Here is a 55,292-nt window from a genome sequence, read left to right as displayed (position 1 = left end):
CAGTATTCGACGAAACGCGGAAACTCCTCGCCCGAATTGAGCGCCGTATCCACCGCCACGCCCCGCGCCGACAGGCCGTACCACTGGTCCTTGCCGAGCGCGCGGAAATAGCTCGCGCCGAGGAACGAAGCGAGTTCGTCCTTGCGCTTGCCCTGGTTCAGCGGGTACATCAGCCGGAAGCCAGCGAAGCCCAGCCCCTTGAGCTTGGCCGGGTCTACCTTGTGCGAGCCGTAGTTGAACGCGGCCGGATCGAAGCGGAATTCGCGCACGCTGTTGCCGACCACCTCGTTGATCCGCACCGGCTGGTCGAAGACCATGCCTTCATGGAAGAACGAGATCTCGAACGGCAACCGCGTGCCGCGCCACGCAAAGCGCTCGGGCTTGTACTCGATCTCGCGGTAGCGGTCGTACGACAGCTCCTTGAGTTCGCGCGGCAGCTCCTGCGCCTTGGCCGGCTTGTAGGGGGCCGCCGAAAGCTGGCGCGCCCGCGCGGCCACCGTTTCGAAGTCGAAAGCGTGCGCGGTCAGTGCCATCACGGCCAGCATGCCGCCGCCGATCCATCGGGCCAGCCCTCCCACTCTGCCGGGCGTACCACGCGCGGGCGCGGTCGTCGGGCGATGGGCGGGATGGAGCGACGTGGGATGTGCGGTCATGAAGGCCGGTGATCGGGTTAGCGGGGAAACAGGCGGCCGGAAGATGCGGCCGCGCCGGGATGCGTCAGGAAACTTCAACGATTGAGTACAGCGAACACAGCAAAAGGCGGACCAGCCTGCACTGCACCACGGGCTCCGATGGGAATCCGCGTTGGCCGGAACAGGACATTGCCGCCGATGCTTGTCGGGATTGTTGCAATGCGATGCGGAACCATAACAATTCGCGCCTTAAAAGTCACGTTTCGACGCCGCAACGTTTGCAACAAAATGTCTCACCAGTGGGGTGAAAGCCGCTCCCCGTATGACTTCGGAGGCTGAAGTCAAGCATAGGTCATGCGCGCGTGGATCGGCAGCTCGACCGGCGCCGGCACGGCTTGTGCGCTGGAATTCACCACACGGCAGATTCGGCGCTTACAATCGCCTCGCCCCCTTTCGTTCTCTTACCAGTCAAAGGAATCGCCATGTCCGTTCGCCGACCCCGTCGCCTTGCCATCGTAGCCAGCCTTGCCGGCGCCCTGCTGGTCGCCGCCTCACCGTCCGCGTTCGCCTATTTCGAGAATTACCTGTCCGGCAGCATCGTCGGCACGCTCAACCAGAAGGAAGCCGCCTCGCTGCAGAAATCGGTGCGCCAGGCGCTGGTGGATACCGAGGACAACAAGATCGTGGAATGGCATTACCCGGCGCAGGGGCGCCGCCAGGCCGTCGATGGCACGATCAGCCCGGTCGAGACCCGCGAGGACAAGGGCCAGCAGTGCCGCCGGCTGAAGTCGGACCTCAAGCGCGGCAGCGCCACCGAGGCGTGGTCGGGCTGGTTCTGCAAGCAGTCGAATGGCACCTGGAAGGCCCGCCACGTCGGCGAGTGACCCCCGGCGGGCTGATGGGATGGCCTAGTGGCAGAACTTCGCCATGAGGTCGCCCGCCAGCGTGCCCGAGGCGGCCGGCAGCGGCATGCCAGCCTGCGGACCCCGGATCGTGTAGAGCGATTCGCCGCGTGCGTAGCGCTTGTTGTAGAGCGTCTGCTCGATGACCGCGTACATTGACGTGGCGCAATTGAGCACCATGCGTTTGAGCGAGGAACGGATGGTGTCGCCGCTGGCGGTCTTGATGACGCCGGGCGGTGCATTGTGGACCAGCGCCACGCCCACCTCGGTGCCCCGGCGACGGACCGACGCCTGGTCGAGATACGAGATCATGCCGTTGGCGCCCATCAGCGGCAGCCAACGCTGCGGATCGGGTGCGGAGGGATCGGGCGAAGCCAGCAGGACGCAGCCGTCGCGCGGTGCGCCACGGAAGATCGTGCCGCCGTTCGGGCCCTTGCACTGGTACAGCGCGCCCGCCGCCACCGGGCGGATCGCGCCGTTATTGACAGGCGCCGCGCCGCTGGATTCGGCGTGGGCAGCCAGACTGAAACACGCGCCGACGAGCAGGGTCGCGCGTGCGAGGATGCGGAGAAACATCGGGAAACCCTCGTAAGGACGGGAAAAAGAGCCCGAATTTTCGCACAGCATCCCCGCCCCGCGACACCCCGGCAAGCATGAAAACCCGCCCCGGCGCCTGAAACCGCGTGTTTTCCGGGGCGTTTCCGGCCTTCGCTTGCGCGGGATCAGTCTTGTCGCCGGCCCCGCCGCTCAGCCATGCAGCTCGCGCCAGGCCACCAGATCGGCAATGGTCAGCACCGGCAACTGGTACCGCTCGGCGAAGACCAGTGCCTCGGCGCGGCGCGCCATCGTGCCATCCTCGTTCATCAACTCGCACAGCACCGCCGAGGGGGAAAGCCCGGCCATGCGCGCCAGTTCGACCGAGCCTTCGGTATGGCCGCGCCGCTGCAGAACGCCGCCATCGACGGCCACCAGCGGGAACACATGGCCGGGGCTGACCACGGCGTCGGTGCCGGCGCCATCGGCAATGGCCGCGCGGATCGTCGTGATGCGATCCGCCGCGCTGACACCGGTAGACACCCCTTCGCGCGCCTCGATCGAGACCGTGAAGGCCGTGCCGTACTGGCTGCGGTTGTGCTCCACCATCGGGCGCAGGCCCAGTTCGCGCACCTTGGCGGCGGTCAGGCACAGGCAGACGATGCCGCTGCATTCGCGGATCATCATGGCCATGTTGGCCTGCGTCAGCCGCTCGGCGGCAAGGATCAGGTCGGCCTCGTTCTCGCGGTCGTCGTCGTCGAGCAGCACGACCGGACGGCCTTCGCGCATGGCGTCGAGCGCCTGCGCGATACGTTCGGCGAGCGGACGCGCGTCGCCATCGAGCGAAAGATCGGAAACCGGGGTCTTGGTAAGAGTCAGCATTGGTGAAACGCTCCGTGCAAAACAAAGTTGAGGGCGTTTCAGGGGAACGATCAAGCGGAAGCCGCACGGCGGGCGGGCGCACGCGCGACGTGTGCCCCGGCCAACAGCCGGAGACAACGCCGCGCGCGCACGGGCCAGCCATGCGGATTCCGCCCATCTTCTTTCATCCGGACTATGACCGTCGGCCCTGGCCTCTCACCAGGTCTGCTGACCCCGCACGGGAATGCGGGCGCTCGCGGGCTCGCGGCAGCGCTGTCTTGCGACTGCTGCCACATACCGCCGGTGGGGACTTTCACCCCGCCCTGAAGACGTAACGATGCCGCCGGAAGCCATGCAGGATGCCTTCCGCGGCGGCCCGGCGATAGTAGCACGACTGTGCTTTTATGACAGCGTCGTCATGTTGGCGGCCAGTGTTTCGAAAACCTGCCGGGTCGGGTCATCGGCGGGGTAGAAGCACTCGATGCGCAGTTCCTGCAGCGTGACGTCCTGCGGAATGCCGAGCGTGGTCAGCGTGGAGAACATCGAGATCCGCACCTCTCCCATCCGGAGGGTGACCGGCAGCACGGGCGGCGGCGCCGATTCGGCCGGGTCGTCATCGACGAGCAACTCCCCGCCTGCATCGACCAGATCGGGGTGCCAGGCCGCGATCTGCGCCAGGATCGTGCGGGCCGTCTGGTCGTGGGCCTGCCCCTGCAACTCCTGCGTCACGCGCCGCAGCAGGTAGCGGCCCACCTGCCGTGCGTTCTCGATCAGCGGCCAGAGGCCATCCGGATCGAACACGGCCAGCATCAGGTTCAGCCTGCCGTCCTGCCCCGCCGCCGTCCGCTCCGCCGGCAGCCTCGCCAGGAGCTGCCGGTATGCCTGGTTCGCATCGACCAGATTCCAGAACCGGTCGAGCACCACGGCCGGATAGGGCTCCTGCTTCGACAGAATCAGGCCGATGGCCTGGCGCACCATCTGCAGCGGGGGCGAACCCAGCGCGTGCTCGCTGTAGGCCGGCGCGAAGCCGCTGGCCAGCAGCAGCCGGTTACGCTGCCGCAGCGGCACGGCCAGCCGCTCGGCGAGCGCCAGCACCATTTCGCGGCTGGGACGGGCGCGCCCCGACTCCAGGAAGCTGATATGGCGCTGCGACACCCCGGCCACCTGCGACAGCGCCAGTTGGCTGTAGCCGCGCCTGCCGCGCCAGTAGCGCAGCAGTCCGGGGAAGTCGATGGCCGTTTCGGAATTGGGCGTGAGCGTTTGCATGGCAGCCATTACAGCACGGCGAAGGACGCGCCGCGACTACCCGGCAGGTAATGGGGGCAATTCCCTGCCCCCCTTCCCCACCCCGTCAGGCGCCGGAAAGATTCCGGGCGCCTTTCAGAATCGTCGCATATCGATTGCGGGGCCCCGGGCCTAGCATGGACCTTCCGCTCCACAACGTCCGAAGACCAACTGCCCATGATCCGCACCCTCGCCAACAAGACCACTGCCGCCGTGTTCTGCGGCCATTTCGTCTATACGCTGCCGATCCCGATCCAGCAGGCGGCGCGCCGCAAGCTCGACATGCTCGACGCCGCGGCCTCCCTGACCGACCTGCTGGCTTCGCCGGCCAACGGGCTGGAGCCGATGCGCGGCCGCCACCGTGGCCGCTGGCACGTGCGGATCGATCCGGACTGGCACGTCTGCTTTCGCTACCTCAACGAAGGGGCCTGGAACGTTGAAATCGCCCCGTGCGAGGAGGACCAATGATGCCGATCCCGCGCGAAGACCTGTGCCATCTCGATTTCAGCCCCATCGCCACGGGCGAGGCGATCTGGCCCGTGCCCGCCGGCACCATCCTGTTGCGCGAGTTCATGCAGCCGAACGGGCTCGGTCCCCGCGCGCTGGCGGTGGCGCTGCGGGTGCCACTGCCCCGCATCGAGGGCATCGTGTCGGGCGGGCGGCCAGTCTCGCCCGAGACGGCCCTGCGGCTGGCACGCTTTTTCGGGACATCGGCGGAATTCTGGTCAGCCCTCGACGGCAATTACTCGCTGCGCATGGCGCGCTTGCGGGCCGGGCAAGCCATTGCCGAAGACGTGAAACCGCTGACGGCATGATTCCTGCATCGCCCTCCGGTGTGCCGTATGAGGCACAGCACGCATGCGGCGTCACATTGCCGGTGGTATGCTCTGATTTTTCAATTCCCGCGCGCACAGGGCGCGCATCCTGATGGAAATTGCCATACTGCTGGCACTCATTCTGCTGAACGGCCTGTTCGCCATGTCTGAAATCGCGCTTGTCACGGCCCGCCGGGCCCGGCTGCAGCGCCTGATCGAAGACGGCGACCGCGGTGCGATGGAGGCCGTCAAGCTTGGCGAGGACCCCACCCGCTTCCTGTCCACGGTGCAGATCGGCATTACGTCGATCGGCGTGCTGAACGGCGTGGTCGGTGAATCCGCCCTGGCTTCGCCGCTCGGCGTCTGGCTGCAGGGCTTTGGCATTCCCGCCACCACGGCGGGCTACACGGCCACGGCCATTGTGGTGGCCGGCCTGACCTATTTCTCGATCGTGCTCGGCGAACTGGTGCCCAAGCGCCTGGGCCAGATGGCTCCCGAGAAGATCGCGCGCCTGGTGGCGCGTCCGATCGCGATCCTGGCCGTGGCCTCCACGCCGTTCGTCAAGCTGCTTTCCGGCTCCACGCGCCTCGTGCTGCGCCTGCTCGGCGTGAAGATGGACCGCGCCCCGGTGGTGACCGAGGAAGAAATCCATGCGCTGCTGGTGGAAGGCTCGGAAGCGGGTGTGATCGAGCGCCACGAGCACACGATGGTGCGCAACGTGTTCCGGCTCGACGACCGCCAGATCGCCTCGCTGATGGTGCCGCGCGGCGATGTGGTCTACCTCGACATGGAATCGACCGAAGAAGAGAACCTGCGCCGCATCGAGGAATCCGATCATTCCCGGTTCCCGGTGGTGCGTGGCGGCATGCACGACATCCTTGGCGTGGTCAGCGCCCGCCAGTTGCTGGCGCGCCGCCTGCGCGGCGAGAAGGCCGACCTGACCGCCGTGCTGCAGGCGGCGGTATTCGTGCCCGAGAGCGTCACGGGCATGGAACTGCTTGAAAACTTCCGCTCGTCGGGCGGCCAGATCGCGTTCGTGATCGACGAATACGGCGAAGTGCTGGGCCTGGTGACGCTGCAGGACCTGATCGAGGCCATCACCGGGGAGTTCAAGACCGAGACGGCCGGCGAGGAATGGGCGGTCCAGCGCGACGACGGCTCGTGGCTGCTCGACGGCCTGATCCCGATCCACGAACTGAAGGACCGCGTGGGACTGCGCGCGGTGCCCGAGGAGTCCAAGGAGCGCTATCACACGCTGTCGGGCATGCTGCTGTTGCTGCTGGGCCGGCTGCCGACGACCGCCGACTCCGTGCAATGGGAGGACTGGAAGTTCGAGATCATCGACATGGACGGCAAGCGGATCGACAAGGTCCTGGCATCCCGGGTGCCGCCCGAGGATGGCCCCGAGGCGGAAACCACGGGCTGAGGCCCCCCCGCCACCCCGATTCCACCGCAAGGCGGGCGCAACAGGCGCCCGCCTTTTTCTTTGGCGCGCGCGTTTATCGCGTTTCGGCGGCCGTGGTCAAGCCGGCGAACTGGCCGTCAGCACCACCGTTGCGGGAAATCAAATACCGGTGAGACGTGCCGCGCACGCCGGCATCGTAGTTTTCCGAATTCCGCCGAGGCTGCCTTATGATCTGGCTATCAACAGAGCGGAGGCGCCACCAGAGCGCCCCGTACGTCGCTTAAACGGGAATGCAGTCCGGTTTCGCCGGCCGCTTCGACACGCATGAACGCGCTGCCAGCAACGATCGACCATGGACCCTGACACCAACGACCTCCCGGACACGGGCGGCGGGGGTGGCCAGAGCCAATCCGCCGACGCGCCCGACCGGGCGCTCCAGCCGGCCGCCTTCCTCGCCGCGCTGGAGGCGCATCGCGCGCAGTTTGGCCCATCCGCCTCGCTGGCCGTGGTCGTCATCCGGCTCGACCGCTTCGCCCATGCCTGCGACACCGTGGGCGCGCGGCGAGCGCACGGGCTCCGCGCACAGGTCAAGTCCCGCGTTGCCAGCGTGGCAGCCATGCCGGTGGCCATGCACTGGCTCGGCCCGGCCGATCTCGGGCTGGCCTGCCTGCTGCCCGAGGGCGCCAAGCCGTCTCTGGCGCTGAGCCAGGCCATTGCCGGAGTGGTTGCCCGGCCCTACCTCGTGGAAGGTTTCGAGGTCTTCCTGTCTTGCAGCATCGGCTCGGCCATCGACGACCCCGACACGGGCGCCGAACGCCATTTGCAACGCGCCTTCGACGCCATGCTGCGCGTCAACAAGCGCGGCGGTGACGGCATCCACACCGCGGTGCGGCCCGCCACGCCGCGCCTGGCCACACTGCTGGCCGCGCTGCCGGGCGCCATCGGGCGCGGCGAGATGAGCCTGCAGTTGCAACCCCGCGCCTCGCTGGTGTCGGGAGACATTACGGCCTACACGGCGCGGCTGCGCTGGCAGCATCCGGTGCTGGGCCGGGTGGCGCCGCAGGATTTCCTGCCCGCCGCCGAGGCGCTCGGGCTCATGAACGAGATGGGTGGCTGGACGTTGCTGCAACTGCTCGACGTGATCGAATCCTCCGGAGCGCTCGGGCCGCTGCAGTTCACGCTGCTGGCCACCAGTTCGCAGTTGCAGGCCGACGACACCATCTGCATGCTGCGGCGCGCCATCGAAGCGCGTGGCCTGCCGCCGGGGCAGATCTGCGTGGAGGTGCCGGTCGATATCCTGCCGGACGCCAGCACGACCCATGACAAGGTTCGCCGCCTGCGCGAAGGCGGCATCGGCCTGGCGCTGGCCGATTTCACCGACACCGACGCCAGCCGCCATGGGCTGGACCTGACGCGGCCCGACATGGTGATGCTGGACGTGCGCCACCTTGGCAGTACCAACCTGAGCCAGGCCATGGCCGCCAGCCTGCGGGCCGCCTGCTGCTGGGCGAAGCAGCGCGGCGTGGCGGTCTGCGCCAAGGGCGTGGAAACGCAGGCGCAGTTGGAGGCGGTACGCGCCTGGGGATGCGACAGCGTGCAGGGCTACCTGCTGGCCCAGCCGTTCCCGGCCATGTGGCTGGCGCAGACCCACATGGCCGTGGCCGAGCGCGCGCGGCGCATGCTGGCCCCCTGAGGCTTGCCACCACAGACCGGAACGCCGCGTCTGTCAGCCATTTTCGTATTTACACATTGGCACACATCATGCATCGACAGCGGGTGGGGCGACGCTAAAATGTGCCCACTTCCTACTATCCCTGAAAGGAGCCGCTGATGAAGAAAGGATGGATCTGGTGCGTACTCGTTGCCACGATGCTGGCAGGTTGCAACACGATGTCCGGCCTTGGCCAGGACGTGCAGAAGGGTGGCCAGAAGCTGGAAAACTCGGCCGAGAAGTCGAAGTAAGCCGCGACGCAGTCTGTTCGCTGTGCTGAAGCAAGCAAGGGCGCCACTGGCGCCCTTTCTCATTGCCCTGACCGCGCGTCAATCGTGGCCGGATTGTAGTTTTTACTTTTCCGTTCGGCGCTGCGCGGCAGAAAGATCACACACGGCGCAGTTGCGCTGCCTCCTCCGCGAGCTTGCGGATGCGGCCCCAGTCCTTCGCCGCCACGGCGTCCTTGGGCACGACCCACGAACCGCCCACGCACACGACATTGGGCAGCGCCAGGTAGGTGGACGCCTTGGCCAGGTCGATGCCGCCGGTCGGGCAGAACTTCAGTTGCGAGAGCGGCCCGAACAGCGATTTCAGCATCGGCACGCCGCCCGCCGCCTCGGCCGGGAAGAACTTCAGGAACGAGAAGCCCGCTTCAAGCGCGTACATGGCCTCGCTGGCCGTTGCCACGCCCGGCAGCAGCGAGATGCCGGCGCCCTGCGCGCCCTCGGCCAGCTTCTGCGTCAGGCCCGGCGACACGGCAAACTGCGCGCCCACGTCGCGCACCGCATGCAGTTGCTCCACGCTCAGCACGGTGCCGGCACCGACCACGGCCTGCGGCAGCGCACGGGCCACGGCCTCCATGGCCTGCAGCGCAACCGGTGTGCGCAGCGTGATTTCGAGCATCGGCAGGCCGCCGGCGACCAGCGCCTCGCTGACGTGCAGCGCCTCGTCCACCGAGTGGAATTCCAGCACCGGAATCACCGGTACGTTGGTCAGGCGGGCAAGCAGCGGAGAAGGTTGAGTTTGCATGACAGTATTCTTGGGTTGGATGGTCCGACCGCGCAAAATTGGCGATTCGACGATGCGATCTTTCGGTCAGGCAATCACGGAGATGTTTTGTTCCAGCCGGGCCAGTACGGTTTCGGCATGCGGGATCGGCGCCACGGCGCCGTAGCCCGTGGTCGACAATGCCGCCGCCACGTTGGCATAGCGCGCCGCCTCGAACGGATCGGCACCGGCGGCGAGCCTCGCGATGAAGCTGCCGCCGAAGCAGTCGCCCGCGCCCGTAGCGTCGAGCGGCCTGACCGGATACGGCGCCACCAGCGCCCGCGATTCCGGCGTGGCCACGTAGCTGCCCTCCTCGCCCAGTTTCAGCGCGATGACCTGCACGCCGCAGGCCAGCAGGTGGTCCACGATGGCATCGCGGTCGTCGAGGCCGGTCAGCACGGTGATGTCATCCCAGCTCGGCAGGCAGACATCGGTCAGCGCGAACGCCTCGCGCATGATGCCGCGCGCCCGGGCCAGCGACCAGAGCCGCAGCCGCAGATTGGTATCGAGCGAAACCTGCACGCCCGCCTTGCGCGCGTGCTCCATCGCCGCCAGCCCCGCATCGCAGGCGCTGGTGCTGATGGCCAGGCTGATGCCGGACAGGTGCAGGTAGCGCGCCTGGCCGATGGCCGCCAGCGGCAATTGGTCGTGGTGATAGCGGCTCGCCGCCGAGCCCGCGCGCAGGTAGTCGAAACGGTGGCCGTGGCTGTCGTGCGAGACGAAGTAGACGCCGGTCGGGGCGGTGGCGTCCTGGTGCACGTGGCGCGTATCGACGCGCTCGTGCGTCCACAGCGCCAGCAGGCGTTCGCCGAAGCTGTCGCTGCCCACCGCGCCGATGAAGCCGGTGCTGGCGCCCTGGCGCGCGGCCGCAATCGCAAAGTTGGAGGTATCGCCGCCAAAGCCCTGCAGGTAGCGCGTGGGGTCGTCGGGCTGCTGGTTGAACTCCACCAGCGGTTCGCCATAGGCAAGGATGTCGATGCTCATGTCGCGGCCACTCCCGGTCAGAAGAAGGTCTGCACGATGTCGATGACGCGCAACTGGCCATCCAGCACGGGGATGTGGCGCCACTTGTCGAACGTCAGGCAGGGGTGCGAAATGTCGAACGCAATCATATCGCCGACGCGAATATCGTCGCCGGCCTGGATTTCCAGATACGCGTGCTGGTCCATCATGCCGGTCACCTTCCAGTGCGCGGCAGACGCCGCCGGCGCCTCGGACCCGGGCCGGTAGAGCTGCGCGGGCACGGGCATGCCGGCGTCGAACGCCGCGTCGCGCTTGCCCAGCCCGATGATGGCGCGGGTCGGCTCCGGAATCGACTGCACGTAGGCCCAGAGTTGCAGCGCGGGCAGCAAACCCTCGCGCATCTTCTGCGCCACCGGATTGCTGCTCAGGATACGCTCCTGCGCCGCGCGGTAGATACCCACGTCGTGCGTGAGGTAGCAGCCCGGACGCAACACGATGTCGATCGGCGCGCCGATCTCGGTGCGCGCGAATTCCTCCGCCACCACGTCGTACCAGGCCGAACCGGCGCCAGACATCACCACCGGGCTGCGGCCGAAGCGGCCAGCGGCCGCCAGCTCGCGCGTGACCGCCACGGTGCGCTGCAGGAAGGCGCGGATATCGGCCTCCTGTGCCAGCACGCCCTCATAGACTTCCACCCCCGCCAGCACCAGCGTATCGGGCCAGCGCGCCAGCGCGGCAAGTACCTCGGCCTGCTGCGCGGCGTCACGCACGCCGGTGCGGCCGCCCTCCACGCCCAGTTCCAGCAGCACCTGCAGGGTCTGGCCGCGCGCCTGGAAGAAGGCGCCGAGCTGGTCGGTCAGCGCGGCGGAATCGACCAGCGTAAAGAATTCGAAGCCGGGATCACGTAGCAGATCGGCCACGATTTCCATGTTGCGGCGGCCCACGAGCTGGTTGGCCATCAGCACGCGCTGCACGCCATGCGCGGCGGCGGCGGCCGTCTGCTGGGCCGTGGCCAGCGTGATGCCCCACGCGCCCTCGGCAAGCTGGCGCTGGAACAGCTTCGGCGCCATCGTGGTCTTGCCATGCGGCGCAAGCTGCACGCCGTAGGCACCCATGAAGTTGCGCATCCACGACAGGTTGTGTGTCAGGCGCTCTTCGTACAGCACGGCGGCCGGCAGGCTCAGTTCTTCGGCCAACAGATTCCAGCTCGGCGCGGCGGCGTCCGAGGGGGCCAGCGGCGCCTCCATGCGGCCCAGCGCCTTGTTCAGCGGATCGATCATTCCGGTCTGGTACTTTATTTCACGCATCGCAGACATCACCCTGTCAAAATTCGATTGACGTAATCATAGCCTTGAAACTACGATATTTCACCCTTGTTATAAAGTAACACGCGATACCGGCCCAAGCCGGTCAGACGCCGCCGCCCACCCATGACCGCCTCCTTCGACATCCTGACCCGCATCGCCGAGCGCGGCCCCGCGCTGCGTCTGGCCGAGCAGAAGGTGGCGCAGGTGATTCTTGAGGATCTGGCCGGCGCGGCCGCCGCGAGCATCAACGAACTGGCCCGCAAGGCCGCCGTGAGTGAAGCCAGCGTCACGCGTTTTGCCAAGGCGATTGGCTGCCGCGACGTACGCGACCTCAAGCTGCGCCTGGCCCAGGCCACCGCCGTGGGCACGCGCTTCCTGGCACCCGCACCGGCGCTGACGGAAACCGACAGCCCCGCCACGCTGACCGACCGCATCCACACGGATGTGCTGACCACGCTGGAAGTGAACCGCAAGCTGATCGACCCGGCCCGGATCGATCAGGCGGCGCGCCTGTTGCTGGGCGCGCGCATGGTCTACGCTTTCGGCATGGGCGGCGGGTCCACTTTCATGGCCGACGAGGCGCGCTACCGGCTGGCGCGGCTGGGCCAGCCCGTGGCGACCTATCAGGATGCGCTGCTGCAGAAGATGGTGGCGGCCACGCTGACGCGCGACGACGTGGTGCTGGCGTTCTCGGCCAGCGGCAACGTGCCCGAGATGCTGGCCAGTTGCGATATCGCACGCGAATACGGTGCCCGGCTGATTGCCGTGACGGCGCTGGGCTCGCCGCTGGCCGCGCGCGCCGACGTGCTGCTGCCGGTGCGCGCGCTCGAAACCGACTTCATCTTCAAGCCGTCGGCCTCGCGCTACGCCATGCTGCTGGTCATGGACGTGCTGGCTACCCAGTGCGCGCTGCTCCAGCAGGAGCAGAGCAAGGAGAAGCTGCGCCGCCTCAAATACGTGCTCGACGTCCATCGCGGCGTCAGCCAGGACAGCGACGGCCCCGACAGCCGCCAGCCGCTCGGAGACTGACATGCCCCACCTGTTCGATACCCTGATCCGCAACGTGCTGCTGCTGGACGGCTCCGGTGCCGCCGGCCGCATGGCCGATGTGGCGCTGCGCGACGGCCGCATCGCCCGCATCGACGAAGCTGGCGCGATCGACCCTGATACCGCCTCGCACGTCGTGGAGGGCCACGGCCTCGTACTTTCGCCAGGTTTCATCGACGTCCACACGCACGACGACACCAACGTGGTCCGCGAACCGGCCATGACGCCGAAGATCTCGCAGGGCGTCACCACGGTGATCGTCGGCAACTGCGGCATCAGCGCCGCGCCGGTGACGCTGCCCGGCGATCCGCCCGACCCGATGAACCTGCTGGGCCGGGCCGAGGCGTTTCAATACCCCGACTTCCGCACCTATGTCGATGCCGTCAACGCCGCGCAGCCCTCGGTGAACGTGGCCGCGCTGGTGGGCCACACGGCGCTGCGCAGCAACCATATGGACCGCTTCGACCGCGCCGCCACGGCCGACGAGATCGCCGCGATGCGCGGGCAGCTCGAAGAGGCGCTGGCAAACGGCGCGCTGGGCCTGTCCACGGGCCTCGCCTATGCCAATGCGTTCAGCGCGACCACCGACGAAGTGCTGGCACTGGCCGAGCCGCTCGCCGATGCCGGCGCGCTCTATGCCACCCACTTGCGCAGCGAGTTCGCCGAGATCCTCGACGCCATGGACGAGGCATACCGCATCGGACGCCATGCGCGCGTACCCGTGGTGATCTCGCACCTGAAATGCGCGGGCGTGCCGAACTGGGGCCGCAGCGGTCAGGTGCTGCAATCGCTCGAAGCCGCGCAGCGCTGGCAGCCGGTGGGCTGCGACTGCTATCCGTACACGGCCAGTTCGTCGACGCTCGACCTCAAGCAGGTGACCAGCGATTTCGACATCCAGGTGACGTGGTCCGAAGCCCATCCCGATCAGGGCGGACGCCTGCTGGCCGATATCGCCACGGACTGGAACGTGGACCTGCTGGAAGCCGCGCGCCGCCTGCAGCCGGCCGGCGCGGTCTACCACTGCATGGAAGATGCCGATGTGGACCGCATCCTGAGCCACCCGGCCACCGTGGTGGGCTCCGACGGCCTGCCCAATGACCCCCTGCCCCACCCGCGCCTGTGGGGCGCCTTTCCGCGCGTGCTGGGGCACTACGCGCGCGACCGCGAGCTGTTTCCGCTGGCCGTGGCAGTCAACAAGATGACGGGCCTGTCCGCCGAGCGCTTCGGATTGACCGAACGCGGCTTCGTGCGCGAAGGCTACTGGGCGGACCTCGTGCTGTTCGACGCGGCCACCATCCGCGACGCCGCCAGCTTCACCGACCCGATGCAGCCGGCCGAAGGCATCGCCGCCGTCTGGGTCAATGGCGAACTGACCTGGCAGCACCGCGCGGCCACCGGCGTGCGCGCCGGGCGCTTCCTGCCGCGCGGCGCCCACCAACCTTGAATACGAAAACAGGAGTTTCCATGGATATCAAACGATTCGGCGTCGAAGGCGGCACGGGCCAGGGCGGCTCGCACATGCCGTTCGCGCGCGCGGTGCAGGCCGACGGCTGGCTGTATGTCAGCGGCCAGGTGCCGATGGTGGACGGCGAGGTGGTCGAGGGCAACATCGTCACGCAGACCCACCAGGCCATCAGGAACGTGCTGGCGATCCTGGCCGAGGCCGGCTACGGCCCCGAGCACGTGGTGCGCTGCGGCGTCTGGCTGGACGATGCGCGCGACTTCCCGTCGTTCAACAAGATCTTCAAGGAATACTTCGGCGCCAATCCCCCGGCCCGCGCCTGCGTGCAGTCGAGCATGGTGGTGGACTGCAAGGTCGAGGTGGACTGCATCGCCTACCGGAAGCCGGGCGCCTGAGGACGCTGGTCCGGGCGCTGCCGGTGAGCCAGCCGGCGCCCCGGGCACCACACCGATTTCATCAACCCGCCGCTACGCACCAGGCATAGCGGCTTTTTCATAGCGAGAGCGGACCGTCCTGCTGGCCGGCACCCGCGACAAGGAGACGAGACATGGGTGCCGTTACGGGAACCACGCTCTTGGTGTACGCGCTGATCGCGGTGATCGCGCTGGTGATCCTGATTGCCAAATTCAAACTGAACCCGTTCATCACGCTCGTGGTGGTTTCGGTAGCCCTCGGCTTTGCCGTGGGGATGCCGATGGGCGATATCGTGAAGTCCTTCGAGGCCGGCGTGGGTGGCACGCTGGGGCATATCGCGCTGGTGATCGGGCTCGGCACGATGCTGGGCAAGATGATGGCCGAGTCCGGCGGCGCCGAGCGCATTGCGCTGACGCTGATCGACTTCTTCGGCGAGAAGAACGTGCACTGGGCCATGGTGGTCATCGCGTTCATCGTGGGCCTGCCGGTGTTCTTCGAAGTGGGCTTCGTGCTGCTGATTCCGATCGCGTTCAACGTGGCCAAGCGCACCAACACGTCGATGATCCTGGTTGGCATCCCGATGGTCTGCGGCCTGTCCGTGGTGCACGGCCTGATCCCGCCCCACCCGGCCGCGCTGCTGGCCGTGCAGGCGTACGGCGCCGACATCGGCAAGACCATCCTGTTCGCGCTGATCGTGGGTATCCCCACGGCGATCATCGCCGGCCCGCTGTTCGCCAAGCTGATCGACAAGCACATCAAACTACCGGCCGTGAACCCGCTGGCCGAACAACTGACCGAGGAAGGCGACGCCGCGCGCGCCGGCAACCTGCCGGGCTTCGGCATCACGGTGCTGACCATCCTGCTGCCGGTGTTCCTGATGCTGATCGGCAGCTGGGCCGACCTGATCGCCACGCCGAAGACATTTGCCAACGACTTCCTGAAGCTGATCGGCAATTCGGTGATGGCGCTGCTGATCGCCACGCTGTTCAGCTTCTACACGTTCGGCAAGATGCGCGGCTTCACCCGTGAATCGATCCTGAAGTTCACCAACGAGTGCGTGGCCCCCACGGCCATCATCACGCTGGTGGTGGGCGCCGGTGGCGGCTTCGGCCGCGTGCTGCGCGATTCGGGCATCTCCACGGCCATCGTCGACGTGGCCAACAACGCCCACGTCTCGGTGCTGGTGCTGGGCTGGCTGGTGGCCGTGATGATCCGCATCGCCACGGGCTCGGCCACGGTGGCCATGACCACGGCCGCCGGCATCGTCGCCCCGATCGCCGCCAGCGTGCCGGGCACCCGCCCCGAACTGCTGGTGCTGACCACGGGCGCCGGCTCGCTGATCCTCTCGCACGTAAACGACGGCGGCTTCTGGCTGGTCAAGGAATACTTCAACATGACCGTGGCGCAGACGTTCAAGACCTGGTCGGTGGCGGAAACGATCATTTCGGTGGTGGCGCTGCTGTTCACGCTGGCGCTGTCGACGGTGGTCTGAGGTTGTCATTCCCCTCTCCCGCCTTGCGGGAGAGGGGAGCAAACCGGCAGCAATTGCCAGGAAAACACCGGGCAAACCCGATTGCCCGTCTCCCCCACCCCCTCTACACTCCCCACTCGATGCAGCCCCTGCGATGCTGCACTTCCGGGAGATCTCCATGACGTTCAGTCTGCTGCGGCGCGCCATGCTGGCGTGCGGCGCCCTTGCTGTCCTGATCCATTCCCCGCTGTCCCATGCCGCCGATCCCGTGAAGATCGGGCTGATCGCGCCGTTCTCCGGCAGCTTTGCCGATTACGGCAAGCAGATGGAAGGCGGCATCAAGGCGTGGCAGCAGATCCATGGCGACACCGTGGCGGGCCGCAAGGTGCAGATCCTGGTCAAGGACACCACCGGGCCGGTGCCCGAGGTGGCCAAGCGGCTGGCGCAGGAACTGGTGGTGCGCGACAAGGTGGATGTGCTGGCCGGCTTCGGCCTGACGCCCGAGGCGCTGGCCGTGGCCCCCGTGGCCGAGCAGGCGAAGAAGCCGATGGTTATCTTCAACGCCGCGTCGTCGGTCATCACCACGAAGTCGAACTACATTGCCCGCGTCTCGATGACGCTGCCGCAGATCTCCGCGCCAATGGCCACCTGGGCCGTGCGCAACAACGTGAAGAAGGTGATGACGCTGGTGGCCGACTACGCGCCGGGCATCGACGCCGAGACCGCGTTCAAGACCAATTTCATCGGCGGCGGCGGGCAGATCGTGGAATCGATCCGGGTGCCGCTGCGCAACCCCGAGTTCGCGCCGTTCATCCAGCGCATCAAGGATGCCAGGCCCGAGGCCGTGTTCCTGTTCCTGCCGGCCGGCGAGCAGGGCGTGGCCTTCATGAAGGGCTTCCGCGAGCGGGGGCTGGCCGATGCCGGCATCCGCGTGATCGCCACGGGCGACCTGACCGATGACCACGTGCTGCCGGCCATGGGCGACGCCACGCTGGGCGTGATTACCTCGTTCCACTACTCCGCCGCGCACGACTCGAAGGAAAACCAGGCCTTCCTGAAGGCGTTCGCCGCCGCCAATCCGGGCGCGGGACGGCCCAACTTCATGGCCGTGGCCGCCTACGACGGCATGGCCGCCATCTACGAGGCGCTCAGGAAGACCGGCGGCGCCACCGACGGCGACAAGTTCCTGGCCGCGCTCAAGGGCATGAAGCTCCAGAGCCCGCGCGGGCCGATCACGATCGACCCGGCCACCCGGGACGTGGTGCAGACCGTCTATATCCGCAAGGTGGAAAAACGCAACGGCGAACTCTACAACGTCGAGTTCGACAAGTTCGAGGGCGTCAGGGACTCCGGCAAGTAGGCCCGGGGGCGTGGGATAGCCGGCGGCTATCCCGCTGGTAGAAATCTTTTATCGGCCTGCGGGAATGTGAAATTCCCTTGTGGCGAAAGCTGACCTAACCTTGTCTGGCGGCGCCGCGTGCGCCGCCCAACGACAAGAACTCCGGAGACAGCACGATGAAGCGCTCAGCCATTGCCGTGGCGGCAGCAGTGTTCGTGGCCGCCGTATTGCCCTCCCTGGCCGTTGCCGCACCGGCCGACAACCTCCAGAAGCTCCAGAGTTTCAAGCCCACCGGCACCGCGCCGCCTGAAAAGGTGCCGCAGACCGGCAAGAATGCCGACGCCATCGAGCAGAATCTCAAGGCCATCAAGTTGCCGCAGGGCTTCAAGATCGAGTTGTACGCCATCGTGCCCGAGGCGCGCCACATGGCCGTGGAGCCGTCCACCGGCGTGGTGTTCGTCGGCACGCGCAAGAACCGTGTCTGGCAGGTGACCGACCGCACCAAGCGCCGCGTGGCCGACGATGTGGTGCAGTTCGCCAGTTCCGTCACGTTCAAGGTGCCGAACGGGGTCTGCTTCTCGCCCGACGGCATCCTCTACGTGGCCGAGCAGAACCGCGTGCTGGCCTTCCCGGCGGCCCAGTTCTTCGGCGAGGGCGGCCCTGACGTGGCTGCCGGCGTGGTGGTGCCGCAGGGCAAGCTCGTGCCGGCCGAGTTCGAGAGCTTCAACCACGGCGCCCGGGCCTGCCGCGTGGGCCCGGACAAGATGCTCTACATCGCGCTGGGCCAGCCGTGGAACGTGCCGCCCAAGGACAAGATGGCGGCCATGAACAAGAGCGGCGTGTCCGGCATCATCCGCATCGGGCAGGATGGCAAGAACCGCGAGGTCTACGCGCTGGGCATCCGCAATTCAGTGGGGCTGGACTTCAATCCGGCCGACAAGACGCTCTGGTTCACCGACAACCAGGTGGACGGCATGGGCGACGACCAGCCGCCCGGCGAGCTGAACCGGGCCACCAAGGCCGGCCAGAACTTCGGCTTCCCGTGGTACGGCGGCGGCAAGGTGCGCACCACCGAGTACAAGGACGCCCAGATCCCGAAGGACGTGGAGTTCCCCGTGGTGGAATACGCGCCCCACGCGGCGGACCTCGGCATGTCGTTCTATACGGGCAAGATGTTCCCGGCCAAGTACCAGGGCGGCGTGTTCGCGGCCGAGCATGGATCGTGGAACCGCACCACGCCGATCGGGGCGCGCATCGTCTATACCGCCGTGAACAAGGACGGCACCGCGGGCGCCACCGAGGTCTTTGCCGAGGGCTGGCTGACGCCGAACGGCGAGTACATGGGCCGTCCGGTCGACGTACAGCAGTTGCAGGACGGCTCGCTGCTGGTGTCCGACGACTTCGCGGGCGCCATCTACCGCATCAGCTATTCGGGAGCGAAATGAGGGGCGCCCTCTACCTGACGGGCGCGCTGCTGGCGGCGGGCCTCGGCCTGCCGGCCGGGGCCGCGGTGGCCGCCGACGCCCAGGCCGGACGCGCCAAGGCCCTGCAGTGCCAGGCCTGCCACGGCATGGACGGCAAGTCCAGGCTGCCCGAGGCGCCGCATCTGGCGGGGCAGGTCGAGTCCTACCTGGTCAAGGCGCTCAAGGCCTACAAGACCGGCGCGCGCAAGGACGAGCAGATGAACCTGATGGCCAAGCCGCTCAGCGAGGCCGATATCGCCAACCTGGCCGCGTTCTACAGCAGCCTCAAACCCTGACGGGCCGCACGCCCTACCCCTGCCGCACCGTCACGAGCTGGTCGAGCCGCGCCGCATCGGCCAGCAGGGTGGCGCTGTCCGAGCGGTGCACCACCCTGCCCCGGTCCAGCACCACGGCCTGCCGCGTCATGCCCAGCGCCAGCCGGGCGTGCTGTTCCACCACGATCACCGCCATGCCGCTGTCGGCGATCAGCCCGGCAATCACGCGCTGCAACTCCTGGACGATGATCGGGGCCAGCCCCTCCATCGGCTCGTCGAGCAGGAGCAGCGACGGATTGACCATCAGCGCCCGGGCAATCGCCAGCATCTGCTGCTCGCCGCCCGACAGCTGGTTGCCGAAGTTGCGGCGCCGCTCCGCCAATCTCGGAAAAATACGATAGACACCGGTGATGTCCCACGGCCCAGGCCGCGCCACGGCACTCAGGTGTTCCTCGACGGTGAGCGACGGAAACACCCAGCGCTCCTGCGGCACCCAGCCGATGCCGCCCTGCGCCCGGCGATGCGGTGGCGTGCGGGCCAGATCCTGCCCCTGCCAGAGCAGCCGCCCGCCGCGCAGGCGCGTGAACCCCATCAGCGTGGCCAGCAGCGTGGTCTTGCCCACGCCGTTGCGGCCCAGCAGCGCCAGGCTATCGCCGGCGCCCAGTGTCAGGTCGATGCCGTCGAGCACCACGGCCTCGCCGTAGCCGGCGCTGACGCCTTCCAGACGTAGCAATTCAGCCAGATCAGCCATGGGCGGCCTCCCCGAGGTACACCTCGCGCACGCGCGAATCAGCCGCGATCTCGGCCGGCGACCCTTCGGTCAGCACGCGACCGGCCACGAGTACCGTGATCCGTTCGGCGAAGCGGAAGACCAGGTCCATGTCGTGTTCGATGAACAGGATCGTGATGTCGCGCGGCAACCCGGCGATCACGCCGAACAGTTCGGCGCTCTCGCCGGCTGGAATCCCGGCCGCCGGCTCGTCGAGCAGCAGGATTGACGGACGGGTGGCCAGCGCCAGCGCCATTTCCAGCAGGCGCTGCTTGCCATAGGGCAACGCGCGGGTCTGCGTGTCGGCATCGGGGTCGAGCCGCAGCATCGCCAGCACCGCCATGGCCTCGTCCACGAGCGCCGTCTGCGAGGCCACCGTGCGCGACCAGACGCCCGAGGCGCCCGCGCGCTCGGCCACGGCCAGCACCACCGATTCCAGCACCGTCAGTCCCGGAAACAGCGTATTGATCTGGAACGTGCGCGTCATGCCCAGCTTCACGCGCGCATGCTGCGGCAGCCGCGTGATGTCCCGGTCGCCAAGCCAGATCCGGCCCGCCGTGGGCGCCAGCGCGCCGGTCAGCAGGTTGATGAACGTGGTCTTGCCGGCCCCGTTCGGCCCGATCAGCGCATGGCGCGCGCCCGGGGCGAAACGCAGCGAGAGATCGGTATTGGCGGCAAACGCCCCCCAGGACTTGCCGAGCCCTTCGGTGCGCAATGTGGCGGTCATGCGTCGGCTCCCCGGTTTCTGGCGGAAACACTACGTCGCGCTGCCATGCGGGCGCGCACGGCACTGACCGCGCCCATCACGCCGCCCTTGGCGAACAGCACCATCAGTACCAGCAACAGGCCGATCCAGAACTGCCAGTAGACCGGATTGATGCCGGCCAGCACGTCCTGGGCGATCATGAACAGCGCCGCGCCGATCAGCGCGCCATAGAGCCGGCCCGTACCACCCAGCACCAGCATGACCAGCAGTTCGGCCGAGCGCGGAAAACCGAGCACGTCCATGCCGACGAACTGCGTGGTCTGCGCCAGCAGGCCGCCCGCCACGCCCGCGATGGCCGCCGCCAGCGTGAACACGGCGCGCAGCCGGGCCGGCACGTTGGTGCCAATGGCCGGCATGCGGCGCGCGCCCTCGCGTATGCCCCGCAGCGACAGCCCGAATGGCGAAAATACGATGCGCCGTGCCAGCAGGAACATGCCGAACAGCACGAGCAGACTATATATATAGGCAGTCTTGCCAAACAGGTCGAACTCGAACACGCCGAGCAGCTTGTCCATCGTCACGCCGGACAGGCCATCGACCCCACCGGTCACGAAGGCCGCCTTGTTGGCCGCCTCGAACAGCATCAGGCCGATGCCCAGCGTGACCATCAGCCGCGTCAGGTCGCCGCCGCGGATCACCAGGAAGCTGCCGAGCCATCCCCCCAATGCAGCCACGGCGGCGGCGGCCAGCAGGCCGCTCAGCGGCTCGCCCCAGCCATGCGCGGCGAGCAGTCCGGCCGTGTAGGCGCCGAGCCCGAAGAACGCCGCATGGCCCAGCGAGACGATGCCCGCGTAGCCCAGGATCAGGTCCAGCGACAGCGCGAAGAGGCCGACGATCAGGATCTGGCTGCCGAGGATCAGGTAGCCCGGCAGCGCGAAGAACGCCACCACCGGCACCAGCCAGAACACGAATTCGGCCGGATGCCAGCGGCCATCGGGCAGGCGATGGGGTGTCATGCGGCGCGCCTCCCGTACAGTCCGGCCGGAAAGGCCACCAGCAGCAGCACCATCATCGCGTAGATCACGAAAGCGCCAATTTCAGGCACGTAGTACTTGCCGGCCACGTCGGCCACGCCCAGTACCATCGCCGCCACCAGCGAGCCCCGGATGCTGCCCGCGCCGCCCACCGCCACCACCAGCAGGAAATAGACCATGTACTTGAGCGGGAACGTGGGGTCCAGGCCGAGGACATCGATGCCGAGCCCGCCGCCGAGCCCCGCCAGCCCCGAGCCCAGCGCGAAGGTCAGGCTGAACACCCGGTCCACGTCGATGCCGAGCCCGCGCGCCGCCTGCTGGTGATCCACGGCGGCGCGCACCTGGGCGCCAAAACGCGTGCGGGCGACGAGCCAGCCCAGCGCCAGCGTGATGGCCACCACCACGGCCAGCAGGAACAGCCGGTAGGCGCCCAGTTCCAGCCCGGCCACCCTGACCTGCCCGAGCAGGAAATCCGGCAGTTGCACGGGCTGCTGAGACGGCCCGAAGAACCACGTCGCCCCCGCCATCGCCATGAAGGTCAGGCCGATCGAGAACAGCACCTGGTCCAGATGGCTGGCGCGGTACAGGCGCCGATAGAGCGTGCGCTCGAGCAGCCCGCCCGCGAGCGCGGCGCCCACGAACGCCACCGGCAGGGCCGCGAGAAACGGCACGCCGAGCCGGTTCATCGCCACCACGGCCACGTAGCCGCCCAGCATCGCAAAAGCGCCATGCGCGAGGTTGACGAAGTTCATCAGACCCATCGTCACCGACAGGCCGATGCTGATCAGGAACAACAGGCTGCCGTATGTCAGACCATCGAACAGCACGCCGGGCAGGCTCGATAACACGATCCGGTCCTCATCTGTAGGGAGCAGGCGCCCTCTCCGGCGCCTCGGGGAATGGCGGCGATTGTTCAGTGTGCGCCGCTTTTTTGCAATCGGGCCGGACCCGCGCCGCGTGCCGGGGCGGTTTACTTCGCCGGGCGCACGCGCTAAGGTCATCGCACCTGAAACGCCGGGGATTGCCATGCCAAGCCATACCAGCATCGACCGCCGCACCTTCATGGGGATGACCGCCGCGCTGGCCGCGCTGCCCGCCGGCCCGGCGCTGGCTGCCGTCCAGGCGGCCCAGGCCGCCACCGTCGAGGCGCCGCTGCGCCGCAAGATTCCCGGCACCAACGAGCAACTGCCGGTCATCGGGATGGGCACGGCCGACACCTTCAACGTGGGCCGGGGCGCCGAGGAGCGCAGCGCGCAGGCCGAGGTACTGGCCATGCTGCTGCAGCGGATTCCGAACCCGGTGGTCGATACCGCCCCGAGCTATGGCAGCGCCGAGGCCGTGACCGGGGAGCTGCTGCAGGCGGTGCAGGCACGCGGCAAGGTCTTCCTGGCCACCAAGGTCTCGACCAATGCCGTGAACACGATGTCGCAGTTCACCGGCTCGCGCGCGGCGCTGCAGTCCGACAGCGTGGACTTGCTGCAGGTGCACAACCTGATCGACTGGCGCGAGAACCTGAAGCTGCTGCGCCAGTGGAAGGACCAGCGCAAGACGCGCTACATCGGCATTACCCACTACCGCGAAGACGCCCACCAGCAACTGGCCGAGATCCTGCGCGCCGAGAAGGTGGACTTCCTGCAGGTCAACTATTCGCTGGCCGAGCGCAATGCCGAGAAGACGCTGCTGCCGCTCTGCCAGGAGCGCGGCGTGGCCGTGCTGGTCAATCGCCCGTTCCAGGACGGCCGGCTCTTTGCGGCCGTCAAGGGCAAGCCGGTGCCCGACTGGGCCGGCGAGATCGATTGCCAGACCTGGGGCCAGTTGTTCCTGAAGTTCATCGTCAGCCACCCGGCGGTCACATCGGCCATCCCGGCGACCTCGAAGCCAAAGAACATGGCCGACAACCTTGGCGCCGCTTTCGGACGCATGCCCGATACCCGCGAGCGCGCCCGGATTGCGGCGGCACTCGCCTGACCGGCCGGCATGCCCGTGCCAGACACCTCCGAAAGCCCCGACACCGCCGGGGCGCCGCTGACCGGCCGCCTGCTCGGGCTGCGCCCCGGCGAGCGTCCCGCCGTCATTGCGGCGTTCCTGTTCTTCTTCTGCCTGTTCGCCAGCTACTTCATGCTGCGGCCCGTGCGCGAAACCATGGGCATCGCCGGCGGCGTGAAGAACCTGCAATGGCTGTTCACGGCCACCTTCGTCGTGATGCTCCTGGCGATCCCGTTCTATGGCGCCTGCTGCAAATGGCTGCCGCGCCGGCGCTTCGTGCCGTGGGTCTACGCGTTCTTCATTGCCAACCTGCTCGGCTTCGCGTTTGCCACGCGCGCCATGCCCGACAACGTCTGGCTGGCGCGCGTGTTCTATGTCTGGCTGTCGGTATTCAACCTGTTCGTGGTCTCGGTGGCGTGGAGCCTGATGGCCGACGTGTTCCGGCCCGGGCAGGCGCGCCGGCTGTTCGCGCTGATCGCGGCCGGCGCCAGCGCGGGCGGCCTGGCCGGGCCGGTGCTCGGTGGCTGGCTGGTCGGCACGATCGGCCTGACCGGTCTGATGCTGCTGTCGGCCGCGCTGCTGGCGGCCACGTTGCCGGGCGCCGGCTACCTGTTCGGCTGGCGCCGCAGGCATGGCGCCGGAGCCCCCGATGCCGCCGGGGCATCGGCCGCCGGCCCGGACCCTGCCCAGCCCGTGGGCGGCGGCCTGTGGGCCGGGCTGGTGCTCGTGGCGCGCTCGCGCTATCTGCTCGGCATCGGCGTGTTCGTGATCCTGCTGGCCACCGCCAGCACCTTCCTGTACTTCGAGCAGGCCCGGCTGGTGGCCGAGGCGTTTCCGTCGCGCCAGCAGCAGACCCAGGTCTTCAGCGCGCTCGACGCCACGGTGCAGGCGCTGACCATCCTCGTGCAGGTGTTCTTCTCGGGCCGCGTGGCGCGCCGCTACGGCGTCAGCGCGCTGCTGACCCTGGTGCCGCTGGCCGTGGCCGGCGGCTTCGTGCTGCTGGCGATGTGGCCCACCTTCGGCGTGCTGGCTGCCGTGATGATCCTGCGCCGGGTGGGCGAGTACGCCATGCTGCGGCCGGGCCGCGAGATGCTGTTCACCGTGGTCGATCCGGAGACCAAGTACAAGGCCAAGAACGTCATCGACACGGCGGTGTACCGCGCCGGCGATGCGGTCAGCGCCTGGGTCAAGACGGCCATCGACGCGCTCTCGGGCCACCCCGCCACCGTGGCGCTGGCGGGCGCGCTGCTGGCGCTGGCGTGGGCCTGGCTGGGCTGGTGGCTCGGCCGGCGCCACGAGGGCCAGTTGCCACCGGCCGGCAGCCCCGCGCCAGCGGTCAGCCCGGGCCCGACAGCCAGCCGATAATCGCTCACCGGTCTGGCCGCATCGCGCGGTTGCCCGTATAGTTCTGGCCTTCGCCTCACCTCATTCGCACAGGAGTTGCCCCATGAAGACCAAAGCCGCCATCGCCTGGAAAGCCGGCGCCCCGCTCACCGTCGAAGAGGTGGACCTCGATGGTCCGCGCGCCGGCGAGGTGCTTGTCGAGATCAAGGCAACGGGCATCTGCCACACCGACTACTACACGCTGTCCGGCGCGGACCCCGAGGGCATCTTCCCGGCCATCCTGGGCCACGAAGGCGCGGGCATCGTGACCGACGTGGGCCCCGGCGTGACGTCGCTGAAACCGGGCGACCACGTGATTCCGCTCTACACGCCGGAATGCCGCCAGTGCAAGTTCTGCCTGTCGCGCAAGACCAACCTGTGCCAGGCCATCCGCTCGACGCAGGGCAAGGGCCTGATGCCCGATGGCACCTCGCGCTTCTCGATCGACGGCAAGCCGATCTTCCATTACATGGGCACGTCCACGTTCGCCAACCACATCGTGGTGCCGGAAATCGCGCTGGCCAAGATTCGCCCGGATGCCCCGTTCGACAAGGTCTGCTACATCGGCTGCGGCGTGACCACCGGCGTGGGCGCCGTGCTGTTCACCGCCAAGGTGGAAGCGGGCGCCAACGTAGTGGTGTTCGGCCTGGGCGGCATCGGCCTGAACGTGATCCAGGCGGCCAGGATGGTGGGCGCCGACAAGATCATCGGCGTGGACCTGAACCCGGGCCGCGAAGCCATGGCACGCAAGTTCGGCATGACGCATTTCATCAACCCGAAGGATGTGGAGAACGTGGTGGACCACATCGTGCAACTGACCGATGGCGGCGCCGACTATTCGTTCGAGTGCATCGGCAATACGCAGGTCATGCGCCAGGCGCTGGAGTGCTGCCACAAGGGCTGGGGCAAGTCGATCATCATCGGCGTGGCCGAAGCCGGCGCGGAAATCTCCACCCGCCCGTTCCAGCTGGTCACCGGCCGCGAATGGAAGGGTTCGGCCTTCGGCGGCGCCCGCGGCCGCACGGACGTGCCGAAGATCGTCGACTGGTACATGGAAGGCAAGCTCAACATCGACGACCTGATCACCCACACGCTGCCGCTGGACCGCATCAACGAGGGCTTCGACCTGATGAAGCGCGGCGAGTCGATCCGCTCCGTGGTGCTGTACTGAGGACCGCCCGATGGAACTGCTGAGCGAACACGGCTGCCACGGCGGCGTCCAGCGCTTCTACCAGCACCAGTCGGCGGCCATCGGGCTGCCGATGCGGTTCTCGGTCTTCCTGCCGCCCCAGGCGCTGGTGCCCGGCGCGAAGCCGCTGCCGGCGCTGTTCTACCTGGCCGGGCTGACCTGCACCGAGGAAACCTTCATGATCAAGGCCGGGGCGCAGCAGTACGCGGCCAGGCACGGCCTGATCCTGGTGGCGCCCGACACCAGCCCACGCGGCGCCCAGGTGCCGGGCGAGGCCGATGCCTGGGACTTCGGCGTCGGCGCCGGCTTCTACGTCGACGCCACCGAGGCGCCGTGGCGCATGCACTGGCGCATGGAAAGCTACGTCGCCGACGAGCTGTTCCACCTGGTTACCGCCGAACTGCCGGCGGACCCGGCGCGCGTGGGCATCTTCGGCCACTCGATGGGCGGCCACGGCGCGCTGGTGCTGGCCCAGCGCTATCCGCAACGTTTCCGCTCGGTATCGGCCTTCGCCCCGATCGCCGCCCCCTCGCAGTGCCCGTGGGGCGTGAAGGCGTTCACCGGCTACCTCGGCGACGACCGCACCCGCTGGGCCCAGCACGACGCCACCGCCCTGATGGCCGCCCAGGCGTCGGCCCCGTTCCCCGCCGGCATCCTCATCGACCAGGGCCTGGCCGACAAATTCCTGGCCGAACAGCTACACCCGGAAGCGTTCGAGGCCGCCTGCGCCAAGGCAGGCCAGCCGCTGACGCTGCGCCGCCACGACGGCTACGACCACGGCTATTACTTCATCTCGACGTTCGTTGCCGACCATGTGCGGCATCATGCGGAGAGGCTTTGATTGATGGCAGGACCTACCTGAGACTGTTCAGGAAGGCTTCTGCCATATCCAGGCACTCCTCGTAACTTCGCCAGAATTCGCGGCGCCGGATGGCTCCGAACTGGTCTCGCATCAGGGCGGGACGTGCTTTCAGGCGGTCAATGAAAGCATCCGCGTGCCTGAGCAGGAAAGGGGCCACGTTCCGCAACGGCTGCGGGTCGGCCTCGATGACGACTGCCAGATCGAATAGGTCGCGGGCAGTGCCGCTATATCCCCGGTGGAATAGCTTTTTTGCCACGATCTCGGCGGCGGTCTCCACACGCACTGGCTGTCCCATGATTTCCCAGATTTCGAAGGGATGCTCCGTGAGGTTGGGCGCCGCCACGATGTCGATTTCGCCTTCCGGCAGCCTCAATCGCACGTAGTTGGCCTGCTCGATATAGTCTTCGCTGATGCGCTCGGCTGCCTCGCTGAGCCGGGGGTTCACAAAGCCCAGGTATTGCGGGTCGGGGACGAACAGGTCGATGTCGAAGGACAGGCGATGCTGGTAGCGCAGCATCAGTACGGTTCCGCCACCGAATGTCCAGAACGGCTCGATTCCACCGTACTTCCGCACTTCATCCATCAACGTGAACGCATGCGGAAATAACGATTCCCATGCCTCGCCAAGTAACAGCTGAACCCTTACTCCCATAGCCCATCCCGGGTGGCCGTGGTGGCCTTGGCCAGCCTGTGCAGGTTGCGCCATATCTCTGCCGGCTTGCGGCCGTGCTGTGCCGCCACTTCGGCCACCGCCTTCACGATCAGTTGCAGCGGCGCTTCATCGAGGACCTGCGCGACGTGCGCGCGGAAGCCCTGCGGCACCTCTCCGCTTGCCAACGCGGCGTCCAGCAATTCGGGGGTGAAGTCTCCCGCATAGCTGACGTTGGCGCCCCATGCTGCCATCCGGAGAGCGTTGGGAGGCTTTCCCCGCGCAGCACGCTCCAGTTCCGGGTCCTCGATCGATATCGAGAGCCCCAGCACGTCAAGCAACCGGACAAGGTTGTCGAGCGTGACATTTACCGTCCCGCGCTCGATACCGCTCAACGACTGCCGGGACAAGCCGGCCATGTCGGCAAGCCGCTGCTGAGAAATTCCCAGCGCCTGCCTTTTGCGTTGGATTGCTAGCATAAGTGATGAAATGTGCATAACAGGGGGCGGCATAATCATTTTTTGTCAAGTATAGTTGACAATTATTCGAGAGCAAACGGGTCTGCCTGACGGCTAGGCGAGCGTATGATTTCTGCTTCCCACCAGCCTCGTCATGCCATGACCACCTGCCGCCCCTCGCCAATCGTCACCCTCTCGGCCCGCCAGCTCTCCGAGCAGATCCACGCGAAACAGCTTTCCAGCCGCGAGGTCATGTCGGCCTATCTGGCGCATATCGCCGCCGTGAACCCGGGCGTCAATGCCATCGTGGCCTTGCAGGATGAGGCGGTGCTGATGCGCGAGGCGCTGGCGGCCGACGAGGCGCTGGCGCGCGGCGAATCGGCGGGGTGGATGCACGGGATGCCGCAGGCGCCCAAGGACCTGGCGATGACGCGGGGGATTCGCACCACCTACGGCTCGCCGATCTTCCGGGACAACGTGCCGGCCACCGACTCCGTGGTGGTGGAGCGGGTGCGCAAGGCCGGTGCCATCCTGATCGGCAAGACCAACACGCCGGAGTTCGGCCTCGGGTCGCACACGTTCAACCCGGTCTATGGCGCCACGCTCAATCCCTACGATCCCACGCGGTCGGCGGGCGGCAGCAGTGGCGGCGCGGCGGCGGCGCTGGCGTTGCGGATGCTGCCGGTGGCCGATGGCAGCGACTTCGGCGGCTCGCTGCGCAATCCGGCCGGCTTCTGCAACGTGTATGGCTTCCGCCCGTCGATGGGCCGCGTGCCGTATGGTCCGGCCCCCGAACTGTTCCTGCCGCAACTGGGGTGCGAGGGCCCGATGGCGCGCAACGTCGCGGACCTGGCGCTGCTGCTGGCCACGCAATCCGGTCCCGACGACCGCACCCCGCAGGCCCTGCCGGCGGACCCCGTGCTGTCGACGCTGACGCCCCGGAACGTCGCCAGCGTGCTCGACGTGGACCTGAGCGGCAAGCGCGTGGCGTGGCTGGGCGACTGGAATGGCTATCTGCCGATGGAAGACGGCATCCTGCCGCTCTGCGAGCAGGCGCTGCGTTTTTTTCCCGATTTCGGCGTGTCGGTCGAATCGATTGCGCCGCCCTACCCGCCCGAGAAAATCTGGCAGACATGGCTCGTGCATCGGCATTTCCTGACCGGCAATGCGCGGATGGCGTTGTACACGAACCCGGCCACGCGGGCGCAGCTCAAGCCCGAAGCCATCTGGGAGATCGAAGGCTCGCTCGACATGCCGGCCACTGACCTGTACGCGGCCAGCGTGCAGCGCAGCGCATGGCACCAGGCGCTGCAGCGCACCTTTACCCGGTTCGACTACATCGCCGTGCCCACCGCTCAGGTGTTTCCGTTCGATGTGACCGAGCACTGGCCGACATCGATCGCGGGCCGGCAGATGGATACCTACCACCGGTGGATGGAGGTGGTGGTGGCCTGGACGCTGTCGGGCTGCCCGGTCATCAGCGTGCCCGTGGGCTTCAGCGCCGAGGGCCTGCCGATGGGCATGCAGCTGATCGGGCGTCCGCGCGACGACCTCAGTGTGCTGCGGCTGGCGGCAGCGTACGAGAAGGTGCGCGACTGGGTGGGCGATAGGCTGCCGGGGGCGCTGACGGGCTGAAGCCTATGCCGCCCGGCGCAATGGCCGCGCGGACGCTGCAAACAGCGGCGCCGCCCGGTCCACGGCAAGCCTGATGCGCTCGGCCAGCGCGCCTTCGCCGATCTCGTAGCCATCGAAATCGGCGGTGGAGGCATACACCCCGATCGGCAACGTCAGCGCCTGCAGGAAGCCGAACAGCGGCCGCAGTTGGTGTTCGAGCACCAGCGCGTGCCGGTCACTGCCGCCCGTGGCGGCCAGCAGCACGGGCTTGTCGGCCAGCGCGGTCATGCCGACCAGATCGAACAAATGCTTGAAGTGGCCCGGGAACGAGCCACGGTAGACCGGCGCGGCGGCAATGACCAGGTCGGCCGATTCGATGGCAGCGACCTGCGCCTCTACCCCGGCGGGCAGCTCGGCGCGCGTCAGGGCCGCCCCGAGCGGCCGCGCGATCTCGCTCAGGTCGACGATCCGGCTGTCGAGCACGAGCCGCTGCCCGAGGCCCGCCAGCAGCGCCTCGATCAGCACCAGCGTGCGCGACGGTTGATGGGCGCTGCCGTTGACGGCGACGACTTTCAGGGGCGTGGACACGATTCCTATCTCCGGCTGGGGGTCGAATGAACTTGGCGACCCCCACCTTAGCGCCCTGCCCGGCCCGCGCGAACGAAGCAATTCGACTATCCATAGACGCAAAAACGGCAGCCACCGGGGCTGCCGTTCGGGCTCAGGCTGGCGAAATGCCGGCGCGTGCTCAGAACGAGGGGACCATCGCGCCCTTGAACTGCGTCTTCATGAACTGGCGCACTTCGTCGGACTGATAGGCTGCCACGAGCTTCCTGACCCACGGCTTGTCCTTGTCCTGCGTGCGCACGACGATGATGTTCGCGTACGGGCTGTGGATGTCTTCCAGGCCGATGGCGTCCTTGGTCGGCTGCAGGCCGGCGGCCAGCGCGTAGTTCGTGTTGATCACGGCGGCGGCCACGTCAGGCAGGGCACGGGCCAGCTGGGCCGCGTCGAGTTCCACGATCTTGAGCTTCTTCGGGTTCTCGGCGATATCGAGCGGCGTGGCGTTTACGCCATTCGTGCCCACGCCCGGCTTCAGCTTGATCACGCCCTGCGCGGCCAGCAGCAGCAGCGCGCGGTTCTCGTTCGAAGGATCGTTCGGCACGGCCACCTTGGCGCCCTGCGGCAGGTCCTTGGCCGACTTCAGGTTCTTCGAGTAGATGCCCAGCGGCGAGATGTAGGTGTAGCCCACGCTGACCATCTTGTAGCCGCGCTGCTTGATCTGGCTGTCGAGGTACGGCTGGTGCTGGAAGCTGTTGGCGTCGAGGTCGCCGGCGTCGAGCGCGGCATTCGGCTGCACGTAGTCGTTGAATTCGACGATCTTCACGTTCAGGCCGTTCTTCTTGGCTACCTTCTGCACCACCTGCCAGACTTCGGCGTCGGGGCCGCCAACGGTACCAAGGCGGACGGTCTGTTCCTGCGCTGCCGCGGAACCGGCAGCCATCACGCCAAGCGCCACAGTGGCGGCAGCCAGCGTCTTCGTGATCGAGAGCATTTTCATTGGTTTCATTCCTGGAAATCGAGGAGTCTGGCCGTTCCCTCTCCGGGGAGGACCGAGGCGAGAGCTTACCTCAATGCGTCTGCGGTTGCGGGTGGCCGGCGGGCGCTGGCGCATCGCCAACGGCCCGGCTGGCAATGGCCGGCGCGTCCTGCCACCCGCCCCCGAGCGCCAGGAACAGGTTGATCTGGTCCATCGCGACCACGGCGTCCGACGTGGCGAGCGCCGCCTCGGTATTGGCCAAAGTACGATCCGCGTCGAGGCTCTGCAGGTAAGGCGAACGCCCTGCCTGCCACAGCAGCCGGTTCTGGCGGGCCGCTTCGTTGGCCTTGTCGCGCGCCGCGCGCAGCGACTGGTTGCGCTCCAGTTCGTGGGTATAGGCCGACAGCGCGCTCTGCGTCTCGCGCAGCGCCTTCAGGACCACGCCATCGAAATGCGCCAGAGAGCCTTCCGCGCCGTACTCCATGTTGTGGATGCGCGCCCGCGTGCCGCTGGTGGGAATCGTCCAGGAGATCGCCGGTCCCCAGCCCCAGTGCGCGGTGGGCGCCTGGCCGAGGTGATCGAGAATGCCGGTGAAGCCGGCCGAGGCACCAATGCGGATCTGCGGGAAGAGGTCGGCCGTGGCGACGCCGATCTTCGCGGTGGCCGAGGCCAGTTCGCGCTCGGCCTGGCGCACGTCCGGACGACGCTTGAGCAGCGCCATGCCATCGCCCACCGGCAGCGGCTGCCTCAGCGCGGGCACGTGCTCGCACGCCACGCTCCCGGGGTCCAGCGCCATCGGCGGCTTGCCGAGCATCACGGCCAGGCGATAGGCGGCGCCCTCCTGTTCGGCGCGGTACTTCGGCAGCACCGCGCGCAGCGTATCGGCCTGGGCCTGGGCGCGCAGCACGTCGGTCGGTTGTCCCCGGCCGGCATCGACCATCTTCTGCGCCAGCTTTACGCCACGCTCCTGCAGGTCGAGCTGATGCTGGGCCACATGGAGTTCGTGCGTGGCCGTGCAGCCCTGCACGTAGGCGCGCACGGTCTCGGCCACCACGCCCACGCGGGCCTGGTCGAGTGCGGCGTGGCTCGCCTGCGCGGCGGCCAGTGCCGCCTCGTCGGCACGCCTGAGCTTGCCCCAGAAGTCGATCAGGTACGACACCTCGAAGCCGATGTCGCCGAAGTTCATCGCCGGGATCTTCTCCTCGTGAAGCAGCGGCTCGCCGGCAATCTGGCCGCGCTCGGCGCTGGCGCGGAACCTGGCCCCGGGCAGGTTCTCGGCCTCCACCTCGTGGTAGATGGCGATGGCCCGCTTGAGGTTGGCTGCGGCCACCCGCAGGTCGGTGTTGGCCACCAGCGCCTGCTGCACCAGCGCATCGATATGCGGATCGTCGTACAGGCGCCACCAGTCGTTGGGCACGTCGCCGATCGACACGGCGCCGTTGTCGGTGCCGGAGAACGGGCCGTTGGCGGCCGTAGACTGCACCACGGCGTCGTCGGGCACCTTGTGGTCGGGGCCTACGGTCATGCAGGCGGCCAGCGCCATCGGCAGCATCGCCGTCAGCGCGAGACGGGCAAGGCGTTTCACTGCACAGCTCCGGTTGCCGGTGCGCGCTTGCCGGCCAGCGCCACCTTGTCATGCGTAACCGTGGCGGCAGCCGGCGCTGCCGTCTTGCCGGCCGGCGCGCCATCGCCGCGTACCGATACCGTGGCGGTACGGCCCGCCACCAGGCGCACGTCGTCCGGCATCTGGTCGAACTGGATGCGCACCGGAATCCGCTGGGCCAGCCGCACCCAGTTGAAGGTCGGGTTCACGTTCGGCAGCAGGTTCGAGCCGTTGCTGCGGTCGCGGTCCTCGATACCGGCGGCGATGCTCTGCACGTGGCCGTGCAGCACGCGCTTCTCGCCCATGATGCGGATGTCGACCGGGCTGCCGATGCGGATGCCCTGCAGCTTGGTTTCCTCGAAATAGCCTTCCACGTGGAACGAGGTGGAATCCACCATCGACAGCACCGGCTTGCCGGTCACCACATAGTCACCCAGGCGCGGCAGCCGGTCGTTGACGTAGCCTTCCACGGGACTCACCACCTGCGTGCGCGCCAGGTTCAGCTGCGCCACGCCGATGGCGGCGTCGGCCTGCGCCAGCTGGGCCTCGCCCTGCTGCACACGGGCCAACCCTTCCTCGATGATTTCCTTCGACACCACCTCGGAGAGCGACTGGCTGCGCCTGGCCTCGCGGCGCGCCTGCGCCAGGCTGGCCCGCACGGCGGCCGCGGTGGCCTGCGCCTGCCGCAACGCCAGCGCATAGCGCTCGCGGTCGATCTCGAACAGGACGTCGCCCGCCTTCACGTGCTGGTTGTCCTTCACGGCGATGCGCGTGACCAGGCCCGAGACATCGGGCGAGACCTGCACCACCTCGGCGCGGATATGGCCGTCGCGCGTCCAGGGCGCCACGGTGTAGTAATCCCACAGGTGCTTGACGACGACCGCGCCAACGGCGGTGACGGCCAGCGTCAACACGACCGGCCCGAGCGTAGAAAGTCTGAATTTCATGATTGCAGCGATGGCGCCAGCGCCACCACCCCACCGAGGATGATCGCGTACAGCGCGAGATTGAACAGTGAACGGTGCCACACGAGCCGGTAGAAGCCCACGCGCGTCAGCACCGCGCGTGCGCCACTCGTGATGAGGAAGGCCGCGAACATCCACACGAGCAGGCTCGGGATGAACACGCCATAGATATCGAATTCGCCGGGCATTATGCCTTCCTGGAAACGGTTGCCGGCAGGGCCGGCGGAAACAGGGCCACCTGCATGTCGACCAGCGCGGCCCGCGCCACGCGTGAGCGCACCTTCTGCTGCGCGCGGGCGATGCGGGTCAGCAGCGCCTGGGGCGGCACGTCGGCCGAGCCGTCGAGGCGGGCCTTGTAGTAGGTGGTGATGCTGCGCAGCACGCGGCGCACGGCATGCTGCTCGTCGGGCGGCATCGCCAGCATCTCGCGCTGCAGCGCCAGTGCGGTCAGCTCCACGCGCACCTCGCTGAAGCCATCGCCCGATACCTCGCTGTCGCTGGCGGCCAGCCGCGGCACCAGTTGCGCCAGGCGGTCCAGCATGCGGGCGCGCAGCCGGGTATGGGAATCGGGGTGCTGGCCCAGTGCATGCCCGGCGATGTCGTTCCAGCCGGCCCGCACCAGGCGGCGCGTGGCGGCGCGGGTGCCGAACGGCCGCACCACCAGTGTCCAGACCAGCGCGAAGGCAATGCCCGCGATGCCGGCGATATTGCTGTTGAAGAACGACTGGAAGTTGGCGCTGTAGGCGCCCTGGATGCCAATGTCGTTGGCCGTCACCACGGCCAGCGGCATGCCGATCATCGCCAGCCGTGGCTGCGCCACCAGCAGGCCGATGATCAGGTACGGCACCGCGAACATGAGCACCAGCATCTCGAAATCGTGCGCCACGGGCAGCACCGCGAACAGCATCACCAGCGAGATCAGCAGGCAGACGATGTTCCAGTTGAAGAACGAGCGGATCATCGGCGCTGGCTCGTCGAGCGCGGCGAAGAAGCAGCAGGAGATCGCGCCCAGCGCCACGGCGCCCGCCCCATCGGCCCAGCCGGTCTGGATCCAGACCATGCCCATGGCGAAGATCGCCAGCGCCACGGTAACCGTCGAGAACAGCAGCATGCCGTGGTCGTAGTGGCGGGCACGGCCCACCTCCCAGCGCAGGAATTCGGGCACCCAGTCGCCCTGGATGTGCTTCTCGCCGAGGCGGCGGCACAGCGCGGTGCAGTCGTGCCACAGCGCCACCATCTGGTGCAGGCGGTCTTCGGCGGCGGTGACCAGCGCGGCATCCCAGCCCGGCTCCAGGGGCGTGGACGACAGCACGGGACGCCCGTCATCCGGCGCGCCGCCCTGGATCCAGTCCTTCACGGCCTGCATCTGCAAGGCCAGCGGCGCGGGTACGCCACCGGCGGCCTGCATCGATTCGACGATGGTGGCCAGCGACGACAGCACGGGCAGCAGCATCGTCATGCGGCCCCGCAGTTCGCGGGCGGCCCGCACGCGCTCGGCGCTCTCGGCGTCGTAGCCCAGTTGGGTAATCAGTTGGTCGAGCGCCAGGATGTCGGCCGCCAGGCGGTGGCGGCTCTGGTGCTGCGACACCCGGGCGCCGGGCGCGGCCGAGAGCATGTCGCCGGCCCACAGCGTGGCGTCAGCCATCCACTGGCGGGTCTTGTCGCGCAGCACATTGGCCACGCTGGCCGGCAGCAGCACGGCGCCAACCACGGCCGCGCACAGGATGCCGAGGCAGATTTCCTCGGAGCGGGCCACGGCCAGTTCGAAGATGCCGCCCGGATTGTCCACCGAAGGCAGCGCCACCAGCGGCAGCGTGTAGGCGGCCAGCATGAAGAGATAGCTGCGCGGCGTGCGATGCATCAGCGCCACGTAGAGCAGGCAGGCCACCCAGATGGCCACGGCAGCCATCAGCAGCGGCGGCGAGTTGACCAGCGCGGGCACCATGACCACGCCGGCGGCGGCGCCGATCAGCGTGCCCAGCACGCGGTAGAGCGCCTTGGAGCGCGTGGCGCCGGTCAGCGGATGCGCCACGACATAGACGGAGCCCATGGCCCAGTACGGGCGGGGCAAGCCCAGGTACATCGCAATCCACAAGGCCAGCATCGCGGCGATGAACGCCTTGAAGGAAAAGACCCAGTCCCGGGCGGATGGCCAGTTGATCATGCTGCGGACGGCTCCTGCCGGCCCGACGAAGCGGCCGCAGCACGCGACAGCGAATCGAGTACCCGCAACGTCGCGGCCAGGTCTTCCTCGGGGATGTCGGCGAAGACTTCGGCCCGCAACTGCTTCAGTTCCACTTCGATCTGTTCGGCCATCCGTTCGCCGGCCTCGGTCAGCGACAGCACGTTGGCGCGCCGATCGCTCGGATCCACCTCGCGGCGCACCAGTTCGGCGGCGCTCAACTGATCGACAAGCCGCACCAATGTGGCGCCTTCGACACCCACGTAGTCGGCCAGCGTCACCTGGCGGACGCCGCCACCCAGTCGCCGGATGAAGAGTAGCGGCGCTGCCGCCGCGGCGGAGATGCCGTGGGCGGTCACCGCAGCCTGGCTGATCTGGCGCCACTGGCGGCCGGCCAGCATCAACTGGCCGGTGAAGGCGAAACGGAGAGCATCGATCTTTGACATGGGACGAATAATAGATGTAAATTAATTAGAATGCAAATGATTTATCTGCAAATTAGTTCAGTGGGCAACCATCGTACTTCGACGGATTATCAAGTGCAGGAAACGTCTTATGCGCTTTACGCCACGCGATCTGGCGCAAAGTGGGTCGACTTTTCAGGATTTGCCGATTTAAAGGCAGACGCGGACATCGGAAAGTCTGCCCCGCCGAGTCGTTCGGCGACACCAATCCTTTCCGACTATGCACGCGCATAAAACCACTCTGCGGCAAGCTGCGATTTCAGCAGCCGTCACCGCTCTGCTGTTCTCCGCCGCCGGAGCCGCGAATGCCGCCAGGCCTACCAGCCCGGACGCCTGCTCCACCATTGACGCCTGGACACCCACCCGGCACTACCCGCCGGAATCGTGCGTCGAGTTCAGCAAACGCGTCTGGACCGCCGAACGCTTCGCCCATCCGGGCCAGCGTCCCGGGGTCGACCATCCGCTCTATCCGGGCCACGAACGCGGCCCCCGCGCCACGCTGTGGTACGACATCGGCGAATACACGCCGCCCAGCGCCACACCTGACGTCCTGGTCTCGGTACCGGCCACCGGCACGCCGCAACCGGCCATCCATGTCGTGCCGACCCAGGAACGCACCAGCGTCCACTTCATCACCAAGCTGCCGAACTTCGATACGGGCCGGAGCGCGGCGCCCGGCGTGGAAGGCCAGTTCAGCTACCTCGACGTGATGGCCGAGGACACCACCCGGCCCGGCCTGCTGCGGACGGTCCGGCTGCGCGCCCAGCGCAATACCACGGGCACCGGCTATGACGGCGTGCGCGTACAGATGAACGGCAATGGCGGCCCCGCTGGCCCCGGCACGCTCGTGGTCTGGTACGAACCCGCCGACAACCCCCAGCTCGTCCCCGGCACCCGCTACGTCACGGCGAACGCCAACCGCGTCGGCATCGAGGCCATCGCCCACGAACTGCCGGATCGTCCGGTACTCAAGAGGCTGTCGCTGGGCGTGGACATCATCCACCGCAAGCCCGAGACCACTCCGGTCCGCCTCGACGCGGCAGCGAACCGCTTCGTGCTGCAACTGCCCGCCGACAAGGGCCAGCGCGGCTGGTACCTCACCACCACCAACCTGTTGCGCAGCGGCCGTGACCACGGCACTGGCCACTGCCCGGCGGGCGGCTTCGATTTCTTCCGGCTGCCGGCCGTCGATGACCGCGGCACGCCGGTGTCGATCTCGCTGCGTGCCTACAAGGCGTCCAACCCGGACGGTACGGGCGAGATCACTCCGGCCTCGTGCCGCCTCGCCAAGCCCGGCCAGGCCACCGAGACGCTGGTGATCGAATACGTGGCCGCCGACAACGCGATCCTGACGAAGGACTTCCTGGGCAGCCAGTTCCGCAACGCGCTGGCGTACACCATTGCGGTGCGCAACGCCGTGGGACCGATGGCAGACCAATCCCAGCGCACGCTCGACGTCGTGCTGGACCTGAAGCTGGACAAGGGCGCGACGGATCCGAAGACACCGGTCGATCCGAAGGACCCGGTTGACCCGAAGGACCCGGTTGACCCGAAGGACCCGGTTGACCCGAAGGACCCGGTCGATCCGAAGGACCCGGTCGACCCGAAGGACCCGGTCGATCCGAAGGACCCGGTCGATCCGAAGGACCCGGTCGATCCGAAGGACCCGGTTGACCCGAAGGACCCGGTTGACCCGAAGGACCCGGATGAACCGGAAGATCCGCAAGACCCTGAAGAGCCCGTCGATCCGGTCGATCCTGAGGATCCCATCGATCCCGTCGATCCGACCGACCCCGAGGACCCGGACGAACCCGACGACGCCCCGCGCACGGTGATCCCGGCGCCGAAGGCTGGCCAACTGGGTGGCACCTATACGCAGGGCAGCATCTACGGCAAGAACTACCTGATCCGTGACATCGCGCGGACCGGCGCCGCCCGGCGCCTGACGTACCTGAACTACGGGCATGCCAACCTGCACCTCGGCGATGACGGCCTGTACCGTTGCGACAGCGGCAACACGCGCAACGCCAGCAACCCGTTCGCCGACTACGGCAAGCGCTTCACGGCGACCGAATCGGTCGATGGCAAGGCTGACTCGACCTCGAAGGATGCCCTGCGCGGCAACTTCAACCAGTTGCTGAAGCTCAAGAAAGCCTATCCGATCAAGACGCTGATCTCGATCGGCGCGCCGGGCCGCCTCGAGCCGTTTGTCGAGGCCTCCAGCACCAAGGCCGGCCGCAAGGCACTGGCCGAGAGCTGCGTCGATGTCTACATCAAGGGCAACCTGAACGCCACCACCTCCAGCAATGGCGGCATGGGGCTGGCACGCGGCGTCTTCGACGGCATCAACCTCCAGTGGCTCGCGCCGGTGGCCAGCGAAGTCAATCGCGGCAATGTCGACCCGATGAACTGGGAGAACTACCTGGCGCTCGTCAAGGCATTCCGCGACGCACTGGGCCAGGAAGGTGACAAGTACCTGCTGACCGCCACGCTCAATGTGGCCGAGGACCTTCCCGAGGAAGAAACCAAGCTGGCCGGCGCCATTGCCAACGAGCTGAACTGGGTCAATGTCCAGGCGTACGACTACGCCACCGCGCTGAACCCGTCCACGGGCCACGCGTCGGGCATCCAGATCGGCAAGACGAGTCCGTGGAACATCCAGGGCGCCAAGCACCGCAGCCTGACGGGCTCGATCTGGGGCACATGGGACGTCGGCATTCCGCAGGAGAAGCAGGTCTTCGGCATCCCGTTCCACGGGCAAGGCTGGACCAGTGTCCGTCCGGGACGCAACAAGGGCCTGTACATGGCAGGAGGTCCGGTGCAAGGCTCGCTCGCCCAGAGCGTGCTGCCGTATCGCACCATCAAGACCCTGCGCAACTACGGCACCTATGTCGACACCAGCGCCAAGGCATCGTGGCGCTACAACGGCTGGACGTTCTGGTCGTACGACAGCAAGGCCATCGTGAACGAGAAGATCAGTGCGCTGCGCAAGACACGCGCGGCCGGTGTCTACGCCAGCGACCTTGCCGGCGACGACCGTGGCGAGCTGATCGGCGTGATGGAGACCATCAAGCGCTGATCCACGCATGACCGATGCGGTGGCCAGCCTGGGCCACCGCGGCTGCCGCCGGCAATCCCTGCCGGCGGCATTTCTGTTTTGTGGGCCTGAGAAATGTCATTACCGAATCACATCCGGACGACCCGCCTTCGCCACGCAGGCTTCACGCTGCTGGAGCTGCTGGTCGTCCTGCTCATCATCGCCATGCTGGCCGGCTATGTCGGTCCGAAACTGTTCGGCGAACTCGACAAGGCCAAGGTCAAGACCGCGACCGGCCAGATGAAGGCGCTCGGCGACGCGCTGGACCGCTACCGGCTGGACATGGGCGCCTACCCGGCTACCGAGCAGGGCCTCGACGCGCTCACGGCGCAGCCCGCTGATGCCGGCCAGCGCTGGCAGGGGCCGTACCTGACCCGCGCAATCCCCGCCGACCCGTGGGGCCAGCCCTACCGCTACGCCGTGCCCGGCACCGGCGGCAAGGACTACGACCTGTCATCGACCGGTGCCGACGGCAAGCCCGGCGGTACTGGCCATGCGGCCGATATCGCGTGGTAAGGCCACTCATGCAATACCGCCTGACCGTGGCACGCCACGGGGAACTCCACGAACGCGTGGTCACCGCCGCCGATGCCGAGACGGCGCGCCGCATGGCCACCGCCGCCGGCGAGCATGTGGTGGCCTGCCGTGGCGTGTTTCGCCTGAGCCGGGCGGCGCCGTTCCAGACCGCGCTGTTTACGCAGGAACTGATCGCCTTGCTGAACGCGGGGCTCTCGCTGGTCGAATGCGTCGAGGCGTTGCGCGACAAATCGTCGGGCTCGGCTGAAAACGCCACGCGCCGCGTGCTCGACGCGATCATCGACGGCCTGTACCAGGGCCTGCCGTTGTCGGGCGTGCTGGCCGGCCTGCCCGAGCAGTTTCCCGCGCTGTATGTCGCCACGGTAGCCTCCGCCGAACGGACCGGGCACCTGGCCGACGCCCTGTCGCGCTACCACCGCTACGAGGCCCGCCTGGCAGCCGTGCGCAAGCGCGCCGTCAGCGCCCTGATCTATCCGGCCGTGGTGATCGCCATCGGCGGCCTGATCATGCTGTTCCTGCTGTTCTTCGTGATTCCCCGCTTCAGCCAGGTGTACGCGTCGATGCGCGACCTCCCGGCCGCCGCGCGCTGGCTGCTGTGGTGGGGCGAGTCCGTGGAGGCGCACGGCGGCCTGATCGCCCTCGGCCTGCTGGCCGCCGCGCTGGCCCTGCTGGCTGGCGCGCGACATGCCAGGCTCGTGCCGCGGCTGTTCGCGCTGGCGCTGCGGATTCCACAGTTGCAATCACTGCAGCGCCTGCTGGCGCTGACCAAGCTCTACCGCACCACTGGCCTGCTGCTGGCCGGCGGGATGGCGGCCGTCCCCGCGCTGCGGCTGGCCTCGCCGCTGCTGCCCGAGCCGCTGCGCAATGCGCTGGCGCGGGCCATCGCCGAGATCGAGACGGGCCTGCCCGTGGCCGACACGCTGTCCCGCCACGGCCTGACCACGCCCGTCGCCGAACGGCTGCTGCGCGTGGGCGAGCGCAGCGGCGAACTGCCGGACATGTGCGAGCGCGCCGCCCAGTTCTGCGACGAAGCGCTCGACCGCGCCATCGATACCGCCACGAAGCTGATCGAACCACTGCTGATGCTGGTGGTGGGCGGGCTGGTCGGCGGCATCGTGTTTCTCCTCTACATGCCGATCTTCGAACTGGCCGGAAACATGCAATGACCTTGCCCTCCTCGCCCTCCTCGCCCTCCGCGCCACCCCTGCCGTCGCTGCTGGCCCTGCACGCGCTGCGCGCCGCCGCGCCGGAACAGGACCTCCAGACCCGCATCGCCGAGACCTCGCACGTCGATGCCGAGACCGCCGCGCGCCATCTCGCCGGCCTGTTCCGCCTGCCACTGCTCGACACCGCCGCGCTTGCCGCCGCCGCACCGCGCTTCGACCTGCTGCCCTACGCGTGCGCCATCCAGCGCCACTGCCTGCTGGTGCAGACCGCCCCGGACTCGCCGCTGCTGACGCTTGCGCTGGGCGATCCTACCCGTATCGCCGAGCGCGAACGCATCGCGCGCCGGCTGGCTCAGGGGGGACACGCCTATGTAGAGGCGGTCGTGCCCAGCGCGGCCCTGCAGGCGACGCTGGCGCTCCATGGCGACCGCCAGCGCGCGCTGGCCCAGATTGCCACCGACGCCACGCCGGACCCGGAAACCACGCCCGGCGATGGCGGCATTTCGCTGGCGAGCCTGGCACAGGACACCAGCCCCGTGGTGCGGCTCGTCAATTCCACGCTCTACGACGCGCTGCGCATGGCCGCCTCCGACGTCCACATGGAAACGCTGCCCGACGGGCTGGCCGTGCGCTACCGCGTCGATGGCGTGCTGCTGCACGCCGCCGCCATGCCTGGCCACGACGTGGCCGAGCAGGCGATCTCGCGCATCAAGGTAATGGCCGAACTCGACATCGCGGAGCGCCGCATTCCGCAGGATGGCCGCTTCAAGGCCATCGTGGCGGGGCGCGAGGTCGATTTCCGCGTCTCGGTCATGCCGTCGATCCACGGCGAGGACGCCGTGCTGCGCGTGCTGGACAAGCGCCGCGGCAATGCGGAAGGCACGCCGCTGCGGCTCGACGGGCTTGGCCACGACGCCCACGCGGTGGCCGCCATCCGCGCGCTGGCCGCGATGCCGCACGGGCTGCTGCTCGTGACGGGTCCGACCGGTTCGGGCAAGTCGACCACGCTGTACGCCGCACTGTCCGAACTCGACACCGGCCAGGAGAAGATCATCACGATCGAAGACCCGGTGGAGTACGAGGTGCCCGGCGTGCTGCAGATTCCGGTCAACGACCGCAAGGGCCTGACCTTTGCGCGCGGCCTGCGCTCGATCCTGCGCCACGACCCCGACAAGATCCTGGTCGGTGAAATCCGCGACGGCGAAACCGCCGCCATCGCCGTGCAGGCGGCGCTGACCGGCCACCTCGTGCTGACCAGCGTCCACGCCAACGGGGCGTTCTCGGTGCTCGACCGCTTCCTGCACATGGGCATCACGCCCCACAGCCTCGTGGAATCACTGATCGGCGTGGTCGCCCAGCAGCTCGTACGCACGGTGTGTCCGCACTGCGCCCGGGACGCGAGCGCCGACGCGGCGCTACTGGCCCGCTCCGGCCTGCAGGCGTCCGACATCGCCGGCTGGACGCTGCGCGAAGGCAGCGGCTGCGAAGCCTGCCACGACACCGGCTATCTGGGACGGCGGCCGGTGGCCGAAGTCCTGCGCATCAACGACCGGCTGCGCGACGCGATGCTGCGGCAGGCGCCCTCCGGCGAGCAACGCGCGATTGCGCGCGAAGCCGGCTTTCTTTCGCTGCGGCAGGCCACCGTGGCACTGGCCGCGCGCGGCATCACCACCTTGCAGGAGGCCAACCGTGTCACGTTCGCCGAGTAACGCCTGCCTCTGGCTGCTGCACGACGCCATCGGCGTCCGCCCGGAAACGCGCGGCACCGCCATCGACGCGCCCGCCACGTACCAGCCTGCAGGCAGCGGACAGGACGCCCTGCTTGGCGCCATCGACAACCTGCTGCCGACGCTGCGCGGCAAGTCGCTGTGCGTGCGCCTCGGCTACCCGTGGGCCTGGCATGCCGCCGTGCCCTGGCAGCCCCGGCTGTTCGCCGACGACGCGTGGCGCGGCTGGACCCACGCCAGTTGCGAAGCCACCGGCATCGAGCACGAAGCGTGCCGAATCGCGCTGGGTCCGTTGCAATACGGCCAGCCACGGCTGGCCGCGCTGGCCGACGCCGGACTGGTCGATGCGCTCGTCGCGCGTGCCGCCGCCCATCAGGTGCGCCTGCGCAGCGTGACGTCGACGTTCGCGCATGCCCTGCATCACTACCGGAACGGCCTGCCCGGAGCCGACACCGCCGTGGCGTTGCGCGAGCGGGGCGTGATGCACTGCGCGCTGCGCAAGGACGGTGCGGTCATCGCCATCGGCACCTTCGCGGAGACGACCAATGCCGGCTCGGCAGTCGATACCGGCATGGCCAGCCTGGCGCTGACCGCCGGGACGGGCCTGCCGGACCAGATCGCGCTGATCGGTGCCTTCGCGGCGTCCGAATTGGCTGTTGGCCACGGCGCCACTGCCATCTGGCTCGGCCCACATCTGCCCGTGGCGCAAACAGGGAGCCTGCCGTGAGATCGCGCCTGCCTGAATTCCTGCCGGCGCGGCCCCGTCCGTCGGCCTTCGCCCTCGTGCTCGGCACGGTCAGCATCGCGGTTGCCGGCTGGACCGCCTACGAGTTCCTGACGCTGCGCTCGCTCGGCAACGCCGTGGAAGCGGCCCGGAGCGAAGCGGCGCAATGGAAGCGGCAGCTCGCCGCCCAGCGCAGCGCGCAGCGCGCCGCCGGGCCGGGCGCCGACATCGTGCGGCGGCAGGCCCAGCCGATGATGCCCGTGCTCGGCTGGCTCGAACGCACATGGAGCGAGGACGTGTCCTACGCGCGCATCGATATCGACGCCAACGCGCGCAGCCAGCGGCTCGAACTCGAAACCCGCAACGAAGCGGCATTGCTGGCACTGATCGATGCGCTGGCGGCTACACCGGGGGTACGCAGCGCCTCGCTGGTGCGCCAGCAGCGCGGGTCCGACGACGAAGCGGGCGGCCATGGTGGCATCGAGGCCACGATCCAGCTGCGCTGGGAGGAGCCCTCGCCATGATCGGCCTCTCCACCCATCGCCTGCAATGGACGCTGCAGCTCCTGCGCCACCGCTGTGGACGCGCGGGCACGGCCGCGCTGGCCCTTGGCGCCGTTGCGCTGCTGGCGCTGTACGGCCAGATCCTGCCCGGGATCGACGAAGCGACGGCCCGGCTTGCGACCGAGTCGGCCGAGACCGACCGGCTCAGGCGCGAGGTGGCCGCCGGACAGTCCGGTGCGGCCCGGCAGGCCATGCCCGCCGCCGCAACCTACACCGGTTTCCTGCGCACCCACGCCGAGCTGGCCTTGCAGCAGGGCATCGAACTGACCGATATCGATTTCGCCACGCGCCCCGAGGCGGGCCAGCGCTATCTGCGCCATACGCTGCGCTACGCGGTGGACGGCCCCTACCCGGCGCTGCGCGCCTATCTGGAAGCGGTGGAGCGGCTGCCCGGCGCGCGGATCGATTCGGTTTCGCTGGTCCGCGCACTGGACCGCGACGGCGCCGTCAACGCCCTGGTGCAACTGAGCTACCTCGTGGAGGCCGGATCATGACGTTCTCCCGCCCCCTGCTGGCCCTGCTGGTGGTCACCGCGTGCGCGACGGCCTATGTGGCGTGGCTCGACGGATCGACGCTGGAGGAAACCCCGGTGCCGCGTGCCGCGCGCGGTGCAGTCCGCCCCGCCCCGGCGCCCGCCGTAACCCCGCCGGATCTGTCGGTAGCCACGCCGCATCCGGACCTGTTCCGCAGGCCCGGCTGGCGGCTTGGCGCGATGCAGGCACTGCCCGAGGACGAGTCCCCGGACCCCTTGCTGCCGCCGGTGAACGATGCCCCGCCCGCGCGGCGGCCGCCGGCAATCTCGGCCACTGCGATCTGGCAGGACACACGCGGCGTCATGGTCGTGCTCGAAGCCGGCGGCGCCTCCCGGATCGCCTGCGCGGACTGCACGGCGCCGGGCAGCCTGCAGCCGGGTCAGGGCTGGCGCGGTTACCGGCTCGACGCCATCGAGGCCGAAGGTGCCCGCGTGACCGAACTGTCTACCGGCAGGCGCCTGCATCTGACCGTAGTAGCCGGCGGGTGAAAACGCCCCGCCGACCTCCCACCCCTTTCCAGGAGATTCCCTTGAAGTCCCGATTGCAGTTCAGCCTCGCGGCGCTTGCGGCATCGATGCTGGCCGGCTGCGCGTTGCCGGGCGTGACACCCACTCCCGATCCCGGCGCCTCGTTCGCCCAGGCCGCGGCCAGGGCCGCACAGGCGCCCGACAGTACCGCCACCCAGCTTGCGTTCCAGGTGGAGCGCGAGCGGCGCGTGCAGATGCTCGTACAGCAGGGCACGGCGCAACTGGAGCGCGATCTGATCGACGATGCCGCGCTGTCCTTCGCTGAAGCCATTTCGATCGACCCCGGCAACGCCCGCGCCCGCGAAGGCGAGGAACGCGCCGCCGCGGCGCGGCAGATCGCCGCCCTGCTCGCCCGGGCACGCGAGACAGCCCGCAGCGACCCTGCCGGCGCGTTCGCGCAGGTGGAGAAGGCGCTGACGCTGGACCCCCGCCACCTTGGGGCCCGCGCGCTCTACAAGGAGACGGCCGCGATGGTGGCGGCCGCACGCAGCCAGCCTGCCAGCAGCCTGGCGGCATCGCTGCGCCAGCCGATCTCGGTCCAGTTCCGCGACCAGCCGCTGGCCAGCGTACTGACCACGATCTCCACGCTGTCGCGGCTCAACTTCGTGCTCGACAAGGACGTGCCGCAGGACCTGCGCGCAACCGTCTCGGCGAAGGAGACCTCCGTCGAGGCCGTGGTCGACCTGATCCTGGCCACCAACAACCTCGACCGCAAGCTGCTCAACGACACCACGCTGCTGATCTACCCGAAGGTGGCGGACAAGGTGCAGCAGTACCGCGACCTCACCACGCGCACGTTCTACCTGAACAATGCCGACCCGAAGCAGGTCATGGGCATGCTCAAGCAGATCGTCAAGACCAAGGACGTCTATATCGACGAACGGCTCGGCATGCTGGTGATCCGCGACACACCCGAGGCGGTGGCCGTGGCCGAGCGGCTGGTGGAGGCGCACGACCTGCCGCAGTCCGAAGTCATGTTCGACGTGCAGGTGCTCGAAGTGAACAGCAACAGCGAGCTGAATCTTGGCATCCGCTATCCGTCGAGCGTGTCGGCCTCGGTGTCGGGCGCGGCGAAGCTGCCCGGCGTGGTGACCTGGAATGAGCTGCGCAACCTCAACGGTGACAACATCGGCGTCAACCTCGGCGATCCCGTGGTGACGGCCAACCTCGCGCGCCAGAGCGGCCAGGGGGAACTGCTGGCCAACCCGCGCATTCGCGTGAAAAACCGGGAGAAGGCCAAGATCATGATCGGCGACCGGCTGCCGGTGGTGACCACGGTCAACGGCAACGGCGTCGTGACGGAATCGGTCAGCTACCAGGACGTGGGGCTGCAACTCGACGTCACACCCACGCTGACCCAGGACGGGGAAATCGGCGTCAAGGTCTCGCTGGAAGTCTCGAACGTGGTCAACACGATCAAGACGCAGACCGGCCTGATGGCGTACCAGATCGGCACGCGCAAGGCCGAAACCAACATGACCGCGCGCGATGGCGAGACGCAGGTACTGGCCGGGCTGTTGCAGCGTAGCGAACAGGGCAACGGCCACGGCATTCCGGGGCTCAGCGAGTTGCCGGTGCTCGACCGCATCTTCGGCACGCGCAGCAAGAAAGAGGCGTCCACGGAACTGGTGCTGCTGATCACGCCGCGCATCGTGCGCAACCTGCCCACGCCAGCCAGCCACGTCACGCGGTTCAACAGCGGCCCGCTGAGCCAGATCACCACTGCGCCGCTGGCGCTGGAGCCCTCGGCCGCCCGCAGCCGCCGTGCAGGCCCACGGGCCAGCCGGCCCGCCACGCCACCGGCCGGCGCCGAGGCCCCGGCCGCACCGTAGCCATGCGCCGATCCCGAGGCTTCACGCTGATAGAGATGCTGGTCACGCTGACGCTGCTGGCCACGCTGGCGATGGTGGCCCTGCCGCTGGCGCGCGTGGCCGCCCAGCAGGGCCGCGAGGCCGACCTGCGCCAGGCGCTCTGGCAGATACGCCACGCCATCGACGCACACAAGGCTGCCATGGACGGCGGCCGCATCACGCGCCTGGTGGGCGCGAGCGGCTATCCGCCCACGCTCGAGGCGCTGACCGAAGGCGTGACCGATATCCGCAACCCGGCCGGCGCGAAGCTGTACTTCCTGCGGCGCATCCCGCGCGATCCCATGTGCCAGTGCCCCGGCGTGCCCGCCGTGCAGACCTGGGGCCTGCGCGCCTACGCCAGCCCGCCCGACGCGCCCGAGCGCGGCGACGATGTCTTCGACGTCTACTCGACCTCGCCGGACACCGGGCTGAACGGCATACCCTACAAGGAGTGGTGACATGACCACCGGCATTCCCCCCAAAGGCCCCCGCCCCCGCCCCGGCCCCGGACGGCGCGGACGTTCCGATCCCCGTGGCTTCACCCTGATCGAACTGCTGGTGGTGCTGGCCATCATGGCCGCGCTGATGACGCTGGCGGTGCCGCGCTTCGCCACCCAGACGGAACGGGCCGAGGAGACCGTGCTGCGCCACAACCTGACGGCGATGCGCGACGCCATCGACCGCTACCATGCCGATCACGGCGAGTATCCGCGCTCGCTGGAGACACTGGTCCAGCAGTCGTACCTGCGGCAGATTCCGGTCGATCCGGTCACGCGCAGCGCCACTGGGTGGCGCATCATTCCGCCGCCCGCCGATCCGGACACCGGCATGCAGCGATCCCAGCAAGCCACGCAGGGCGTCTACGACGTGCGCAGCGTGGCGGAAGGCGAGACCCACGATGGCACGCCTTACTCGGAGCTGTAGTCCGCCGCGCCGGCGCCGGGCCAGCGGCTTCACGCTGGTCTGGTGCCTGGCGATGGTGGCGGTGATGGGCGTGTACCTGATGAAGGTGGGCGATGCCTGGCAGATGCGGGCGCAGCGCGAACGCGAGGTGGAACTGCGCCAGCGTGGCACGGAGATCCGCGAGGCGATCCGCCGCTACGTCGAAAACGGCTCGGGCCGCTATCCGGAGACACTGGCCGATCTCGTGGAGGACAACCGGACCGGCCAGGTGCGCCGCTGGCTACGCAAGCCCTGGGACGATCCGATGACCGGGGCGGATTGGCAGTACCTGCCCGCACCCGGCGACGGCTTCATGGGCGTGCACAGCGGCTCAGCCAGGCGCCCGCTGCGGCAGGATGGCTTCTACGCCGACGAACCGGGCTTTGCCGAGGCGGAAAGCTACGCCGACTGGCGCTTTGCGTACTGGCCCGGGCAGACGCTGCGCGACGATCTCACGCCGCCGTGACCGCCATGCGCAGGTTTGCCAGCATGTCGTCGACCATCTGCTGCAGCGAGAAACGTGGCTGCCAGCCCCAGTCGCGCCGGGCGGCGCTGTCGTCGATCGAATCGGGCCAGCCCTGCGCGATGGCCTGCCGGTAGTCCGGCTCGTACCGCACCGTGAAATCCGGCACACGGCGCCGGATGGCCTCGGCAATCTCGGCCGGCGTGAAGCTCATGCCGGCCAGGTTGTAGCTGCCCCGCTCGCGCACCTGTTCGGCCGGCGCGTCCATCAGTTCCAGCGTGGCCCGGATGGCATCGGGCATGTACATCATCGGCAGGCGCTCGCCGGCGTCGAGGAAGCAGGTGTAAGGCTCGCCGCGCACGGCATGGTGGAAGATATCTACCGCGTAATCGGTGGTCCCACCGCCCGGCGGCGTCTTGTGCGAGATCAGGCCCGGATAGCGCACGCTGCGCACGTCCACGCCGTGATTTTCGAAGTACCAGCGGCACCAGCCCTCGCCGGCCAGCTTGGAAATGCCATAGACCGTGGTCGGCTCCATGACGGTCTGCTGCGGCGTGTCCACGCGCGGCGTGGTCGGGCCGAACGCGGCAATCGAACTAGGCCAGAACACGCGGGAAATGCCGTGGTGCCGCGCCGCTTCCAGCACGTTCAGCAAGCCGGTCATGTTCAGGTTCCAGGCCCACTGCGGCGCCTTCTCGCCCGTGGCGGACAGCGCGGCGGCCAGCAGGTAGATCTGCGTGATGCCGTGGCGCTCGATCACGGTGGCCAGTTCACCGCGATCGGTGATGTTGAGCATCTCGTGCGCGATATGGACATGGCGGCCCGTGGGCACCACGTCGGACGTCACCACCTGCCCGCGCCCGTGGCGCTCGGCCAGCGCCAGCGCCAGTTCGGAGCCAAGCTGTCCGTTGGCGCCGACGATCAGGATCTTCGGCGGCGTATTGGAAACTGCCGCCGTCATCGCACCAGCCCCAGTTCGCGGCCCGCCTGGGCGAACACGTCGAGCGCCGTGCGCAGTGTGGTCTGGTCGTGTCCGGCGCTCATCTGCACGCGGATACGGGCCTGCCCCTTCGGCACCACGGGATAGAAGAAGCCCACCACATAGACGCCCAGTTCGAGCAGCCGCTCGGAGAGCTTCTGCGCCCGGTCCGCGTCGTAGACCATGATCGGCACGATCGGATGCTCGCCAGGCTTGATGTCGAAGCCAAGCGCGGCAATGCCTTCGCGGAAGAACTTCGTGTTGGCCGCCAGCCGGTCGCGCAGTTCGGTGCTGCCTTCGAGGATATCGAGCACGGCGATGCTGCCGCCGACGATGGCCGGCGCCACGGTGTTCGAGAACAGGTAGGGACGCGAGCGCTGGCGCAGCAGGTCGATCACCTCCCTGCGGCCCGTCGTGAAGCCACCCGAGGCACCGCCCAGCGCCTTGCCGAGCGTGCCGGTGATGAGGTCGATCTTGCCGAAGACCCCGCGCGCCTCGTGCGTGCCGCGGCCGCGGGCACCCATGAAACCGGTGGCGTGGCATTCGTCGATGCCGAGCAGCGCGCCGTGCGCATCGCAGATCCGGCGGATCTCGTCGAGCCGGGCGACCGTGCCGTCCATCGAGAACACGCCATCGCTGAAGACCAGCTTGAAGCGCGCGCCATCGGCATCGGCCTGCTTCAACTGGGCGTCCAGGTCATCGAGATCGTTGTGTTTGTAGCGGTAGCGCTTCGCCTTGGACAGGCGGATGCCATCGATGATCGACGCATGGTTCAGCTCGTCGCTGATCACCGCGTCGTCCGGGCCGAGCAGCGTCTCGAACAGGCCACCGTTGGCGTCAAATGCCGAGCCGTAGAGGATGGTGTCCTCGGTGCCCAGGAAGCTCGCCAGCCGCTGCTCCAGCGTCTTGTGCAGATCCTGCGTGCCGCAGATGAACCGCACCGACGACAGGCCGTAGCCATGGGTACGCAGTGCCTCGTGGGCGGCCTCGATCACCTTGGGATGCGAGGAAAGTCCCAGGTAGTTGTTGGCGCAGAGATTGATGACCTCGCGGCCATCGGCGGTGCGGATCGTGGCGCCCTGCGGCGTGGCGATGATGCGCTCGCGCTTGTACAGCCCCGCGTCGCGGATCGCATCGAGTTCCGCGCGGATCGATGCATAAAAAGCCTCGGCACTCGACATGGCCAGACTCCCGGTGGTAGTGTCTCGGATCGCTCGATCGATAAATCGAACGTGTTCTATATAAAGAACGTGACGTGCACTATAACGAACGAATGACGATGACGCAACCCATCCCCGCCGAAGGGCCGCCGGCGGTCGGCAGCACGCTGCAGGCACTGCGGCAGGGCCAGCAGCTGTCGCTGGACGATCTGTCGCGGCGCGCCGGTGTTTCCAAGTCTATGCTGTCGCAGATCGAACGGAACCTCGCCAATCCCACCGTGGCAGTGCTGTGGCGGCTGGCCAACGCGCTCGGGGTAAGCCTGACCGACTTCCTGGCCCAGGGCGGCAGCGCGCCGCCGGCCCCGGCAATCACCGTAGTGCAGCCGCATGCGATCCCGGCGCTCAAGAGCCCGGACACGCGCTGCGAGCTACGTATCCTCGGCCCGATCGAGCTGGCGGGGCGTTTTGAATGGTATGAACTGTCGATCCAGCCGGGAGGCGTGCTGGCGTCAGACCCGCACGACACGGGCACGCAGGAGCACCTGACGGTACTCTCCGGCGCCATGACCGTGCGCGCTGGCGGCGACGAGAGGAAACTGAAGCATGGCGAGACAGCGCGCTACGGCGCCGACGTGGCCCATGCGATTGCCAATCCGGGGAAAGGGATGGCGACGGCGTTGCTGGTGGTGGTGCATCCCAGTTGAGTTGCCTTCCTGCTTGTTCTGCTCCCTCTCCCGCACGGCGTGAGAGAGGAGAAAAACCTACCCCTCTTCCTTCATCCGTTCACTCGCCAGCAAATTCCGCTTCGTCTCCAGGATGTGTTCCTCGAGCAGCCCCGCCACCTTGACCGCATCGCGTGCCTTGCACGCTTCGAGAATACGGTAATGGTCGGCCTGCGGTCCTTCCTTGCCCGTGGCGAGCGACATCTGCTCGTGCGTGTAACGGTCGGTATTGAGGCAGAACTCCTCGATCAGCCTGCGCAGGCGCTTGTTGTTGGCCGGCGCGCATAGCGCCAGGTGGAAACGCCGGTTGTACTCGGCCCACTCCACGAGCGATTCCGATTCTGAATACGCATCGAGGATCTCCTGCATCTGCTGGAAATCCTGCTGAACCATGTTCGGCACGCCCAGCCGCGCCGCGTGGCATTCCAGCGCCACGCGGATATCGAGCAGTTCGCAGATCTGCGACACATCCATCCCCGACACCACGGCGCCCCGGTTGCGCTGATACGTCACCAGCCCTTCCGTTTCCAGCTGGCGCAGGGCTTCCCGCACGGGAATGCGGCTGGCGTTGAAGCGCTCGGCAAGCGCGTCCTGCCGCAGTTGCTCGCCAACCGGTAGCGTGCCTTTCAGGATTTCATAGCGAAGCTGGTCACGAATGATCTGGGGTAAACCCTTGGTAGGGGCGCTGGTGCGGCCCGGTTGCGTGGACATGGGAAGTGCTGGAGATCGGTGTGCGATTCGAGTGAGGTCCCTATTGTGCCTGAATATTCGCGCTGCTATATTGGATCCAATTTCTTACCTCTCATATCCAATAGGTAGTCAGTCGTATATGTCTGCAAACAATCTGCATCCAAAAACCACTAATGAAACGGTTCTGGCCTATGCGCCTGGCAGCGCCGAGCGCACCGCACTGATTGCCGAACTGGCCGCGCAGCAGACGCGGCAGGTCGATATCCATGCCGTGGTCAATGGCGAACGCATCGCCAGCGGCAGCCACACGGACGTGTGCGCGCCACACGCTCATGCCCGGAAGCTGGGCCGCGTGCACAACGCCGAAGCCGCCACCATCCACGCATCGATCGACGCGGCCGTGGCCGCCCAGCGCGACTGGGCCAATGCCTCGCTGGCCGAGCGCTCGGCGGTGTTCCTCAGGGCCGCCGACCTGCTGGCCGGACCGTGGCGCGCCCGGCTCAACGCCGCGACGATGCTGGGACAGGGCAAGACGTGCTACCAGGCCGAGATCGACGCCGCCTGCGAGCTGATCGACTTCCTGCGCTTCAATGTCCAGTTTGCGCACGAGATCGCCAACGGCCAGCCGCTTTCCTCGCCCGGCATGCGCAACCACCTTGAATACCGCCCGCTGGAAGGCTTTGTCTACGCGGTAACACCGTTCAACTTCACGGCCATCGGCGGCAATCTGGCCATTGCGCCGGCACTGATGGGCAACACCGTGGTCTGGAAGCCGGCGGCCACGGCGTCGCTGTCGAACTACCTGTTCATGGAACTGCTCGAAGCCGCCGGCCTGCCGCAGGGCGTCATCAACTTCCTGCCGGGCGACCCGGTGGCGGTCAGCGGCGCCGTGCTGGCACGACCCGAACTTGCCGGTATCCACTTCACAGGCTCGACGGCCGTGTTCGACACCCTCTGGGGCGAAGTGGGCCGCAACGTGTCGCGCTATCGCAGCTATCCGCGCCTGGTTGGCGAGACCGGCGGCAAGGATTTCGTCCTCGCCCATGCTTCCGCCGACGCCGGGACGCTGGCCGTGGCGCTACTGCGCGGCGCGTTCGAGTACCAGGGCCAGAAGTGCAGCGCGGCCTCGCGCGCCTACATCCCGGCCTCGCTGTGGCCGGAGGTCAGGGACCGCCTCGTGGCGATGGTCGAGACCATCCGCATGGGCGACGTCACCGATTTCACCAACTTCATGGGCGCCGTGATCGACCGCCGCGCGTTCGACCGCATCGCGGGCCACCTGCAGCGCGCGGCGGCGGACAGCGGCGTCAAGCTCGTCGCCGGCGGCAGGGCCGACGACAGCGTCGGCTACTTCATCGCGCCAACCGTGCTCGAAGTCAGCGACCCGCGCCACACGCTGATGGAAACCGAGCTGTTCGGCCCCGTGCTCAGCGTCTACGTCTACGCCGACGAACACTGGCCCGAAGTGCTGTCGCTGGTGGACGGCACCAGCCCCTACGCACTGACCGGCGCCGTATTCGCCACCGACCGCGCCGCCATCGCGCAGGCTTCCGACGCACTGCGCTATGCCGCGGGCAACTTCTATATCAACGACAAGCCCACCGGCGCCGTGGTCGGCCAGCAGCCGTTCGGCGGCGCACGCCGCAGCGGCACCAACGACAAGGCCGGCTCGCCGCTGAACCTGCTGCGCTGGGTCTCGCCGCGCACGGTGAAGGAGACCTTCGTGCCGCCGGCCGACTACCGCTACCCCCATATGGCTGCCTGAGCGCGCTGCCCGAAAAGACAGATTTCAAGCCACACCACCACGGAGAAGAAGAGATGAAGCGAGCCACCCTGCTGTCCGCCCTGGCGTTCAGCCTGACCACGTTCGCCGGCGCAGCCAGCGCGGCGATTTCCGGCGATGTCGTCAAGATCGGCGTGATGACCGACCTGTCCGGCGTCTACCTCGACTATGCCGGCAAGGGCTCGGTCGAGGCCGCGAAGATGGCCATCGAGGACTTTGGCAACGGCCTGCCCGGCAAGAAGATCGAACTGGTCACCGCCGACCACCAGAACAAGGCCGACATCGGCAGCGCCAAGGCGCGCGAATGGATCGACCGCGACGGCGTGGACACCATCGTCGACCTGCCGAACTCGTCGGTCGCGCTGGCCGTGTCGCGCATCGCCTCGGAGAAGAAGCGCATCTCGCTGATCACGGGCGGCGCCAACCTGCGCCACACCAACGAGGAATGCTCGCCGTACATCGTGCATTGGGTCTATGACACCTACGCGCTGGCCAACGTGGCCGGCAAGGCGATGGTCAGGCAGGGCCTGAAGAGCTGGTACTTCATGACGGCCGACTATGCCTTCGGCGCCTCGCTGGAAACCGCCACGGCCGACGTGGTCAAGGCCTCCGGCGGCACCGTGGTGGGCCAGATCAAACACCCGCTGAACGCATTGGACTTCTCGTCGTTCGTGCTGCAGGCCCAGGCATCGAAGGCGCAGGTGGTGGCACTGGCCAACGGCGGCGGCGACACCATCAACGCGATCAAGGCCGCCAACGATTTCGGCCTGCCGAAGAACCAGACGCTGGTGGGCCTGCTGATGACCATCAGCGATGTACACAGCCTGGGCCTGAAGCTGACGCAGGGCATGAAGATGACCGACGCCTGGTACTGGGACCTGAACCCGCAGACGCGTGAGTTCGGCACCCGGTTCTTCGCCCGCATGAAGCGCATGCCGAACATGGTGCACGCCGGCACGTACTCGGCCGTGCTGAACTACCTGAAGGCCGTGCAAGCCACCGGCAGCGACGATTCGGACACCGTCATGGCGGCGCTGAAGAAGGCCAGGATCAACGACGCGTTTGCCAAGAACGGCTATGTCCGCGCCGACGGCCGCATGGTCCACGACATGTACCTGATGGAAGTGAAGAAGCCGGCCGACTCCAAGACGCCGTGGGACTACCTGAAGCTCGTGGCCACCGTGCCGGGCGAGGAAGCCTTCCAGCCGCTGTCGCAATCGCGCTGCCCGCTGGTCAAGAAATAAGTCCGGGCCTGTTCCCCTCTCCCGCATGGCGGGAGAGGGGAGCAAACCATCAGCGATTCCACGGCAATAATTTCGTATCACATGACAACCAACGTACTGGAAGTCCGCCACCTGACGAAGTCCTTCAAAGGCTTCACGGCGGTCGACGGTGTGGACCTGCGCGTGCGTCGCGGCTCGATCCATGCATTGATCGGGCCCAACGGCGCGGGCAAGACCACCTGCTTCAACCTGCTCACGAAGTTCCTGGAG

57 protein-coding genes and 1 riboswitch (1 of these 58 running past the window's edge) are annotated in these 55,292 nt (G+C 67.9%); of the genes, 34 read left to right on the top strand and 23 right to left on the bottom strand.

From position 1 onward, the window contains the following. Positions 1-653 carry the beginning of a glucan biosynthesis protein G gene (locus EV147_RS22240; protein ID WP_407923272.1) on the bottom strand. The gene continues 937 nt to the left of window position 1, outside the view, so the window shows 653 of its 1,590 coding nt (coding positions 1-653); its start codon is at positions 651-653; its stop codon lies beyond the left edge, outside the window. Positions 654-1,114: 461 nt separating this feature from the next. Here EV147_RS22240 and EV147_RS22235 point away from each other — a divergent pair, with 461 nt between their 5' ends. After that, complete coding sequence (locus EV147_RS22235; RefSeq protein WP_130393383.1) at positions 1,115-1,516, top strand: RT0821/Lpp0805 family surface protein; 402 nt, start codon at positions 1,115-1,117, stop codon at positions 1,514-1,516. A gap of 24 nt (positions 1,517-1,540) precedes the next feature. Here the strand turns inward: EV147_RS22235 and EV147_RS22230 are convergent, their stop codons facing one another. The 3 genes from EV147_RS22230 to EV147_RS22220 form a co-directional block, all read right to left on the bottom strand. Continuing rightward, positions 1,541-2,110 (bottom strand): surface-adhesin E family protein, encoded by a 570-nt coding sequence (locus tag EV147_RS22230; RefSeq protein ID WP_130393382.1) that lies wholly within the window; start codon positions 2,108-2,110, stop codon positions 1,541-1,543. Between the two features lie 171 nt (positions 2,111-2,281). Then, positions 2,282-2,950 carry a 3,4-dihydroxy-2-butanone-4-phosphate synthase gene (ribB, locus tag EV147_RS22225; RefSeq protein ID WP_130393381.1) on the bottom strand — a complete coding sequence of 223 codons (669 nt, stop codon included), beginning with the start codon at positions 2,948-2,950 and terminating at the stop codon, positions 2,282-2,284. A gap of 151 nt (positions 2,951-3,101) precedes the next feature. Beyond that, positions 3,102-3,264: riboswitch (FMN riboswitch) on the bottom strand. Between the two features lie 67 nt (positions 3,265-3,331). Next, positions 3,332-4,195 (bottom strand): helix-turn-helix domain-containing protein, encoded by an 864-nt coding sequence (locus EV147_RS22220; RefSeq protein WP_130393499.1) that lies wholly within the window; start codon positions 4,193-4,195, stop codon positions 3,332-3,334. A 195-nt stretch (positions 4,196-4,390) separates the two neighbouring features. Here EV147_RS22220 and EV147_RS22215 point away from each other — a divergent pair, with 195 nt between their 5' ends. From EV147_RS22215 to EV147_RS22195, 5 genes are all read left to right on the top strand, one after another. Continuing rightward, on the top strand, positions 4,391-4,681 hold the full coding sequence (locus tag EV147_RS22215; protein ID WP_130393380.1) for a type II toxin-antitoxin system RelE/ParE family toxin: 291 nt from the start codon (positions 4,391-4,393) through the stop codon (positions 4,679-4,681). Continuing rightward, positions 4,678-5,028, top strand: coding sequence for a HigA family addiction module antitoxin (locus EV147_RS22210; RefSeq protein ID WP_235844922.1), 351 nt, complete (start codon positions 4,678-4,680; stop codon positions 5,026-5,028). The genes EV147_RS22215 and EV147_RS22210 overlap by 4 nt, the downstream gene beginning before the upstream one ends. Positions 5,029-5,140: 112 nt before the next feature. Further along, positions 5,141-6,454, top strand: coding sequence for a hemolysin family protein (locus EV147_RS22205; protein ID WP_130393379.1), 1,314 nt, complete (start codon positions 5,141-5,143; stop codon positions 6,452-6,454). Positions 6,455-6,785: 331 nt separating this feature from the next. After that, positions 6,786-8,126, top strand: a complete 1,341-nt coding sequence (locus tag EV147_RS22200) for an EAL domain-containing protein (protein WP_130393378.1) — start codon at positions 6,786-6,788, stop codon at positions 8,124-8,126. Positions 8,127-8,263: 137 nt separating this feature from the next. Further along, complete coding sequence (locus EV147_RS22195) at positions 8,264-8,395, top strand: entericidin A/B family lipoprotein (protein ID WP_130393377.1); 132 nt, start codon at positions 8,264-8,266, stop codon at positions 8,393-8,395. A gap of 136 nt (positions 8,396-8,531) precedes the next feature. On the opposite strand, the gene eda is transcribed toward EV147_RS22195, so the two are convergent. The 3 genes from eda to EV147_RS22180 form a co-directional block, all read right to left on the bottom strand. Beyond that, positions 8,532-9,173: a bifunctional 4-hydroxy-2-oxoglutarate aldolase/2-dehydro-3-deoxy-phosphogluconate aldolase gene (gene eda / locus EV147_RS22190; RefSeq protein WP_130393376.1), complete on the bottom strand. Its 642-nt coding sequence runs from the start codon at positions 9,171-9,173 to the stop codon at positions 8,532-8,534. A 66-nt stretch (positions 9,174-9,239) separates the two neighbouring features. Next, the gene (locus EV147_RS22185; RefSeq protein ID WP_130393375.1) at positions 9,240-10,175 is read right to left on the bottom strand and encodes a sugar kinase; all 936 of its coding nucleotides are present in this window, start codon (positions 10,173-10,175) and stop codon (positions 9,240-9,242) included. Between the two features lie 17 nt (positions 10,176-10,192). Further along, the gene (locus EV147_RS22180; RefSeq protein WP_130393374.1) at positions 10,193-11,461 is read right to left on the bottom strand and encodes an amino acid deaminase; all 1,269 of its coding nucleotides are present in this window, start codon (positions 11,459-11,461) and stop codon (positions 10,193-10,195) included. A gap of 123 nt (positions 11,462-11,584) precedes the next feature. Here EV147_RS22180 and EV147_RS22175 point away from each other — a divergent pair, with 123 nt between their 5' ends. The 7 genes from EV147_RS22175 to EV147_RS22145 all read left to right on the top strand — a co-directional run bounded on the left by EV147_RS22175 (position 11,585) and on the right by EV147_RS22145 (position 18,953). Next, entirely contained in the window at positions 11,585-12,490 is a 906-nt protein-coding gene (locus tag EV147_RS22175; protein ID WP_130393373.1) for a MurR/RpiR family transcriptional regulator, read from the top strand. A gap of 1 nt (position 12,491) precedes the next feature. Beyond that, positions 12,492-13,952, top strand: a complete 1,461-nt coding sequence (locus EV147_RS22170) for an N-acyl-D-amino-acid deacylase family protein (protein ID WP_130393372.1) — start codon at positions 12,492-12,494, stop codon at positions 13,950-13,952. A 20-nt stretch (positions 13,953-13,972) separates the two neighbouring features. After that, entirely contained in the window at positions 13,973-14,365 is a 393-nt protein-coding gene (locus EV147_RS22165) for a RidA family protein (RefSeq protein WP_130393371.1), read from the top strand. A 152-nt stretch (positions 14,366-14,517) separates the two neighbouring features. Next, positions 14,518-15,876: a GntP family permease gene (locus EV147_RS22160; RefSeq protein ID WP_130393370.1), complete on the top strand. Its 1,359-nt coding sequence runs from the start codon at positions 14,518-14,520 to the stop codon at positions 15,874-15,876. A gap of 157 nt (positions 15,877-16,033) precedes the next feature. Then, positions 16,034-17,215 (top strand): ABC transporter substrate-binding protein, encoded by a 1,182-nt coding sequence (locus tag EV147_RS22155; RefSeq protein ID WP_130393369.1) that lies wholly within the window; start codon positions 16,034-16,036, stop codon positions 17,213-17,215. A 155-nt stretch (positions 17,216-17,370) separates the two neighbouring features. Beyond that, positions 17,371-18,639 carry a PQQ-dependent sugar dehydrogenase gene (locus EV147_RS22150; RefSeq protein ID WP_130393368.1) on the top strand — a complete coding sequence of 423 codons (1,269 nt, stop codon included), beginning with the start codon at positions 17,371-17,373 and terminating at the stop codon, positions 18,637-18,639. Next, on the top strand, positions 18,636-18,953 hold the full coding sequence (locus EV147_RS22145) for a c-type cytochrome (RefSeq protein WP_130393367.1): 318 nt from the start codon (positions 18,636-18,638) through the stop codon (positions 18,951-18,953). The genes EV147_RS22150 and EV147_RS22145 overlap by 4 nt, the downstream gene beginning before the upstream one ends. Before the next feature lie 13 nt (positions 18,954-18,966). On the opposite strand, the gene EV147_RS22140 is transcribed toward EV147_RS22145, so the two are convergent. From EV147_RS22140 to EV147_RS22125, 4 genes are read right to left on the bottom strand one after another with little or no spacing between them, the layout of a single operon-like run. After that, positions 18,967-19,674, bottom strand: coding sequence for an ABC transporter ATP-binding protein (locus tag EV147_RS22140; protein WP_130393497.1), 708 nt, complete (start codon positions 19,672-19,674; stop codon positions 18,967-18,969). A 1-nt stretch (position 19,675) separates the two neighbouring features. Further along, a complete protein-coding gene (locus EV147_RS22135) occupies positions 19,676-20,428 on the bottom strand; it encodes an ABC transporter ATP-binding protein (RefSeq protein ID WP_130393366.1) in 753 nt (250 codons plus the stop codon). Next, positions 20,425-21,423, bottom strand: coding sequence for a branched-chain amino acid ABC transporter permease (locus EV147_RS22130; protein ID WP_130393365.1), 999 nt, complete (start codon positions 21,421-21,423; stop codon positions 20,425-20,427). Before EV147_RS22130 ends, EV147_RS22135 begins: the two co-directional genes overlap by 4 nt. After that, complete coding sequence (locus EV147_RS22125; RefSeq protein WP_130393364.1) at positions 21,420-22,289, bottom strand: branched-chain amino acid ABC transporter permease; 870 nt, start codon at positions 22,287-22,289, stop codon at positions 21,420-21,422. The genes EV147_RS22130 and EV147_RS22125 overlap by 4 nt, the downstream gene beginning before the upstream one ends. 178 nt (positions 22,290-22,467) lie before the next feature. Between EV147_RS22125 and EV147_RS22120 the strand changes: the two genes are divergently transcribed. From EV147_RS22120 to fghA, 4 genes are all read left to right on the top strand, one after another. Beyond that, positions 22,468-23,409, top strand: a complete 942-nt coding sequence (locus EV147_RS22120; RefSeq protein WP_130393363.1) for an aldo/keto reductase — start codon at positions 22,468-22,470, stop codon at positions 23,407-23,409. Between the two features lie 9 nt (positions 23,410-23,418). Beyond that, entirely contained in the window at positions 23,419-24,792 is a 1,374-nt protein-coding gene (locus tag EV147_RS22115; protein WP_130393362.1) for an NTP/NDP exchange transporter, read from the top strand. A gap of 82 nt (positions 24,793-24,874) precedes the next feature. Further along, the gene (locus tag EV147_RS22110) at positions 24,875-25,981 is read left to right on the top strand and encodes an S-(hydroxymethyl)glutathione dehydrogenase/class III alcohol dehydrogenase (RefSeq protein ID WP_130393361.1); all 1,107 of its coding nucleotides are present in this window, start codon (positions 24,875-24,877) and stop codon (positions 25,979-25,981) included. A gap of 10 nt (positions 25,982-25,991) precedes the next feature. Next, positions 25,992-26,840 (top strand): S-formylglutathione hydrolase, encoded by an 849-nt coding sequence (gene fghA, locus EV147_RS22105; RefSeq protein ID WP_130393360.1) that lies wholly within the window; start codon positions 25,992-25,994, stop codon positions 26,838-26,840. A gap of 13 nt (positions 26,841-26,853) precedes the next feature. Here fghA and EV147_RS22100 read toward each other — a convergent pair whose 3' ends face one another. Next, positions 26,854-27,444 (bottom strand): nucleotidyl transferase AbiEii/AbiGii toxin family protein, encoded by a 591-nt coding sequence (locus EV147_RS22100; RefSeq protein ID WP_328591152.1) that lies wholly within the window; start codon positions 27,442-27,444, stop codon positions 26,854-26,856. Between the two features lie 59 nt (positions 27,445-27,503). After that, a complete protein-coding gene (locus EV147_RS22095) occupies positions 27,504-27,989 on the bottom strand; it encodes a helix-turn-helix domain-containing protein (RefSeq protein WP_235844917.1) in 486 nt (161 codons plus the stop codon). A 105-nt stretch (positions 27,990-28,094) separates the two neighbouring features. Between EV147_RS22095 and EV147_RS22090 the strand changes: the two genes are divergently transcribed. Next, entirely contained in the window at positions 28,095-29,603 is a 1,509-nt protein-coding gene (locus EV147_RS22090) for an amidase (protein ID WP_235844915.1), read from the top strand. Between the two features lie 3 nt (positions 29,604-29,606). Here EV147_RS22090 and msuE read toward each other — a convergent pair whose 3' ends face one another. The 7 genes from msuE to EV147_RS22055 all read right to left on the bottom strand — a co-directional run bounded on the left by msuE (position 29,607) and on the right by EV147_RS22055 (position 36,318). Continuing rightward, complete coding sequence (gene msuE, locus EV147_RS22085; RefSeq protein WP_130393359.1) at positions 29,607-30,170, bottom strand: FMN reductase; 564 nt, start codon at positions 30,168-30,170, stop codon at positions 29,607-29,609. A gap of 160 nt (positions 30,171-30,330) precedes the next feature. Next, positions 30,331-31,143 (bottom strand): MetQ/NlpA family ABC transporter substrate-binding protein, encoded by an 813-nt coding sequence (locus EV147_RS22080; protein WP_130393358.1) that lies wholly within the window; start codon positions 31,141-31,143, stop codon positions 30,331-30,333. Positions 31,144-31,213: 70 nt separating this feature from the next. Continuing rightward, a complete protein-coding gene (locus EV147_RS22075; RefSeq protein ID WP_130393357.1) occupies positions 31,214-32,707 on the bottom strand; it encodes an efflux transporter outer membrane subunit in 1,494 nt (497 codons plus the stop codon). Further along, on the bottom strand, positions 32,704-33,672 hold the full coding sequence (locus EV147_RS22070) for an efflux RND transporter periplasmic adaptor subunit (protein WP_198680331.1): 969 nt from the start codon (positions 33,670-33,672) through the stop codon (positions 32,704-32,706). The genes EV147_RS22075 and EV147_RS22070 overlap by 4 nt, the downstream gene beginning before the upstream one ends. Beyond that, complete coding sequence (locus EV147_RS22065) at positions 33,669-33,878, bottom strand: DUF1656 domain-containing protein (protein ID WP_130393356.1); 210 nt, start codon at positions 33,876-33,878, stop codon at positions 33,669-33,671. The genes EV147_RS22070 and EV147_RS22065 overlap by 4 nt, the downstream gene beginning before the upstream one ends. Further along, entirely contained in the window at positions 33,878-35,854 is a 1,977-nt protein-coding gene (locus tag EV147_RS22060; protein WP_130393355.1) for an FUSC family protein, read from the bottom strand. The genes EV147_RS22065 and EV147_RS22060 overlap by 1 nt, the downstream gene beginning before the upstream one ends. After that, positions 35,851-36,318 carry a MarR family winged helix-turn-helix transcriptional regulator gene (locus EV147_RS22055; protein ID WP_130393354.1) on the bottom strand — a complete coding sequence of 156 codons (468 nt, stop codon included), beginning with the start codon at positions 36,316-36,318 and terminating at the stop codon, positions 35,851-35,853. Before EV147_RS22055 ends, EV147_RS22060 begins: the two co-directional genes overlap by 4 nt. Before the next feature lie 238 nt (positions 36,319-36,556). Here EV147_RS22055 and EV147_RS26190 point away from each other — a divergent pair, with 238 nt between their 5' ends. From EV147_RS26190 to EV147_RS21995, 12 genes are all read left to right on the top strand, one after another. Then, positions 36,557-39,415 carry a glycoside hydrolase family 18 protein gene (locus EV147_RS26190; protein ID WP_130393353.1) on the top strand — a complete coding sequence of 953 codons (2,859 nt, stop codon included), beginning with the start codon at positions 36,557-36,559 and terminating at the stop codon, positions 39,413-39,415. A gap of 93 nt (positions 39,416-39,508) precedes the next feature. After that, entirely contained in the window at positions 39,509-39,949 is a 441-nt protein-coding gene (gene gspG / locus EV147_RS22045) for a type II secretion system major pseudopilin GspG (RefSeq protein WP_130393352.1), read from the top strand. 8 nt (positions 39,950-39,957) lie between these two features. After that, positions 39,958-41,136, top strand: a complete 1,179-nt coding sequence (locus EV147_RS22040) for a type II secretion system F family protein (protein WP_130393351.1) — start codon at positions 39,958-39,960, stop codon at positions 41,134-41,136. Continuing rightward, entirely contained in the window at positions 41,133-42,845 is a 1,713-nt protein-coding gene (locus EV147_RS22035; RefSeq protein WP_130393350.1) for a GspE/PulE family protein, read from the top strand. The genes EV147_RS22040 and EV147_RS22035 overlap by 4 nt, the downstream gene beginning before the upstream one ends. Further along, positions 42,826-43,590 carry a hypothetical protein gene (locus tag EV147_RS22030; RefSeq protein ID WP_130393349.1) on the top strand — a complete coding sequence of 255 codons (765 nt, stop codon included), beginning with the start codon at positions 42,826-42,828 and terminating at the stop codon, positions 43,588-43,590. Before EV147_RS22035 ends, EV147_RS22030 begins: the two co-directional genes overlap by 20 nt. Next, entirely contained in the window at positions 43,587-44,111 is a 525-nt protein-coding gene (locus tag EV147_RS22025) for a hypothetical protein (protein ID WP_130393348.1), read from the top strand. The genes EV147_RS22030 and EV147_RS22025 overlap by 4 nt, the downstream gene beginning before the upstream one ends. Continuing rightward, positions 44,108-44,644, top strand: coding sequence for a hypothetical protein (locus EV147_RS22020; RefSeq protein WP_130393347.1), 537 nt, complete (start codon positions 44,108-44,110; stop codon positions 44,642-44,644). The genes EV147_RS22025 and EV147_RS22020 overlap by 4 nt, the downstream gene beginning before the upstream one ends. Continuing rightward, positions 44,641-45,171 (top strand): hypothetical protein, encoded by a 531-nt coding sequence (locus EV147_RS22015; protein WP_130393346.1) that lies wholly within the window; start codon positions 44,641-44,643, stop codon positions 45,169-45,171. Before EV147_RS22020 ends, EV147_RS22015 begins: the two co-directional genes overlap by 4 nt. Before the next feature lie 41 nt (positions 45,172-45,212). Next, complete coding sequence (locus EV147_RS22010; RefSeq protein ID WP_130393345.1) at positions 45,213-47,042, top strand: secretin N-terminal domain-containing protein; 1,830 nt, start codon at positions 45,213-45,215, stop codon at positions 47,040-47,042. A gap of 2 nt (positions 47,043-47,044) precedes the next feature. Continuing rightward, entirely contained in the window at positions 47,045-47,518 is a 474-nt protein-coding gene (locus EV147_RS22005) for a type II secretion system protein (protein ID WP_130393344.1), read from the top strand. Between the two features lies 1 nt (position 47,519). Then, a complete protein-coding gene (locus EV147_RS22000) occupies positions 47,520-47,984 on the top strand; it encodes a type II secretion system protein (RefSeq protein WP_130393343.1) in 465 nt (154 codons plus the stop codon). Then, on the top strand, positions 47,959-48,468 hold the full coding sequence (locus EV147_RS21995) for a type II secretion system protein (protein WP_130393342.1): 510 nt from the start codon (positions 47,959-47,961) through the stop codon (positions 48,466-48,468). Before EV147_RS22000 ends, EV147_RS21995 begins: the two co-directional genes overlap by 26 nt. On the opposite strand, the gene EV147_RS21990 is transcribed toward EV147_RS21995, so the two are convergent. Then, on the bottom strand, positions 48,455-49,426 hold the full coding sequence (locus EV147_RS21990; RefSeq protein WP_130393341.1) for an NAD-dependent epimerase/dehydratase family protein: 972 nt from the start codon (positions 49,424-49,426) through the stop codon (positions 48,455-48,457). The genes EV147_RS21995 and EV147_RS21990 overlap by 14 nt on opposite strands. After that, positions 49,423-50,625: a glycine C-acetyltransferase gene (gene kbl / locus EV147_RS21985; protein WP_130393340.1), complete on the bottom strand. Its 1,203-nt coding sequence runs from the start codon at positions 50,623-50,625 to the stop codon at positions 49,423-49,425. The genes EV147_RS21990 and kbl overlap by 4 nt, the downstream gene beginning before the upstream one ends. Before the next feature lie 98 nt (positions 50,626-50,723). Here kbl and EV147_RS21980 point away from each other — a divergent pair, with 98 nt between their 5' ends. Continuing rightward, on the top strand, positions 50,724-51,308 hold the full coding sequence (locus EV147_RS21980; protein WP_130393339.1) for a helix-turn-helix domain-containing protein: 585 nt from the start codon (positions 50,724-50,726) through the stop codon (positions 51,306-51,308). Positions 51,309-51,365: 57 nt separating this feature from the next. Here EV147_RS21980 and EV147_RS21975 read toward each other — a convergent pair whose 3' ends face one another. After that, positions 51,366-52,037, bottom strand: coding sequence for a GntR family transcriptional regulator (locus EV147_RS21975; RefSeq protein ID WP_130393338.1), 672 nt, complete (start codon positions 52,035-52,037; stop codon positions 51,366-51,368). Positions 52,038-52,155: 118 nt separating this feature from the next. On the opposite strand from EV147_RS21975, the gene pruA reads away from it, so the two are divergent. The 3 genes from pruA to EV147_RS21960 form a co-directional block, all read left to right on the top strand. Continuing rightward, a complete protein-coding gene (pruA, locus tag EV147_RS21970) occupies positions 52,156-53,781 on the top strand; it encodes an L-glutamate gamma-semialdehyde dehydrogenase (RefSeq protein WP_130393337.1) in 1,626 nt (541 codons plus the stop codon). A 53-nt stretch (positions 53,782-53,834) separates the two neighbouring features. Beyond that, positions 53,835-55,043: an ABC transporter substrate-binding protein gene (locus EV147_RS21965; protein ID WP_130393336.1), complete on the top strand. Its 1,209-nt coding sequence runs from the start codon at positions 53,835-53,837 to the stop codon at positions 55,041-55,043. An 81-nt stretch (positions 55,044-55,124) separates the two neighbouring features. After that, positions 55,125-55,292: ATP-binding cassette domain-containing protein (locus EV147_RS21960; RefSeq protein ID WP_130393335.1), on the top strand; the 168-nt coding region annotated here is incomplete at its 3' end.

The organism is Cupriavidus agavae, from assembly GCF_004217045.1.
GTDB classification, from domain to species: domain Bacteria; phylum Pseudomonadota; class Gammaproteobacteria; order Burkholderiales; family Burkholderiaceae; genus Cupriavidus; species Cupriavidus agavae.
This window is presented reverse-complemented; position numbering and strand designations above follow the sequence as displayed.

What these genes read in the sequence shown, in the direction of transcription:
- EV147_RS26190 (WP_130393353.1), top strand. Translation starts at nt 36,557, where the DNA reads ATGCACGCGCATAAAACCACTCTGCGGCAAGCTGCGATTTCAGCAGCC.
- EV147_RS22210 (WP_235844922.1), top strand. Translation starts at nt 4,678, where the DNA reads ATGATGCCGATCCCGCGCGAAGACCTGTGCCATCTCGATTTCAGCCCC.
- EV147_RS22055 (WP_130393354.1), bottom strand. Translation starts at nt 36,318, where the DNA reads ATGTCAAAGATCGATGCTCTCCGTTTCGCCTTCACCGGCCAGTTGATG.
- EV147_RS22120 (WP_130393363.1), top strand. Translation starts at nt 22,468, where the DNA reads ATGCCAAGCCATACCAGCATCGACCGCCGCACCTTCATGGGGATGACC.
- kbl (WP_130393340.1), bottom strand. Translation starts at nt 50,625, where the DNA reads ATGTCGAGTGCCGAGGCTTTTTATGCATCGATCCGCGCGGAACTCGAT.
- EV147_RS22185 (WP_130393375.1), bottom strand. Translation starts at nt 10,175, where the DNA reads ATGAGCATCGACATCCTTGCCTATGGCGAACCGCTGGTGGAGTTCAAC.
- EV147_RS21965 (WP_130393336.1), top strand. Translation starts at nt 53,835, where the DNA reads ATGAAGCGAGCCACCCTGCTGTCCGCCCTGGCGTTCAGCCTGACCACG.
- EV147_RS22065 (WP_130393356.1), bottom strand. Translation starts at nt 33,878, where the DNA reads ATGCCCGGCGAATTCGATATCTATGGCGTGTTCATCCCGAGCCTGCTC.
- EV147_RS22195 (WP_130393377.1), top strand. Translation starts at nt 8,264, where the DNA reads ATGAAGAAAGGATGGATCTGGTGCGTACTCGTTGCCACGATGCTGGCA.
- EV147_RS21980 (WP_130393339.1), top strand. Translation starts at nt 50,724, where the DNA reads ATGACGCAACCCATCCCCGCCGAAGGGCCGCCGGCGGTCGGCAGCACG.
- gspG (WP_130393352.1), top strand. Translation starts at nt 39,509, where the DNA reads ATGTCATTACCGAATCACATCCGGACGACCCGCCTTCGCCACGCAGGC.
- EV147_RS22100 (WP_328591152.1), bottom strand. Translation starts at nt 27,444, where the DNA reads ATGGATGAAGTGCGGAAGTACGGTGGAATCGAGCCGTTCTGGACATTC.
- EV147_RS22005 (WP_130393344.1), top strand. Translation starts at nt 47,045, where the DNA reads ATGCGCCGATCCCGAGGCTTCACGCTGATAGAGATGCTGGTCACGCTG.
- EV147_RS22200 (WP_130393378.1), top strand. Translation starts at nt 6,786, where the DNA reads ATGGACCCTGACACCAACGACCTCCCGGACACGGGCGGCGGGGGTGGC.
- EV147_RS22080 (WP_130393358.1), bottom strand. Translation starts at nt 31,143, where the DNA reads ATGAAAATGCTCTCGATCACGAAGACGCTGGCTGCCGCCACTGTGGCG.
- EV147_RS22220 (WP_130393499.1), bottom strand. Translation starts at nt 4,195, where the DNA reads ATGCAAACGCTCACGCCCAATTCCGAAACGGCCATCGACTTCCCCGGA.
- EV147_RS22070 (WP_198680331.1), bottom strand. Translation starts at nt 33,672, where the DNA reads ATGAAATTCAGACTTTCTACGCTCGGGCCGGTCGTGTTGACGCTGGCC.
- EV147_RS22090 (WP_235844915.1), top strand. Translation starts at nt 28,095, where the DNA reads ATGATTTCTGCTTCCCACCAGCCTCGTCATGCCATGACCACCTGCCGC.
- EV147_RS22170 (WP_130393372.1), top strand. Translation starts at nt 12,492, where the DNA reads ATGCCCCACCTGTTCGATACCCTGATCCGCAACGTGCTGCTGCTGGAC.
- EV147_RS22205 (WP_130393379.1), top strand. Translation starts at nt 5,141, where the DNA reads ATGGAAATTGCCATACTGCTGGCACTCATTCTGCTGAACGGCCTGTTC.
- EV147_RS21975 (WP_130393338.1), bottom strand. Translation starts at nt 52,037, where the DNA reads ATGTCCACGCAACCGGGCCGCACCAGCGCCCCTACCAAGGGTTTACCC.
- EV147_RS22115 (WP_130393362.1), top strand. Translation starts at nt 23,419, where the DNA reads ATGCCCGTGCCAGACACCTCCGAAAGCCCCGACACCGCCGGGGCGCCG.
- EV147_RS22155 (WP_130393369.1), top strand. Translation starts at nt 16,034, where the DNA reads ATGACGTTCAGTCTGCTGCGGCGCGCCATGCTGGCGTGCGGCGCCCTT.
- EV147_RS22000 (WP_130393343.1), top strand. Translation starts at nt 47,520, where the DNA reads ATGACCACCGGCATTCCCCCCAAAGGCCCCCGCCCCCGCCCCGGCCCC.
- EV147_RS22060 (WP_130393355.1), bottom strand. Translation starts at nt 35,854, where the DNA reads ATGATCAACTGGCCATCCGCCCGGGACTGGGTCTTTTCCTTCAAGGCG.
- EV147_RS22235 (WP_130393383.1), top strand. Translation starts at nt 1,115, where the DNA reads ATGTCCGTTCGCCGACCCCGTCGCCTTGCCATCGTAGCCAGCCTTGCC.
- EV147_RS22180 (WP_130393374.1), bottom strand. Translation starts at nt 11,461, where the DNA reads ATGCGTGAAATAAAGTACCAGACCGGAATGATCGATCCGCTGAACAAG.
- EV147_RS22165 (WP_130393371.1), top strand. Translation starts at nt 13,973, where the DNA reads ATGGATATCAAACGATTCGGCGTCGAAGGCGGCACGGGCCAGGGCGGC.
- EV147_RS21995 (WP_130393342.1), top strand. Translation starts at nt 47,959, where the DNA reads ATGGCACGCCTTACTCGGAGCTGTAGTCCGCCGCGCCGGCGCCGGGCC.
- pruA (WP_130393337.1), top strand. Translation starts at nt 52,156, where the DNA reads ATGTCTGCAAACAATCTGCATCCAAAAACCACTAATGAAACGGTTCTG.
- EV147_RS22135 (WP_130393366.1), bottom strand. Translation starts at nt 20,428, where the DNA reads ATGACCGCCACATTGCGCACCGAAGGGCTCGGCAAGTCCTGGGGGGCG.
- EV147_RS21990 (WP_130393341.1), bottom strand. Translation starts at nt 49,426, where the DNA reads ATGACGGCGGCAGTTTCCAATACGCCGCCGAAGATCCTGATCGTCGGC.
- EV147_RS22040 (WP_130393351.1), top strand. Translation starts at nt 39,958, where the DNA reads ATGCAATACCGCCTGACCGTGGCACGCCACGGGGAACTCCACGAACGC.
- EV147_RS22150 (WP_130393368.1), top strand. Translation starts at nt 17,371, where the DNA reads ATGAAGCGCTCAGCCATTGCCGTGGCGGCAGCAGTGTTCGTGGCCGCC.
- EV147_RS22230 (WP_130393382.1), bottom strand. Translation starts at nt 2,110, where the DNA reads ATGTTTCTCCGCATCCTCGCACGCGCGACCCTGCTCGTCGGCGCGTGT.
- EV147_RS22175 (WP_130393373.1), top strand. Translation starts at nt 11,585, where the DNA reads ATGACCGCCTCCTTCGACATCCTGACCCGCATCGCCGAGCGCGGCCCC.
- EV147_RS22215 (WP_130393380.1), top strand. Translation starts at nt 4,391, where the DNA reads ATGATCCGCACCCTCGCCAACAAGACCACTGCCGCCGTGTTCTGCGGC.
- EV147_RS22015 (WP_130393346.1), top strand. Translation starts at nt 44,641, where the DNA reads ATGACGTTCTCCCGCCCCCTGCTGGCCCTGCTGGTGGTCACCGCGTGC.
- EV147_RS22020 (WP_130393347.1), top strand. Translation starts at nt 44,108, where the DNA reads ATGATCGGCCTCTCCACCCATCGCCTGCAATGGACGCTGCAGCTCCTG.
- eda (WP_130393376.1), bottom strand. Translation starts at nt 9,173, where the DNA reads ATGCAAACTCAACCTTCTCCGCTGCTTGCCCGCCTGACCAACGTACCG.
- EV147_RS22130 (WP_130393365.1), bottom strand. Translation starts at nt 21,423, where the DNA reads ATGACACCCCATCGCCTGCCCGATGGCCGCTGGCATCCGGCCGAATTC.
- EV147_RS22160 (WP_130393370.1), top strand. Translation starts at nt 14,518, where the DNA reads ATGGGTGCCGTTACGGGAACCACGCTCTTGGTGTACGCGCTGATCGCG.
- EV147_RS22035 (WP_130393350.1), top strand. Translation starts at nt 41,133, where the DNA reads ATGACCTTGCCCTCCTCGCCCTCCTCGCCCTCCGCGCCACCCCTGCCG.
- EV147_RS22110 (WP_130393361.1), top strand. Translation starts at nt 24,875, where the DNA reads ATGAAGACCAAAGCCGCCATCGCCTGGAAAGCCGGCGCCCCGCTCACC.
- EV147_RS22095 (WP_235844917.1), bottom strand. Translation starts at nt 27,989, where the DNA reads ATGCTAGCAATCCAACGCAAAAGGCAGGCGCTGGGAATTTCTCAGCAG.
- ribB (WP_130393381.1), bottom strand. Translation starts at nt 2,950, where the DNA reads ATGCTGACTCTTACCAAGACCCCGGTTTCCGATCTTTCGCTCGATGGC.
- fghA (WP_130393360.1), top strand. Translation starts at nt 25,992, where the DNA reads ATGGAACTGCTGAGCGAACACGGCTGCCACGGCGGCGTCCAGCGCTTC.
- EV147_RS22145 (WP_130393367.1), top strand. Translation starts at nt 18,636, where the DNA reads ATGAGGGGCGCCCTCTACCTGACGGGCGCGCTGCTGGCGGCGGGCCTC.